Origin of the sequence: Pseudoxanthomonas sp. PXM01 (assembly GCF_014851815.1) — a bacterium.
GTDB lineage: Bacteria > Pseudomonadota > Gammaproteobacteria > Xanthomonadales > Xanthomonadaceae > Pseudoxanthomonas_A.
The window spans coordinates 726,348-784,018 of sequence record NZ_JACVAJ010000002.1 but is presented as its reverse complement, the minus strand read 5'-3'; the positions used below and the strand labels follow the sequence as shown (position 1 = coordinate 784,018).

42 protein-coding genes and 2 pseudogenes (2 of these 44 cut by a window edge) are annotated in these 57,671 nt (G+C 66.8%); 30 read left to right on the top strand and 14 right to left on the bottom strand.

Annotation, left to right across the window (positions count from 1 at the left end):
- The 6 genes from murC to lpxC form a co-directional block, all read left to right on the top strand.
- A protein-coding gene (gene murC / locus IB230_RS13055) for a UDP-N-acetylmuramate--L-alanine ligase (RefSeq protein WP_192273923.1) crosses the window boundary here: on the top strand, positions 1–592 show its 3' end. It extends 860 nt beyond the left edge of the window; 592 of the gene's 1,452 nt are visible here — the last part of the coding sequence; its start codon lies beyond the left edge, outside the window; it ends in the stop codon at positions 590–592.
- Positions 589–1,548: a D-alanine--D-alanine ligase gene (locus tag IB230_RS13050; RefSeq protein WP_192272852.1), complete on the top strand. Its 960-nt coding sequence runs from the start codon at positions 589–591 to the stop codon at positions 1,546–1,548. The genes murC and IB230_RS13050 overlap by 4 nt, the downstream gene beginning before the upstream one ends.
- Positions 1,548–2,330, top strand: coding sequence for a cell division protein FtsQ/DivIB (locus tag IB230_RS13045; protein WP_192272850.1), 783 nt, complete (start codon positions 1,548–1,550; stop codon positions 2,328–2,330). The genes IB230_RS13050 and IB230_RS13045 overlap by 1 nt, the downstream gene beginning before the upstream one ends.
- On the top strand, positions 2,327–3,562 hold the full coding sequence (gene ftsA, locus IB230_RS13040; protein WP_055940270.1) for a cell division protein FtsA: 1,236 nt from the start codon (positions 2,327–2,329) through the stop codon (positions 3,560–3,562). Before IB230_RS13045 ends, ftsA begins: the two co-directional genes overlap by 4 nt.
- Before the next feature lie 86 nt (positions 3,563–3,648).
- On the top strand, positions 3,649–4,875 hold the full coding sequence (gene ftsZ, locus IB230_RS13035) for a cell division protein FtsZ (protein WP_062357732.1): 1,227 nt from the start codon (positions 3,649–3,651) through the stop codon (positions 4,873–4,875).
- A 335-nt stretch (positions 4,876–5,210) separates the two neighbouring features.
- A complete protein-coding gene (lpxC, locus tag IB230_RS13030) occupies positions 5,211–6,125 on the top strand; it encodes a UDP-3-O-acyl-N-acetylglucosamine deacetylase (RefSeq protein ID WP_192272848.1) in 915 nt (304 codons plus the stop codon).
- Positions 6,126–6,326: 201 nt separating this feature from the next.
- On the opposite strand, the gene IB230_RS13025 is transcribed toward lpxC, so the two are convergent.
- Positions 6,327–6,794, bottom strand: coding sequence for a DUF721 domain-containing protein (locus IB230_RS13025; RefSeq protein WP_192272846.1), 468 nt, complete (start codon positions 6,792–6,794; stop codon positions 6,327–6,329).
- A gap of 8 nt (positions 6,795–6,802) precedes the next feature.
- On the opposite strand from IB230_RS13025, the gene IB230_RS13020 reads away from it, so the two are divergent.
- From IB230_RS13020 to IB230_RS13010, 3 genes are all read left to right on the top strand, one after another.
- The gene (locus IB230_RS13020) at positions 6,803–7,753 is read left to right on the top strand and encodes a M23 family metallopeptidase (RefSeq protein WP_192272844.1); all 951 of its coding nucleotides are present in this window, start codon (positions 6,803–6,805) and stop codon (positions 7,751–7,753) included.
- 170 nt (positions 7,754–7,923) lie between these two features.
- Positions 7,924–10,677, top strand: coding sequence for a preprotein translocase subunit SecA (gene secA, locus IB230_RS13015; RefSeq protein ID WP_192272842.1), 2,754 nt, complete (start codon positions 7,924–7,926; stop codon positions 10,675–10,677).
- Between the two features lie 112 nt (positions 10,678–10,789).
- Positions 10,790–11,737: a Nudix family hydrolase gene (locus IB230_RS13010; protein ID WP_192272831.1), complete on the top strand. Its 948-nt coding sequence runs from the start codon at positions 10,790–10,792 to the stop codon at positions 11,735–11,737.
- On the opposite strand, the gene coaE is transcribed toward IB230_RS13010, so the two are convergent.
- The 4 genes from coaE to pilB all read right to left on the bottom strand — a co-directional run bounded on the left by coaE (position 11,734) and on the right by pilB (position 16,451).
- Positions 11,734–12,357: a dephospho-CoA kinase gene (gene coaE / locus IB230_RS13005; RefSeq protein ID WP_192272829.1), complete on the bottom strand. Its 624-nt coding sequence runs from the start codon at positions 12,355–12,357 to the stop codon at positions 11,734–11,736. The two genes, IB230_RS13010 and coaE, sit on opposite strands and share 4 nt — an antisense overlap.
- 46 nt (positions 12,358–12,403) lie before the next feature.
- Positions 12,404–13,270 (bottom strand): A24 family peptidase, encoded by an 867-nt coding sequence (locus IB230_RS13000; RefSeq protein ID WP_192272827.1) that lies wholly within the window; start codon positions 13,268–13,270, stop codon positions 12,404–12,406.
- 3 nt (positions 13,271–13,273) lie between these two features.
- A complete protein-coding gene (locus IB230_RS12995; RefSeq protein ID WP_192272826.1) occupies positions 13,274–14,539 on the bottom strand; it encodes a type II secretion system F family protein in 1,266 nt (421 codons plus the stop codon).
- 178 nt (positions 14,540–14,717) lie between these two features.
- Positions 14,718–16,451 carry a type IV-A pilus assembly ATPase PilB gene (gene pilB, locus IB230_RS12990; RefSeq protein WP_192272824.1) on the bottom strand — a complete coding sequence of 578 codons (1,734 nt, stop codon included), beginning with the start codon at positions 16,449–16,451 and terminating at the stop codon, positions 14,718–14,720.
- 381 nt (positions 16,452–16,832) lie between these two features.
- Between pilB and IB230_RS12985 the strand changes: the two genes are divergently transcribed.
- The 8 genes from IB230_RS12985 to IB230_RS12950 all read left to right on the top strand — a co-directional run bounded on the left by IB230_RS12985 (position 16,833) and on the right by IB230_RS12950 (position 26,281).
- Positions 16,833–17,684, top strand: coding sequence for a glycosyltransferase family 2 protein (locus IB230_RS12985; RefSeq protein WP_192272822.1), 852 nt, complete (start codon positions 16,833–16,835; stop codon positions 17,682–17,684).
- A gap of 25 nt (positions 17,685–17,709) precedes the next feature.
- Complete coding sequence (locus IB230_RS12980) at positions 17,710–18,894, top strand: glycosyltransferase (RefSeq protein ID WP_343227316.1); 1,185 nt, start codon at positions 17,710–17,712, stop codon at positions 18,892–18,894.
- A 22-nt stretch (positions 18,895–18,916) separates the two neighbouring features.
- Entirely contained in the window at positions 18,917–20,161 is a 1,245-nt protein-coding gene (locus tag IB230_RS12975) for a hypothetical protein (protein ID WP_192272818.1), read from the top strand.
- 78 nt (positions 20,162–20,239) lie between these two features.
- The gene (locus tag IB230_RS12970) at positions 20,240–20,962 is read left to right on the top strand and encodes a TylF/MycF/NovP-related O-methyltransferase (RefSeq protein ID WP_192272816.1); all 723 of its coding nucleotides are present in this window, start codon (positions 20,240–20,242) and stop codon (positions 20,960–20,962) included.
- Positions 20,963–21,114: 152 nt separating this feature from the next.
- Entirely contained in the window at positions 21,115–22,107 is a 993-nt protein-coding gene (locus IB230_RS12965; protein ID WP_192272814.1) for a class I SAM-dependent methyltransferase, read from the top strand.
- 19 nt (positions 22,108–22,126) lie between these two features.
- A complete protein-coding gene (gene asnB / locus IB230_RS12960; RefSeq protein ID WP_225589508.1) occupies positions 22,127–24,028 on the top strand; it encodes an asparagine synthase (glutamine-hydrolyzing) in 1,902 nt (633 codons plus the stop codon).
- Entirely contained in the window at positions 24,021–25,169 is a 1,149-nt protein-coding gene (locus IB230_RS12955) for a glycosyltransferase family 4 protein (RefSeq protein WP_192272810.1), read from the top strand. The genes asnB and IB230_RS12955 overlap by 8 nt, the downstream gene beginning before the upstream one ends.
- Positions 25,169–26,281 carry a glycosyltransferase gene (locus IB230_RS12950; RefSeq protein WP_192272808.1) on the top strand — a complete coding sequence of 371 codons (1,113 nt, stop codon included), beginning with the start codon at positions 25,169–25,171 and terminating at the stop codon, positions 26,279–26,281. Before IB230_RS12955 ends, IB230_RS12950 begins: the two co-directional genes overlap by 1 nt.
- Positions 26,282–26,393: 112 nt before the next feature.
- On the opposite strand, the gene IB230_RS12945 is transcribed toward IB230_RS12950, so the two are convergent.
- The 5 genes and pseudogenes from IB230_RS12945 to IB230_RS12925 form a co-directional block, all read right to left on the bottom strand.
- Positions 26,394–28,268, bottom strand: coding sequence for a hypothetical protein (locus IB230_RS12945; protein ID WP_192272806.1), 1,875 nt, complete (start codon positions 28,266–28,268; stop codon positions 26,394–26,396).
- A 314-nt stretch (positions 28,269–28,582) separates the two neighbouring features.
- A pseudogene (locus IB230_RS19735) lies at positions 28,583–28,696 on the bottom strand (prepilin-type N-terminal cleavage/methylation domain-containing protein); the annotation flags it as partial.
- 436 nt (positions 28,697–29,132) lie between these two features.
- Positions 29,133–29,225, bottom strand: a pseudogene (locus tag IB230_RS19730) (prepilin-type N-terminal cleavage/methylation domain-containing protein); the annotation flags it as partial.
- Between the two features lie 428 nt (positions 29,226–29,653).
- The gene (locus IB230_RS12930) at positions 29,654–31,057 is read right to left on the bottom strand and encodes a sigma-54 dependent transcriptional regulator (RefSeq protein WP_192272800.1); all 1,404 of its coding nucleotides are present in this window, start codon (positions 31,055–31,057) and stop codon (positions 29,654–29,656) included.
- 101 nt (positions 31,058–31,158) lie between these two features.
- A complete protein-coding gene (locus IB230_RS12925) occupies positions 31,159–32,781 on the bottom strand; it encodes an ATP-binding protein (protein WP_192272798.1) in 1,623 nt (540 codons plus the stop codon).
- 201 nt (positions 32,782–32,982) lie between these two features.
- Between IB230_RS12925 and sucC the strand changes: the two genes are divergently transcribed.
- The 4 genes from sucC to IB230_RS12905 all read left to right on the top strand — a co-directional run bounded on the left by sucC (position 32,983) and on the right by IB230_RS12905 (position 37,683).
- The gene (sucC, locus tag IB230_RS12920; protein WP_192272796.1) at positions 32,983–34,152 is read left to right on the top strand and encodes an ADP-forming succinate--CoA ligase subunit beta; all 1,170 of its coding nucleotides are present in this window, start codon (positions 32,983–32,985) and stop codon (positions 34,150–34,152) included.
- 23 nt (positions 34,153–34,175) lie between these two features.
- The gene (gene sucD, locus IB230_RS12915; RefSeq protein ID WP_192272794.1) at positions 34,176–35,054 is read left to right on the top strand and encodes a succinate--CoA ligase subunit alpha; all 879 of its coding nucleotides are present in this window, start codon (positions 34,176–34,178) and stop codon (positions 35,052–35,054) included.
- Between the two features lie 63 nt (positions 35,055–35,117).
- Positions 35,118–36,755: an NAD+ synthase gene (locus IB230_RS12910; protein WP_192272792.1), complete on the top strand. Its 1,638-nt coding sequence runs from the start codon at positions 35,118–35,120 to the stop codon at positions 36,753–36,755.
- A gap of 40 nt (positions 36,756–36,795) precedes the next feature.
- Positions 36,796–37,683 carry a vitamin K epoxide reductase family protein gene (locus IB230_RS12905; RefSeq protein ID WP_192272790.1) on the top strand — a complete coding sequence of 296 codons (888 nt, stop codon included), beginning with the start codon at positions 36,796–36,798 and terminating at the stop codon, positions 37,681–37,683.
- A 72-nt stretch (positions 37,684–37,755) separates the two neighbouring features.
- Here the strand turns inward: IB230_RS12905 and IB230_RS12900 are convergent, their stop codons facing one another.
- Positions 37,756–38,643 (bottom strand): outer membrane protein assembly factor BamD, encoded by an 888-nt coding sequence (locus tag IB230_RS12900; RefSeq protein ID WP_192272788.1) that lies wholly within the window; start codon positions 38,641–38,643, stop codon positions 37,756–37,758.
- Between the two features lie 118 nt (positions 38,644–38,761).
- On the opposite strand from IB230_RS12900, the gene rluD reads away from it, so the two are divergent.
- The 4 genes from rluD to IB230_RS12880 are packed head-to-tail and all read left to right on the top strand — an operon-like array spanning position 38,762 to position 41,436.
- Positions 38,762–39,745, top strand: coding sequence for a 23S rRNA pseudouridine(1911/1915/1917) synthase RluD (gene rluD, locus IB230_RS12895; protein ID WP_192272786.1), 984 nt, complete (start codon positions 38,762–38,764; stop codon positions 39,743–39,745).
- Entirely contained in the window at positions 39,742–40,512 is a 771-nt protein-coding gene (gene pgeF / locus IB230_RS12890) for a peptidoglycan editing factor PgeF (RefSeq protein ID WP_192272784.1), read from the top strand. The genes rluD and pgeF overlap by 4 nt, the downstream gene beginning before the upstream one ends.
- A complete protein-coding gene (locus IB230_RS12885; protein ID WP_192272782.1) occupies positions 40,497–41,030 on the top strand; it encodes a DUF4166 domain-containing protein in 534 nt (177 codons plus the stop codon). The genes pgeF and IB230_RS12885 overlap by 16 nt, the downstream gene beginning before the upstream one ends.
- Positions 41,020–41,436: a thiol-disulfide oxidoreductase DCC family protein gene (locus IB230_RS12880; protein WP_192272780.1), complete on the top strand. Its 417-nt coding sequence runs from the start codon at positions 41,020–41,022 to the stop codon at positions 41,434–41,436. Before IB230_RS12885 ends, IB230_RS12880 begins: the two co-directional genes overlap by 11 nt.
- A 148-nt stretch (positions 41,437–41,584) precedes the next feature.
- Here IB230_RS12880 and IB230_RS12875 read toward each other — a convergent pair whose 3' ends face one another.
- A complete protein-coding gene (locus tag IB230_RS12875; protein WP_192272778.1) occupies positions 41,585–44,017 on the bottom strand; it encodes a TonB-dependent receptor in 2,433 nt (810 codons plus the stop codon).
- Between the two features lie 333 nt (positions 44,018–44,350).
- On the opposite strand from IB230_RS12875, the gene IB230_RS12870 reads away from it, so the two are divergent.
- From IB230_RS12870 to IB230_RS12855, 4 genes are all read left to right on the top strand, one after another.
- Complete coding sequence (locus tag IB230_RS12870) at positions 44,351–44,827, top strand: DUF3574 domain-containing protein (RefSeq protein WP_192272776.1); 477 nt, start codon at positions 44,351–44,353, stop codon at positions 44,825–44,827.
- A 73-nt stretch (positions 44,828–44,900) separates the two neighbouring features.
- Positions 44,901–46,499, top strand: a complete 1,599-nt coding sequence (locus tag IB230_RS12865) for a hypothetical protein (protein ID WP_192272774.1) — start codon at positions 44,901–44,903, stop codon at positions 46,497–46,499.
- A 146-nt stretch (positions 46,500–46,645) separates the two neighbouring features.
- Positions 46,646–49,246, top strand: a complete 2,601-nt coding sequence (gene clpB / locus IB230_RS12860) for an ATP-dependent chaperone ClpB (RefSeq protein ID WP_192272772.1) — start codon at positions 46,646–46,648, stop codon at positions 49,244–49,246.
- Positions 49,247–49,383: 137 nt separating this feature from the next.
- A complete protein-coding gene (locus tag IB230_RS12855) occupies positions 49,384–51,663 on the top strand; it encodes a bifunctional diguanylate cyclase/phosphodiesterase (protein ID WP_192272770.1) in 2,280 nt (759 codons plus the stop codon).
- An 8-nt stretch (positions 51,664–51,671) separates the two neighbouring features.
- Here the strand turns inward: IB230_RS12855 and ybaL are convergent, their stop codons facing one another.
- The gene (ybaL, locus tag IB230_RS12850; protein WP_192272768.1) at positions 51,672–53,360 is read right to left on the bottom strand and encodes a YbaL family putative K(+) efflux transporter; all 1,689 of its coding nucleotides are present in this window, start codon (positions 53,358–53,360) and stop codon (positions 51,672–51,674) included.
- 170 nt (positions 53,361–53,530) lie between these two features.
- The gene (locus IB230_RS12845; RefSeq protein ID WP_192272766.1) at positions 53,531–55,921 is read right to left on the bottom strand and encodes a TonB-dependent receptor; all 2,391 of its coding nucleotides are present in this window, start codon (positions 55,919–55,921) and stop codon (positions 53,531–53,533) included.
- A gap of 204 nt (positions 55,922–56,125) precedes the next feature.
- Between IB230_RS12845 and IB230_RS12840 the strand changes: the two genes are divergently transcribed.
- Positions 56,126–57,671, top strand: the 5' portion of a protein-coding gene (locus IB230_RS12840) for an ABC-F family ATP-binding cassette domain-containing protein (protein WP_192272764.1). 305 nt of this gene lie beyond the right edge of the window; only the first 1,546 of its 1,851 coding nucleotides appear in the window; the start codon lies at positions 56,126–56,128; the stop codon falls past the right edge of the window.

Here is a 57,671-nt window from a genome sequence, read left to right as displayed (position 1 = left end):
GGCGCTGCCGGGTCGCCACAACGTGCAGAACGCGCTGGCCGCCGCCGCCATCGGCTGGCAGCTCGGCGTTTCGCCGGAGAACATCGCCGCCGCGCTGGAGAAGTTCGCCGGCATCGGTCGCCGCTTCAACGACCTCGGTGAGATCGCCACGCCGCAGGGTGCGCGTGTGCAGCTGGTCGACGACTACGGCCATCATCCGAAGGAGCTCGCCGCGGTGTTCGCCGCCGCGCGCGGCGGCTGGCCGCACAAGCGGCTGGTGGTCGCCTTCCAGCCGCATCGCTACAGCCGTACCCGAGACCAGTTCGATGCGTTCGCCGCCGTGCTGTCGGAAGTCGACGCGCTGGTGCTGAGTGAGGTGTACCCGGCCGGTGAACAGCCGATCGCCGGTGCCGATGCCAAGTCGCTGGCCCGCGCGATCCGCGCACGCGGCCGCAACGAGCCCGTGGTGGTCAGCCAGGTCAGCGACCTGGTCGACGTGCTGCCGGATGTCCTGCAGGACGGCGATCTGCTGCTGCTGATGGGCGCCGGCGATATCGGTCACATGTCGCAGCACCTCGCGGCGCACGGTTTCGCCGCGAAGGATTCCGCATGAACGCGATCACTGTACCGCCGCTGCGCTTCATCGACGCCTCGCGTTTCGGTCGTGTCGCCGTGCTGCTGGGTGGCGTGTCCAGCGAACGCGAGGTGTCGCTGAACTCGGGGCAGAACGTGCTCGACGCGCTGCTTGCGCGCGGCGTGCAGGCGTTCGCGGTGGACGGCGTGCCGGCCCTGGTCGAAGCGATCCGCGCTGGCAAGGTCGATCGCGTGTTCAACATCATGCATGGTGGCGACGGCGAGAACGGCGTGCTGCAGGGCCTGCTGCAGTCGCTCGGCGTGCCGTACACCGGCCCCGGCGTGCTGGGTTCCGCGCTGACGATGGACAAGATCCGTACCAAGCAGGTGTGGCAGGCCGCCGGCCTGCCGACCGCCAGCTTCGTGCGCATCGCGCCGGGCGACGATCTGGCGGCTGCGGTGCGTTCCCTCGGTTTCCCGGTGTTCGTGAAGCCATCGGCGGAAGGCTCCAGCGTCGGCGTGTTCCAGATCCAGGGCGAAGACGACCTGGCGCCGGCCGCCGCGTTCGCCTCGTCGTATCCCGGCGAACTGTTGGCCGAGCAGATGCTGACCGGTGGCGAGTTCACCGTCGCCATCCTCGGCGACCTGGCGTTGCCGTCGGTGCGTATCGTGCCGGCGACGGGCTGGTACGACTACCACGCCAAGTACATCGCCGAGGACACGCAGTATCTGTGCCCCGGTCTGGAGGATGCCGGCGATGAAGCGCAGATCCGTGCGCTGGCGCTGGCCGGTTTCCGCGCCGCGGGCTGCAGCGGCTGGGGTCGCGTGGACGTGATGCGTCACGCCGACGGCCGTTTCCTGCTGATGGAAGTGAACACCGCGCCGGGCATGACCAGCCATTCGCTGGTGCCGAAGGAAGCGGCACAGGTCGGCATCGGGTTCGAAGAACTGTGCTGGCGCATCCTCGAGCAGACGGTGCCGGAGGTGGCGGGCTGATGAACGCCGCCCTGCGCATCCTGACCTGGCTGATCGCGCTGGCGCTGGTCGCGCTGCCGGTCGTGGCCGTGGTCAACGGCTGGATCGGCGCCGATCGGTGGCCGCTGTCCCGCCTGCGTGTGCAGGGCGAACTCGCGCGTGTGGACGCTTCGCAGCTGCAGGCGACGGTGCTGCCCTACGCGCGTCGCGGCTTCTTCGCCGTGCGCCTGGAGGATGCCAAGCACGCGGTCGAGAAGCTGCCGTGGGTGGAGCGCGCGGAAGTTCGCAAGCGCTGGCCGGACGTGCTGGAAGTCCGCATCACCGAGCACAAGCCGTTCGCACGCTGGGGCGACGACAAGCTGCTGTCCGAGCATGGCCGCCTGTTCCCGATGCCGAAGGAACTCGCCGGCCTGGCGCTGCCGCAGCTCGGTGGTCCCGAGTCGCAGGTGCAGGAAGTCACCGCGCTCTACAACGAGTCGCGCCAGCTGTTCGCACCCATGGGCCTGGACGTCACCACGCTGGTGATGGACGCCCGCGGCAGCTGGTCGCTGCTGCTGGGCAATGGCACGCAGGTGGTGGTGGGGCGCGCCGATGCGCGACCGCGCCTCGGCCGCTTCGCACGGATGCTGCCGCAGCTGCTTGCTGCACAGGCACAGCCTTTGGTGCGTGCCGATCTGCGCTACACCAACGGCTTCGCGCTCAGCTGGGGCGAAGCGCCAAAGGCGCCGCCGCCGGCTTCAACACCGACTCCATTGCCTGCGCCGATCGCGGTTGCAGGTCGTCTTCTGCAGGGCACTACATGAATCGCAAGGGTGACAAATCGCTGATCGTCGGACTGGATATCGGCACGTCCAAGGTGACGGCGCTGGTCGGCGAATACGCACCGGGCAATCCGATCGAAGTGATCGGCATCGGCTCGCACGAGTCGCGCGGTCTCAAGCGCGGCGTCGTCGTGGACATCGAATCCACCGTGCAGTCGATCCAGCGCGCGATCGAGGAAGCCGAGCTGATGGCCGGCTGCGAGATCCGCTCCGTCTATGCGTCGATCTCGGGCAACCACGTGCAGTGCCGCAACTCGCCCGGCATCGTGCCGATCCGCGACGGCGAAGTGACCTGGGGCGATCTTGATCGCGTGCTGGAAGCCGCCAAGGCGGTCGCGATCCCGGCCGACCAGAAGATCCTCCATGCCATCCCGCGCGAGTACAAGCTGGACAACTCGCAGGAAGGCATCCGCAACCCGGTCGGCATGACCGGCGTGCGCTTGGAAGTGGACGCGCACCTGGTGTTCTGCGCGCAGTCCGCCGCTGCCAACATCAGCAAGTGCGTGCAGCGCTGCGGGCTGCAGATCGACGACCTGATCTTCTCGTCGCTGGCCTCCAGCGTCGCCGTGCTGACCAGCGACGAGCGCGAGCTCGGCGTGGTGCTGGTCGACATGGGCGCGGGCACCACCGACCTGGCGGTGTTCGTGCAGGGCGCGATCTGCCACACCGCGTCGCTGCCGATCGCCGGCGACCAGGTGACCAACGACATCGCGCACATGCTGCGCACGCCGACGCCGGAAGCCGAGCAGATCAAGGTGCGCTACGCCTGCGCGCTCGCCCAGCTGGCGACGGCGGAAGAGAGCATCCAGGTGCCCAGCGTCGGCGACCGTCCGCCGCGTCGCCTGCCGCGCCATGCGCTGGCGCAGGCCGTGCAGCAGCGCTACGAGGAAATCTTCGAAATGGTGCAGGCCGAACTGCGCCGCTCCGGTTTCGAGGAGCGCGTGCGCGCCGGCATGGTGCTGACCGGCGGCGCCGCGAAGATGGAAGGCGTGGTCGAACTGGCCGAAGAAATGCTGCAGATGCCCGTGCGCGTCGGCATCCCGCAGCACGTCACCGGCCTGGGCGAAGTGGTTGGCAATCCGGTGCATGCCACCGGCGTCGGCCTGCTGCTGATGGGCAGCCAGATCGAACACCCCCGGCGTCCGTCGTTGCCCACGGGCAAGGCGGGCAGCTGGTTCAAGAAACTGCAGAACTGGTATCGCGGCGAGTTCTGAGTGAGGCGACATCCTCCGCGAAGTTGAAGGCGTCACGACGTTCGTTCCACCCAGCAGCACATAACTAAATAAACGAGGACAAGGACATGGCACATTTCGAACTGGTTGAAAAGATGGCCCCGAATGCGGTGATCAAGGTCGTGGGCGTGGGCGGCGGCGGCGGCAACGCCGTGGCGCACATGGTCAACGGCAGCGTGGACGGCGTGGAGTTCATCACCGCCAACACCGATTCGCAGGCGATCAAGAACTGCGGCGCCAAGCTGCAGCTGCAGTTGGGCAGCAACGTCACCAAGGGCCTGGGCGCGGGCGCGAATCCGGAAGTCGGCCGCCAGGCCGCGCTGGAAGACCGCGAGCGCATCATCGACGCCCTCGACGGCGCCGACATGGTGTTCATCACCGCCGGCATGGGTGGCGGCACCGGCACCGGCGCCGCGCCGGTCGTGGCGCAGCTGGCCAAGGAGATGGGCATCCTGACCGTCGCCGTGGTCACCAAGCCGTTCCCCTTCGAAGGCCGCCGCCGCATGCAGGTCGCGCTGAAGGGCATCGAGGAGCTGAGCCACCACTGCGACTCGCTGATCACCATCCCGAACGAAAAGCTGATCACCGTGCTCGGCCGCAACGCCACGATGATCCAGGCCTTCCGCGCCGCCAACGACGTGCTGCTCGGCGCCGTGCAGGGCATCGCCGACCTGATCGTCCGCCCGGGCCTGATCAACGTCGACTTCGCCGACGTCCGCACCGTGATGAGCGAGATGGGCCTGGCCATGATGGGTACCGGCTCGGCACGCGGCGACGACCGCGCGCAGGCCGCCGCCGAGGCCGCGATCCAGAACCCGCTGCTGGACGACGTCAATCTCAACGGCGCCAACGGCATCCTGGTCAACATCACCGCCGGCCCGGACTTCACCATGGCCGAGTTCGACGAAGTGGGTCGCACCATCGAAGGTTTCGCCTCGGAAGACGCGACCGTGGTCGTCGGCACCGTGCTGGATCCGGACATGCAGGACGAAGTGCGCGTGACCGTGGTGGCCACCGGCCTGAACCGCAATGCCGCCCGCCAGCCGGTCGGCCGTGGCGGCGACCTGCGCGAGCCGATGCGCGCGCCGATCAAGCTGGTCCGCGACGCCACCACCGGCATGCCGATCGACGACGGCTTCTCGATGGATCCGATCAGCGCCGCGACCAGTGGCCTGGGCCTGCGCCGTGGTTCGGCCTCGCCCGCGCCGTCGGCACCGGCGTCCGCGCCGGTCTCGGCGGAACTGCCGTCCGACTACCTGGACATCCCGGCGTTCCTGCGCCGCCAGGCCGACTGATGTGACGTACCCCTTCCTCCGCTCGCGGGGGAAGGAGGGGATGGGTGTCGAGCAACGCTGGCTGACGTCGACAAAGCAACGACAGCGCGAGGTCAGTCTTCGAGGCGCGCCCACCCCCACCCTCTCCCATCAACCGGGGAGGGCGCAGATGATGTGCCGTTCCATCGCCATGTCCCTTCGCTGCCGGACCTTCGCCGGTCCGGCAGCCCTTTCCCGACGGCCCTGGCAGGCCGTTGTTGCAGGGGTGGGACAGACCGGTTCTTCCGTTAAGATTCAGTGGTCTGCGTGATATTCTCGCTGCCCGCTCAGGTCCCCCCCACCTGCGATTCCTATCGATGGCCCAGCAACGCACCCTCAAGAACGTGATCCGCGCGACGGGCGTGGGGCTGCACAGTGGCGAAAAGGTCTACATGACCTTGCGTCCGGCCCCCGTGGATACCGGCATCGTGTTCCGGCGCATCGATCTGGCACCGGTGGTGGAGATTCCCGCGAGTGCGGAGCTGGTCACCGAGACCACGCTGTGCACCGGCCTGACCTGCGAAGGCGCCAAGGTGCAGACCGTCGAGCACCTGATGTCGGCCATGGCCGGCCTCGGCGTCGACAATGCCTATGTGGAACTGTCCTCGGCCGAGCTGCCGATCATGGACGGCTCCGCCGGTCCGTTCGTGTTCCTGATCCAGTCCGCCGGCATCGCCGAGCAGGACGCCCCGAAGCGCTTCATCCGCATCATCCGCCCGGTGGAAGTCACCGAGGGCGACAAGGTGGCGCGCTTCGAGCCCTACGACGGCTTCAAGCTGGGCTTCACCGTCAAGTTCGACCACCCGATGATCCCGGCCTCGCAGTCGCGGGCGGAAGTGGACTTCTCCACCGGCGCCTACATCAAGGAAGTCGCGCGCGCGCGTACGTTCGGTTTCATGCGCGACCTGGAGTACATGCGCGAGCGCAACCTCGGCCTCGGTGGCTCGATGGACAACGCGATCGTGCTGGACGAGTTCCGTGTCCTCAACGAGGACGGCCTGCGCTACGCGGACGAATTCGTCCGCCACAAGATCCTCGACGCCATCGGCGACCTGTACCTCGCCGGCAAGCCCATCCTGGGCGCCTATGAGGGCTTCAAGTCGGGCCATGCACTGAACAACAAGCTGGTCCGTGCCCTGCTGGCCGAGACCTCGGCCTGGGAAGAAGTGACCTTCGAAGAGGGCGCCAGGTCGTCCCCGGTCACTTACGCGACGCCTGCCCTGGCCATCTGAGACCGCCGTCCCGTCGGGACGGTGACCTTCCTGTCGACCGGTTTCCCATCCCCGTCACGCGCTGGCATGGGAATGGTTACGCTTGTGCGAAAGTGTGACCCGAGTCGGATTCCGGTCCGAATCCTAACGACTTGTTAACTTCTGACTAACGCCCCGACCGGCGGTGGCCGGTACCATGCCCCGTCCTTCGTGATGGCCGGGTCAATTTTTCCGCCGCCCACGATGACCGCCCCGCGGGGTGGAGGCGCCGGCGGAGTCTGGCGCCGACAGGAGGTCGAGGGCCGCTTGCAGCCCTCTGCGGGAAGCCTCCGATACGGGTACGACCGGGTCCTGCGCAGGCTTCATCAGCGGCGCGAGGCTCGTCTTGGCGGTGACTTCGGTGACCGCCAGTCCGATGGATTGGGCCACGTTGATCAATTCGGGTGCCGCCAGGCGAAGCCGGGCGTTCCACACGGGGGAGTCGACGATAAAAACGAGCCGCTTGCCTGCCACGTTCGCCAATCGGCAATGCGGCGCCAGGGCGGGCGGAAGGCAGGGGCGAAGCTGCTGTTCCAAGGCGTCGAGCCATAGGGCGCGACGCACCGGGTCGGTGGCGGCATCCGTCAGGGCAGCCTGCAAGGCAGGTTGCGCGATGCCGGTACGGCGCGGCTTGGACTTCGAATCAGACATCGGTATCTATGAGCTTTAAGACCATCGTAAACAATTCGCGTACCTGGTGGGCCCATGCGTCCGCCCATGGTGCTTACCGCATCCGCCTCGCGTTCCACGCACGTCCGCTGGCCAGTGCCGCGGTGCTGGTCGCGGCCGGCCTGCTGGTCGGCGCGGCGGGCCGCAGCGCCGCCGGCATGGGCCAGGTGTCGCTGCTGCAGGCCAAGGCCGAGCAGCGCAATGCGGAACTGGAGCAGGTGCGCCGTGGCGCCCAGCAGGAAATCAACGCGATGGCCGCGCGCCTGGGCGAGCTGCAGGCGCAGGCCAACCGCCTGAATGCCCTGGGTGAGCGCCTGACCCGCGTAGGCCAGCTGCAGGACGGCGAGTTCGACTTCAACGAGCCGGTCGGCGTCGGCGGCAACGACGTGTCCTTCGACATGAAGCCCGCCGATCTGAAGGACGGCGTGGACAACCTGGAGCGGCAGTTCGCCGCCTCCGGTCGCCAGCTGTCGGTGCTGGAAGCGTTGCTGTTCAACCGCGAACTGGACAAGAACGCGACCCCGGGCCGCATGCCGATCGCCAACAGCTACATCACCTCCGGTTTCGGCGGTCGCGCCGACCCGTTCGGCGGCGGCGGCCAGAACCACAAGGGCATCGACTTCAAGGCGCGCGTCGGCGATCCCGTCCTGTCGGTGGCCGACGGCGTGGTGAGCTTCGCCGGCGTGAAGGGCGGCTACGGCAACGTCATCGACGTCGACCATGGCAACGGCTACGTCACCCGCTATGCGCACAACTCGCGCCTCAGCGTGCGGGCCGGCGACCTGGTGCGCGTGGGTCAGGAAGTGGCCAAGGCCGGCTCGACCGGACGCTCGACCGGCGCGCACGTGCACTTCGAAGTGTGGGAAAACGGGCGCGTGGTCAATCCGCGCAAGTTCCTGGGCGAAGGCCCGACGCCGGTGGGCCAGGTCAAGCGCGGCTGATCGCGCGGAACCAACCGGGAGCGGGGCGGTCTGACGGCCCGCCTTGATTCCTCGGGCGGCGCCCCAAGCTACAATATGGTGTTGCCAGACAGGGCGCCTTGCGCCCTGTTTCGTTTTGGGGGCGTACACGCTGCGCCACCCCGGCGTTCCCTTCCTTTCCGGTTCCCTACATGATCAACAACCTGCTCACCCGTGTCTTCGGCAGCCGCAACGAGCGCCTGCTCAAGCAGCTGCACCGCTCCGTCGACAAGATCAACGCGCTGGAAGCGGAGCTGCAGAAGCTCACCGACGAGCAGCTGAAGGCAAAGACGCCGGAGTTCCAGCAGCGCATCGCCGGCGGAGAAGCGCTCGACAAGATCCTGCCCGAAGCCTTCGCGGTCTGCCGCGAGGCCAGCCGCCGCGTGCTGGGCATGCGCCACTACGACGTGCAGCTGATCGGCGGCATGGTGCTGCACCTGGGCAAGATCGCCGAAATGCGTACCGGCGAGGGCAAGACGCTGGTCGCCACCCTGCCGACCTACCTCAATGCGCTGGAAGGCAAGGGCGTGCACGTCGTCACCGTGAACGACTACCTGGCCCGCCGCGACTCGGCCTGGATGGGTCGCCTGTACAACTGGCTGGGCCTGACGGTCGGCGTGGTGTACCCGGGCATGCCGCATGGCGACAAGAGCGCTGCCTACGCGGCCGACATCACCTACGGCACCAACAACGAATTCGGCTTCGACTACCTGCGCGACAACATGGCGATGTCGCGCGCCGACCGCTTCCAGCGTGGCCTGCACTACGCCATCGTCGACGAAGTCGACTCCATCCTGATCGACGAAGCGCGTACCCCGCTGATCATCTCCGGCCCGGCCGACGAGTCGCCCGAGCTGTACATCCGCGTCAACCGCATCGTGCCCCAGCTGATCAAGCAGGAGAGCGAGGAAGGCGAGGGCGATTACTGGGTCGACGAGAAGGGCAAGCAGGTGCACCTGTCCGAAGCGGGCATGGAGCACGCCGAGGAGCTGCTGCTGCAGGCCGGCATCATCAGCGAAGAAGAACCGCTGTACGGCGCCAACAACCTGTCGGTCGTGCACCACCTCAACGCCGCGCTGCGCGCGCACGCCATCTACCAGCGCGATGTCGACTACATCGTGCGCGACGGCGAAGTGGTCATCGTCGACGAGTTCACCGGCCGCACGCTGACGGGCCGCCGCTGGTCAGACGGCCTGCACCAGGCGGTCGAGGCGAAGGAAGGCGTGCCGGTCCAGCGCGAGAACCAGACGCTGGCCAGCGTGACGTTCCAGAACCTGTTCCGCATGTACAACAAGCTGTCCGGCATGACCGGTACGGCCGACACGGAAGCCTTCGAGTTCCAGAGCATCTACGGCCTGGAAGTCATCGTCATCCCGACCAACCGCCCGACCGTGCGCAAGGATTCGCCCGACCAGGTGTTCCTCAACCGCCAAGGCAAGTTCAAGGCGGTGCTGGCTGACATCCAGGAGTGCTACCAGCGTGGCCAGCCGGTGCTGGTCGGTACGACCTCGATCGAAACGTCGGAAATGCTGTCCGATTTCCTCAACAAGGCCGGCGTGCCGCACGAAGTGCTCAACGCCAAGCAGCACGAGCGCGAAGCGCACATCGTCGCGCAGGCCGGTCGTCCGGGTGCGATCACCATCGCCACCAACATGGCCGGCCGCGGTACCGACATCGTGCTGGGTGGTTCGCTGGAAGCCGAGTACGAAGCGCTGGGCGAAGAGGCCGATGACGCTGCGCGCGCCGCCATCAAGGCCGAGTGGCAGAAGCGCCACGACGAAGTGAAAGCCGCCGGCGGCCTGCACATCGTCGGCACCGAACGCCACGAATCGCGCCGCATCGACAACCAGCTGCGTGGCCGTTCCGGCCGTCAGGGCGATCCGGGTTCGTCCCGCTTCTACCTGTCGCTGGAAGACAACCTGATGCGCATCTTCGCCTCGGACTGGGTCCAGAAGGCGATGAAGCTGATCGGCATGAAGGAAGACGACGTCATCGAGGACAAGCTGGTCAGCCGGCAGATCGAGAAGGCGCAGCGCAAGGTGGAAGCGCACAACTTCGACATCCGCAAGAACCTGCTCGACTTCGATGACGTCAACAACGACCAGCGCAAGGTGATCTACGCCCAGCGCGACGAACTGCTCGACGCCGAATCGGTGAAGGACAACATCGACGGCATCCGCGGCGACGTGGTCGCCGAGACGGTCGCCCGCTTCGTGCCGCTGAATTCGGTGGACGAACAGTGGGACCTGCGCGGCCTGGAAAGCGAACTGGGCGAGGAGATGGGAGCAGAAATTCCCGTGACCCGCTGGCGCGAGGAGACCGACGACCTCGACGCAGAGACCATCGAGCGCCGCGTGCAGGAAGCCATGGATCAGCACTTCGCCGACAAGGAAGCCGTGGTCGGCGGCGAGACCATGCGCGCACTGGAAAAGCACATCATGCTGACCGTGCTCGACAAGAACTGGAAGGAGCACCTGGCGCGCATGGACTACCTGCGCCAGGGCATCCATCTGCGCGGCTATGCGCAGAAGCAGCCCAAGCAGGAGTACAAGAAGGAAGCCTTCGAACTGTTCTCCAGCATGCTGGAGCGGGTGAAGAGCGAAGTGGTCACCCTGCTGTCGCGCGTGCGCATCCGCAGCGAGGAAGAGGTCGCCGCACTGGAAGCGCGGGAGCGCGCCATGGCCGAGGCGCAGGCCCGGCAGATGCAGTTCCAGCACCAGGATGCCGGCGGCTACGGCGCCGACGAAGAGGCCGAACAGGCACAGCAGATCGCCGCCGCGCAGGGTGGTTACGTGCAGTCCGGCCCCGTGCCGGCGCACCGCGATGCGCCCAAGGTCGGCCGCAACGACCCGTGCCCCTGCGGCAGCGGCAAGAAGTTCAAGCACTGCCACGGCCAGCTGGCCTGAGGCTTCGCGGCATCGCCTGACGGAAAAGGCCGCGCACTGCGCGGCCTTTTCTTTGGACCTCGGCGGGCGGGGCTATTTGCGTCTACCCGCCGGTTCCCGGCAAGCTGCTTCCATGCTCACACCCCTGCGCTCCATCCATGTCATGGCTGCCGTCATCACCGACGCGCGCGGCCGCATCCTGCTGGCCCGGCGCACGGAGGGGCGCGACCTGGCCGGGCGCTGGGAGTTTCCCGGCGGCAAGCAGGAGCCGGGCGAAAGCCCCGAGGACGCGCTGGTGCGCGAGCTGCGCGAGGAGCTCGGCATCGAGGCGCGGGTGGGCGATCACGTCATCAGCGTCCCGCAACAGTACCCCGACAAGCGGCTGTGCCTGGAGGTGCGGCACCTGACGGGCTGGACCGGTACGCCGCGTGGGCATGAGGGCCAAGCGCTGGCGTGGGTCGCGCCCGACAAGCTGATGCGCTACGACATGCCGCCTGCCGACCGCCCCGTGGTGGCGGCGCTGCGGCAACCGGACCGTTATCTCGTCACGCCCGAACCGGAAGCGCTCGCCCCTTGGCTGGCCGCCCTGGAGCAGGCGCTCGCCGACGGCATCAGGCGCGTCCAGGTACGCGCGCGCAGCCTGGACGAGGGTGCATGGAAGGCGTTGGCGACGCAGGCCGTTGCGCGGTGCCGGGAGGCGGGCGTCGAGGTGCTGCTCAATGGCGATGTGGAGCTGGCGCGCGCGCTGCAGGTCGGCGTCCATCTGCGCGCTTCGCAGCTGCACGAGCGGTCGACGCGCCCGCTGCCGGAGGGTTTGCCGGTCGCGGCGTCCTGCCACGCGGCAGCGGACGTGCGTCAGGCGGAAGCGCTGGGTTGCGATTTCGCCGTCGTGGGCAGTGTCTATCCGACCCAGACCCATCCCGTCGGCGAACCGCTGGGGTGGCCCGGCTTCGCCGGTCTGCGCGAGGGCGTGTCGTTGCCGCTCTATGCCATCGGCGGCCTGGTTCCGACGGACATCCCGCAAGCGCGCCGGCACGGTGCACAGGGGATCGCCGCCATCCGGGGACTCTGGGAGCGTTAGGTCGTCGGCACGGGCGCGGCTAGCGCCAGGTAGCGCCGGTGCAGCGCATCGGCCGCGCGTTGCAGGTGGGCGATGTCGCCATCGTTGACGATGATGTCGTCGGCCAGCGCAAGCCGGTCCGCACGCGATGCCTGCGCGGCCATCATCCGCTCCGCCAGATCGGCGTCGATGCCGTCGCGCTGCATCAGTCGCGCCTTCTGCACGGCAGCGGGCGTGTCGACGACCAGGATGCGGTGCAGCCATGGATAGGCCGCACGGCCGCCGCCTTCGGTCAGGAGCGGGACCATCGCGATGGCGTAGGGACTGGTCGCGTTCCGGCAGATCTCCTGCAGGCGCACGCGAATGGCAGGGTGCAGGATCGCTTCAAGCGCACGCCGTTCCCCGTCGTTGCCGAACACCCGCTGGCGCAGGGCGGCGCGATCCAGCTGGCCATCCGCCAGCAGCACATCGCGTCCGAAACGTTCCACCACGGCGGCCAGCGCGGGCGTGCCCGGTTGCACCACCTCGCGGGCCAGCAGGTCGGCATCGGCCACGACGATGCCGTGCGCGGCGAAGGCCTTCTCCAGCGCGCTCTTTCCCGACGCGATGCCGCCGGTCAGTCCGATGAAGTAATCGCTCATGGGCGGAGTATGGAGCAGGGCATGCGGGCTCAGCCCCGAAGCGGACCTACTGCAGGCCCGCGAAGCGCAGATACGCGTCGACCATCTGGGCCGGGCCCCAGAAGAACACGATCAAACCCGCGATCGCGAGGTAGGGCCCGAACGGAATGGGGGTCGCGCGGTCACGGCCCTTGATGGCCAGCCAGGCTGAGCCCACCACGGCGCCCACCAGCGAGGAGATCAGGATGATCGGCAGCACGCCGCTCAGACCGACCCAGGCGCCCAGTGCCGCCAGCAGCTTGAAGTCGCCGCGGCCCATGCCTTCCTTGCCGGTGACCTGCTTGAAGATCCACCAGACAAGCCACAGCGAGACATAGCCCGCGATCGCGCCCAGCAGGGCGGGCTTGGCCGGCATGTAGAGGTTATCGAGGCTGCCGATCAGGCCCAGCCACATCAGCGGCAAAGTCAACTGGTCGGGCAACAGCCGCGTACGCAGGTCGATGCCGCTCAGCGCCACCAGGTAGCAGCTCAGCAGCGCCGCACCGAAGCCCTGCCAGCCGAAGCCGAACCGCCACACCGAGGCCACCGCCAGCAGGGCGGTCAGAAGCTCGACGAGGGGATACTGCGGCGAGATCGGTGCCTTGCAATGCCGGCACTTGCCGCGCAGCGCGAGCCAGCTGAACAGCGGGATGTTCTCGTACCAGGACAGCGCGGTCTTGCAGTGCGGACAGTGCGAGCGCTCGACCACGATGCCGGGCGGCGGCGGGTCGTAGAGCTCCGGTTCCTCCAGCACTTCGCGCGCGTCGCGCTTCCACTCCCACTCCAGCCGCCGTGGCAGCCGCAGGATGACCACGTTGAGGAAGCTGCCCACCAGCAGGCCGAGGCCTGCGACTACCGGGTATCCCAGTTCAGGGTGTTGATCGAGGAACGCCACGTATCAGCCGACCACCGTCGCCGCGATCTTGAAGATGGGCAGGTACATGCCGATGACCAGGCCGCCGACCAGCACGCCGATGATCACCATGATGAAGGGCTCGATCAGGCTCGACAGCGCGTCGACCGCGTTGTTGACCTCCTGCTCGAAGTACTCGGCCACCTTGAACAGCATGGTGTCCAGCGCGCCGGCTTCCTCGCCGATGGCGGTCATCTGCACCACCATGTGCGGGAACAGCTGGGTCTGCTTCATCGCCATGTTCAGCGGATAACCGACCGACACGTCGTCGCGCATGCGATGCACGGCCTTCTCGTACACAGTATTGCCGGTGGCGCCTGCCACGGTGTCCAGCGCCTCGACCAGCGGCACGCCGGCCTTGAAGGTCACCGCCGTCGTGCGCGCGAAACGCGCGACCGAGGAGTTGTGCATGATCTGGCCGATCACCGGTACCTTCAGGACCATCTTGTCGACGGCATGCTGGAAGGCGGGGGACCGCTTGAACATGAACAGTGTCAGGAAGATGGTACCCACCACCACGATCAGGATGAGCCACCACCAGCTGACCATGATACGGGACGCCCCCATGATCATCTGGGTGAAGGCGGGCAGTTCGGTGCCGAAGCTGGCGAAGGTCTTCTCGAACTCCGGGATGACGAACATCAGGATCACCGAGGTGACCAGGATGGCCACCGCGATCACCGCCGCCGGATAGAACAGCGCCTTCTTGATCTTGCCCTTGAGGGCTTCGATGTTTTCCTTGTAGTTGGCGACCGTTTCCAGCACGGTCTCCAGCACGCCGGCCGACTCGCCCGCACGGACGAGGTTGCGGTAGAGCTCGTCGAACTGCACCGGGAACTTGCTGATGGCTTCGTGCAGCGAGGAGCCGCCTTCGATGTCGAAGCGGATCTGCTCGACCATCTTCTTCATGCGGATGTTCTTCTGGCCGCTCTCGATGATCTCGAGCGACGACACGATCGGCACGCCGGACTTCATCATGGTCGCCATCTGGCGACTGAAGAACGCGATGTCCTTCGGCGTCACCGGCTTGCCGGCCGCGCCGAACAGCGGCTTGCCCTTGGGCTTGACGATGGTGGGCGTGATGCCCTGCTTGCGCAGCTCCGCACGCAGGAAGTTCGCGTTCTTGGAGTTCTGCTCGCCCTTCATCTTGACACCGCGCTTGTCGGTGCCTTCCCAGACGAACAGGCTCAGCGGGTTCTCGCGAACGGGCGCGGTTGCGGTCTTCTTCGCGGCGGAACGGGTCACGGCCATCGGTAGTCCCCTGTCCGGATTTCCCCACCCGGACTGTCAATGCCGCATGGTAGCCGGTAATCGGCCCAATGGAAGCGCCGCGCCTGTGACGGCGGCCGGGTTTCGGTGACATGAACAACCCGCAGCGGGCGAAAGCTGCCCGCGGCAGCGGTTCGCCCGGCGTTCGGGTCGTTCGCCCTCAGTCCTTGGTGACGCGATTGATCTCGGCCAGGCTGGTGACGCCGTTGCGCACCTTGAGCAGGGCCGACTTGCGCAGGTCGTTGATGCCGGCCTTCTGGGCGACCTCGGCGATCTGCAGGGCGTTGCCGCCTTCCAGCACGATTTCCTGGATCGCCTCGCTCATCGGCATCACCTGGTAGATGCCGGTACGGCCCTTGTAGCCGCTGGTGCACTCGTCGCAGCCGACGGCCTCGTAGATGGTGAATCCGGCCTGCACCTCGGCTTCACTGAAGCCCTCGGCCACGAGGGCGTGGGGCGGAATGTCCATCGGCCGCTTGCACTTGCTGCACAGGCGGCGGGCCAGGCGCTGGGCGATGACCAGCGTCACCGAACTGGTGATGTTGTAGGGTGCGATGCCCATGTTCATCAGGCGTGCGATGGTCTGGGGCGCATCGTTGGTATGCAGCGTGGACAGCACCATGTGGCCGGTCTGTGCCGCCTTGATGGCGATCTCGGCGGTTTCCAGGTCGCGGATTTCGCCGACCATGATGATGTCGGGATCCTGGCGCAGGAAGCTGCGCAGCGCGGCGGCGAAGGTCATGCCGCGACGGTTGTTCTGCTGCACCTGGTTCACGCCCGGCAGGCGGATTTCCACCGGGTCTTCCGCGGTGGAGATGTTGCGGGTCTCGTCGTTCAGGATGCCCAGCGCCGTGTACAGGCTGACCGTCTTGCCCGAGCCGGTCGGTCCGGTCACCAGCACCATGCCGTAGGGCTTGTGGATGGCCTCCTCGAACAGCTTCTGCTGGTCGGGCTCGTAGCCCAGCTTGTCGATGCCCAGTTTGGCCGCACTGCCGTCCAGGATACGCAGCACGATCTTCTCGCCGAACAGCGTCGGCAGCGAGCTGACGCGGAAGTCGATCTGCTTGGTCTTCGACAGGTTCAGCTTGATGCGGCCGTCCTGGGGGACGCGCTTTTCGGCGATGTCCAGCTGCGCCATCACCTTGATGCGCGCGGCGATGCGGTCCTTCAGCTTGGTCGGCGCCTTGGCCACCTGCTTGAGGATGCCGTCGATGCGCAGGCGGACGCGGTAGTCGGTTTCGTAGGGCTCGAAGTGGATGTCCGAGGCGCCGCGCTTGATCGCATCCACCAGCACCTTGTTGACGAACTTCACCACCGGCGTGTCGTCGCCCTTGGCGTCCACGGCATTGTCGCTGGCGCCGTCCTCGTCGCCGGCATCCACATCCAGGTTCTCCAGCCCGTCCTCATCGTCGCCGAAGCCGCCGCTGAGGCTGGCCGCGGCGCTCTGCCACTGGTCCAGCGTGCGCCGCAACTGGTCCTCGTCGACCAGGATCGGCTCGACGATCAGGTTGGTGTGGAACTTGATCTCGTCCAGCGCCGAGTGGCTGCGGGTGGGGTCGGCCACACCGACGAACAGCTTGCCGCCGCGCTTGAACAGCGGCAGCACCTGGTGCTTCTGCACCAGCTCCTCGCTGACCAGCTTGATCGCATTGTGGGCCGGGTCGAACGCGGAGGCGTCCAGCAGGGACATGCCGAATTCCATCGCGTTGGCGGCCGCCAGCTGGGGAGCGGTGACCAGGCGCTTCTCCGCGATCCACTGCGGCAACGGCATCTTGGCCTCGGTGGCGTTGGCCATCGCGGTGCGGGCGGCGGTCTCGTCCAGTGCGCCATCCTGCACCAGCCGACGGGCCAGGCCGGTGATACCTACGAGATTGGGGGCGGCGACTGCATTCATGGTGGAGGCTTCCCAAACGACAGAATCAACGATGACAAGGATATAGCGCCCGACTGCATCCCGGCGCGCCGGGTATCCCGACGATGGTCGGAGCCGTAACGGACACGGCGATGCAGCGACAGCCTACCGCAGCCATCCGGATGACGCGGTGATCAAGCCAAGCAAGGAATGCGCCAATCAACGTGCGACCGAAGCGCGCGGTCCCGGGGCGCAGCGGCAGAAACGTGATGGCGGACGCTTTCCGGGCGTGCTTCCCGGACGCTGACCGGAAGACGCTTCGCCCCCGCATCGATGCGCGCGCACCTCCTCGCGCGAAGGGGGCATGCGTCGGGATTCCCGCACTCCCTGCTTCCGGCTAAGCTTGCCGTAAAGGGGACGAACATGACCATTTCCGTCATTCTGCCTGCCAAGAACGAGGCAGAAGGGTTGCGCCGCACGTTGCCGGCACTGCTGGCGCAGGTGCCGGGCGCCGAGATCATCGTGGTCGACGATGGCTCGACCGACGACACCGCACAGGTCGCGGCGTCGCTGGGTGCGCGCGTCCTCTCCTCCCCGTACTCGATGGGCAACGGTGCCGCGATCAAGCGCGGTGCCCGCGCGGCCGCAGGCGACATCCTCGTCTTCATGGACGCGGACGGCCAGCACGACCCCGCCTGCATCCCGGCCCTGCTCGTGAAACTGGACGAGGGATACGACATGGTGGTGGGGGCGCGCGACTGGTCCGGCCAGGCCGGCGTGCATCGGGGTGCGGCGAATGCCTTCTACAACTGGCTCGCCAGCCGGATGACGGGATTCGAGGTCAAGGACCTGACCTCGGGGTTCCGCGTGGTCCGGGCGGGGCGGTTCCGCGAGTTCATCCACCTGTTGCCCAATGGCTTCAGTTATCCCACCACCAGCACCATGGCGTTCTTCCGCAGCGCCTACGCGGTGGCCTACATGCCCATCCCGGTGGCCAAGCGTGTCGGCAAGAGCCATATCCGTCCGCTCCGCGATGGTGTCCGCTTCCTGCTGATCATTTTCAAGATCGCCACCCTGTACTCGCCGCTCAAGCTGTTCGCACCGACGGCAGGCGTGTTCTTCCTGACGGCGCTCGCTTACTACGCTTTCACGTTCCTGACGCAGGGGCGCTTCACCAACATGAGCGTCCTGCTGTTCAGTGCGGCCGTCATCATTTTCCTGATCGGCCTGATCTCGGAGCAGATCACGTCGCTGACCTATCGGCGGGATGAGTAGGCATTCGCCGATGGCGGGAGGCGAGGTGCTGCCGACGCTGCTGGTGATGACGTCGACCTATCCGCGGTGGCGAGGCGACCCGGAGCCGGGATTCGTGCACGAACTGTCCAGGCGGCTCACGGACCGCTTCCAGGTCGTGGTGCTCGGACCGCACGCGCCCGGCGCGCTTCCCCGGGAAGTCCTCGATGGCGTCGAGGTCATCCGTTACCGCTATGCGCCTGAGGCGCTGGAAACGCTGGTCAATGATGGGGGCATTGTCGCCAACCTGCGCGGCAGCCCGTGGAAGCTGTTGCTGGTCCCCGGCTTTCTGCTCTCCATGGCGTGGAGCTTCTTTCGCCTGCTGAGGCGAAGGAAGATCGATGTGGTGCACGCGCACTGGTTGATCCCGCAGGGCTTCATCGCGGCGATGCTTACCTTGATCGGCGGACGAAAGCCGCCTTTTGTCGTGACGTCGCACGGCGCGGATCTGTTCGCAATGCGGTCCTGGCCACTACCCTCGATCAAGCGGTTTGTCGCGCGTCGCGCCGCCGGTACCACCGTTGTCAGCGAAGGCATGCGGGACGAAATGGGGGCGTTGGGCCTGGATGTGAAGGGTGTTGCGGTGGAGCCGATGGGCGTGGATCTGAAACAGCGCTATCGCCCGGATACGAGCGTCACCAGATCGCGGTCGCAACTCCTGTTCGTGGGTCGGCTAGTGGAAAAGAAGGGCTTGCGCCACTTGTTGGAAGCGATGCCTCTGATCAGGTCTGTCCGTCCGGACGTAACGTTGACGGTCGCCGGGTTCGGTCCCGAGCTGGATGCGAGGCGAGCGCAAGCGCAAGTGCTCGGTTTGACGGACATCGTGGAGTTCGTTGGGGCGGTGAGCCAGGACGAACTGCCCGCGCTGTATCGACGGGCGGCCCTGTTTGTCGCTCCCTTCGTCGCGGCCAAGTCGGGGGATCAGGACGGACTGGGGCTAGTGCTCATCGAGGCTCTTGGTTGCGGTTGTCCGGTCGTGGTGTCCCGTTTGCCCGCGACCCGTGCATTGACGGCGTTCTGCGCCGCGGTACATGGGGCCGAGCCAGGAGACGCTCTATCGTTGTCGGAGTCCGTTCTGCGGGCGCTCGAGGCGGACGAGTCGCCGAGGCTGCAGGATATTGCCGGATTCGATTGGGAGTCGCGTGCCGCTGCGTACGGCACGCTCCTGGAGCGTGCGATGGGGCACCCGTGAGCGCGACCTGCGGGCCAGACTTATGATCCAGACGCTGGCGAAGAGCGTCTCGGTCGTGCTCGTCTGGAATGCAGCGAGACTTGCGCTGCAATTGGCATGGGTACTGTTGCTCGCGCGCGCGCTCGGTCCGCAGGGATACGGTACGTTCTCGGGTCTGGCCGGTTTGGGATTGGCGCTCGGCGGCTTCGCGGCACTCGGGATGGGCCTGCGGCTCTACGAGAATGTCGCGCGCGACCACTCGGCACTTGCGCGCCACTGGGTGCTGGTTCGTTCTTGCCTGGCGTGGAGTGCTCCGTTGCTGCTGGCACTCTACCTCGCACTTGCCTTGTCCATGGGCGTTGATACGACAGTCCTTGTCGTCGTGTCGATCGGTATCGCCGAAGTCGTGCTGGCTCCACTCTGTGCGCAGGTTGCGTTCACGTATGCGTCCTTGGGGCGTATGGGCGAATCCGCGGCTGTACCTGTCGTGCTCTCTCTTGCCCGTGTCGTAGCAGCGGGAATCTATCTCTTCATTTGGCCTGCCGGCGACCTCAATGAGTACGTGGTGCTGCATGTTGTAGCGACGTTGCTTGCCATTTCATGGATCTGGCGTCGAGCGCACATGCAACTGGATCTTCCGCGGACGTCGCGAACGGCAGGCGCGGTGGAACTCAGGTCGGGGTTGGGTTTTGCCTCGATATGGGCGAGCGGGCTGGCGCTGACATCGCTGGACAAGACGGCGGTCATGTACGCCGGAGGCGGTGCGGTAGCCGGGGAGTACACGGCAGGCTACCGGCTGGCGTCGGTGGCGGCCTTGCCTGTGGAGGCGTTGACGACCACGATCATGCCGCGTTTGTTCAGGGCGGGAGGCGATCGGCCACTGTCGCCACACCACGTCCTGCTGCTGATTGCTGTTGTTCTGGCATATGGCGCTGTGGCCGGCTGGCTTGTCGGTCTGGCGATGGCGCTGATCACTCTCTTGCTGGGTGACGGCTTTGCCGGTCTGGTACCGCTTGCTGCGCTCGTCGCCTGGTGGGTTCCCGCGTACTGCCTGAGAATGCTGTTGGGCAATATGTTGCTTGGCTACGGACGTAAGCGCGTGCGCATAACCGTAGAGCTATCCGGCTTGGTGATGATGGTTGCGCTCATGGGCTGGTGGGTGCCTCATCTGGGTTTGGCAGGAGCATTGAAGGCTCTGCTGTGGGCGGAATGGTGGATGGCTTGTTTGAGTGTAGTGATGGTGGCGTGGGTTTCCACTGGCCATAAAGCAAGTTCGCCTGGTGTTTGAGGGTCGGGCTGGTACTGCCAGGTTGTAGAGAAGCGCATGGCCACACGGTTGATTGAATGACTTTTCTGGAGAAGGTTCATGAGGAGATTCTTGCGGGCTTTTCGGGAGTTCAACAGGAACCGCCAGTTTCTGGACCTTCCTGCATGGCATCGTGAAATCCTCGAGCGGGTTTCGCCGTTCACGATGGTGGGGGCTGAAAGTACGCTGTCTACGATTTCGGCCGTCGAGTACGTGGTCAAGCACTCGATTCCGGGCGCCATCGTTGAGTGTGGCGTGTGGCGAGGAGGGCAGATGATGGCCGCTGCGCTGACCCTGCTGAGACTTGGCGAGCAACGCGAGCTTGTACTGTTCGATACGTTTTCCGGAATGACAGAACCCGGAGCGGACGATCTGGACTTGCATGGCGAGAAAGCGGCTTCCGTTTTTCAGGAGTATTCAAAGAAGAAGGTTGGGCAGCGCTGGTGCGAAGCAGGAGTGGATGAGGTTCGTCGCAATATGGCTTCTACGGGCTATCCAATGGAGTCTTGCAGGTTTAGCCAAGGGGTCGTAGAGGAAACGATTCCCGCCGAAGCTCCAGAATGCATCGCTTACCTGCGACTGGATACCGACTGGTACGAGTCGACTCTGCACGAGTTCGAGCATCTCTATCCGAGGGTTTCAATGCGTGGCGTAGTGGTGGTCGACGACTACGGGCATTGGCAAGGCGCGAGGAAGGCCACGGACGAGTACCTCATGGCCAAGGGGATTCCGGCACTGCTGCATCGAATTGATTACACGGGCCGCCAGTTCATCAAGCCATAGTTCGGCGTAGAAGGGCGTTGAGTTGCCGCGTTGCACGTAGTCGGGATCGATTCTGTGCAATGTGGCGTAGATGGGAGCGACGCTTCCGTAGCGAGGCCCAGGGCGGGTCCGCGATAGGTTGACGTTGAGGTCTGACTGAGGCGATGTGATCCATGGATGCACAGCAAGAGAGTGAGTCGAAATCGGCCGGACACGGGCATCCTCTCGCCTGTCCGGTTTGCTCCGCAGCGGCTTATGCTTTCGATCACCCGCTCTCGGGGCGCTCGCTCAGGGCCATGGCGAATGCACTAGGCATCGAATATCTGCCTTCAACGGCCCTGGTGCAGAGTATTGCAAAGTGTGAAGGATGCGGCCTGGAGTTCGCCAACCCCATGCGGAATCCTGGCGAAGAGTTCTACGTGTGGTTGACGACCGCAAAGTTTCCGTACCCGAAACATCGTTGGGAGTGGGATGAGGCTGCAAGGATTCTGGAAGAAACATCTTCCGGTCGGAGCGCCGTGGTGCTCGATGCCGGAAGTGGCGAGGGTCGATTCCTCGAAGCAATATCAACGATCCCCGGCGTCATCGCGCACGGCATAGACCAGAATCCTGATGTCGTGGCGGCCTCGGTAGCGCGTGGCCTGAATGTGCGGCATGGTGACCTCTCGTCGTTTGGCTTGGATGGAGTCAGCCTCGACGCCGTGACCTTCTGGCATGTCGTCGAACATGTTGACGATCCCGTCGGGATGCTCGAGCGTGCTCGTGACTGCCTTAGCGAGCGCGGGCTTATCATGTTCTCAGTGCCCATCACTCCGATGAGTTACGAGCACGCCTGGCCCGATCCATTCAATATGCCGCCCCATCACCTGACGAGATGGTCGGTGAAGTCGCTTCAGGCACTGGCACATCGGCTGGATATGCATGTGAGTATGGTTTTTCCGGACGCATCATCGGTTTTCGCGCGAACGCTCAGGAGTCTGGTGTTGCAGACCAGCCCGTCCTCGGCTTCGTGGAGTCCCGCTGCGAAAGCGGTGAGCCTGCTGCGCCATCTTTTGGCTAACCCGAGCCGGCTTGTTTCTGAAGTTCGTCGACAGGCACGGCGCGAAAAGCACAACGGGAAGACACTTCCGGACGTGGTGCTTGTAGTACTTAGGAAGCGCAGCTGATGGTTCGGGGCTCATTGCCATGTGTGGCTTGACTGGCTTTCTGGGAGGAAGCGCATCGACGAGGCGAGGGTTCCTCGGCTCAGCAGCGACGGCCCTGCGCCACCGTGGTCCCGATAGCGAGGGAATATGGAATCCAGATGGCCCCGTGGGATTCGCTCACCGCAGGCTTGCCATCGTCGATCTCAGCCCTGCCGGGGCACAACCGATGGCGTCCGCGGACGAGCGATGGGTCATCGCCTTCAATGGCGAGATATACAACCACCGTGATCTCAGGGCACAGCTTGATGCCGGGCATTCGATTCCCTGGCGAGGGCACTCGGATACCGAGGTTCTGCTGGAATGCATCGCCCGCCATGGCGTGGTTGAGACGCTGGCGAGGTGCAATGGCATGTTTGCGATTGCGGTCTGGGATCGCGAGAAGCAGGAGCTGTGGCTGGCGCGGGATGCCACTGGCGAGAAGCCCCTCTACGTGGGCTGGATCGGTGGCGGCATCGCGTTTGCGTCCGAGTTGTCCGCGCTCCGTACGCACCCTGACTGGCGTGGGGGCGTCGATCATGACGCGCTGTCGTGGATGCTGGCGTTCGGCTATGTGCCTGCGCCGCTGAGCATCCATCCCGGTGTCTTCAAGCTGCCTGCGGGCGGCTGCCTCGTGCTGCGTCCCGGCGACGAAGCGCGCGTGCCCTCCTGCGAGGAATTCGCCGCCCGGCTCACGCCGTGGCATCGCCTCGAGGAACAACTGCCTGCGGACGGCGCGCGCGAGCAGGGCCTGAGCGACAACGAATGGCTCGACCGGCTTGATGCCCTGCTCGACGACGCGGTCCGCCTTCGCATGCAGGCGGATGTTCCGGTCGCTGCACTGCTCTCCGGAGGCATCGATTCGACGCTCGTCGTGTCGAGCATGGTGCGTCATGCGCCGGGGCAGGTCAGGACCTTCACCGTGGCGTTCGATGAGCCCGGCGTGGACGAATCGGCGCACGCCGCCGCCGTGGCACGCCAACTCGGCACGCTGCATGAGGAGATCCGATGCCCCGCCGGCGCCGCATTGGCATTGGTTGATCGGTTGCCGGACATCTACGACGAACCTTTCGCGGACCCCGCACAGATCCCTGCGGTGCTCGTCTCCGAGGCGGTTCGTCGAAAGGCGCCTGTCGCACTGACGGGCGATGGGGGAGATGAACTGTTCGAAGGCTATCAGCGGCATCTCGACGCGAAAGCATGGTGGAGCGCTGCAGGTAGCTTGGGCTCCCGAGGTAGGCAAGGTGTAGGTGCCGGACTGCGTACGCTCTCAGACGTGCTCCCCATCGGGAGCACATCACGCGCCAGTGGCCGGCTCGGAGGACGCCTGGCGGCGCTGGATTTCGACGACTATTACCGCCGCGTACTGCAGTTTCCCGAGTCGATGGCGCAAGGTGCACCCGAGATGAGGGGACGGTGGCCGCATTGGCCTTCGCCGCCACGCACGCTGCACGCGTCCGGGGAGCGCATGCGATTTGTCGATCAGATACTCGGGTTGCCGGAAGGGATACATACGAAGGTGGACCGGGCCAGCATGTCGGTCGGACTCGAGATGCGCGTCCCCTTGCTCGATCCACGGATCCAGGCTCTGTCGTGGCAGTTGCCCCCGGGCAGCCACGCGGGACGTGGCGAAGGGAAGCGCTGGCTGCGGGCATTGCTCACCCGGCGAATCCCGGGTGAGGTCGCGCAACGCAGGAAGCAGGGCTTCGACGTGCCGATCGGAGACTGGTTGCGGGGTCCCCTCAAGCCGTGGGCAACGGAGCTGATGTCCAGCATGGGCGACGCGCTGCCGTCACGCGCTCACGTCGACGGCATTTGGAAGGCGCATCTGTCCGGAAGGCGGGACGCCGCCTATGCCCTGTGGGCAGCGCTGTCCTACCTCGCGTGGCTGCGGCGCCATGGTTGATTCGGTCATGCGGGTGCTGGTGCTCGCGAACCTGCCGCCCTGGGTCATGGGTGGCGCGGAGCATCAGACCGCGCGTCTCATCGAGCATTGGTGCCGCTTGGGTGCGCGCGTCGAAGTGGCGGGTTTCCGCATCCCCGATGGAAACGCCAAACTCGGGCAGGCGAGCGTCAGGACACACCGGATCGGCACGATGGACAACATGGGACGTGGCATCCGCGGTGCGACATATCTCGCGTCGTTGCTGGTGTTCGTCTGGCGGAATCGCGCGCGATTCGATGTCGTCTACTGTCGGGGAATGGGGGATGCAGCACTGGGCCTGTCGTTCGCCAAATGGATCCGCATGGTGCGTTGGCCGGTGATGGTGGTTCCCATCAACGCGAAGGGACAGGGAGATGCGAGTTTCCTGCTGTCGGTGCCGGGGTGGCCGCTTTGGCGGCGCCTGCTGGACCGCCAGGTGGATGCGATCAACCTCATCAATGAGGACATTGCCGGAGAACTGGATGCAATCGGCCTGAACCGCCCGCGGCGGAGCAGGATTCCCAATGGCATCGACGTCGGGCCCCTGATCCGGCGGAATGGAGCCGGTCGCCCGAAACGCCTGATGTGGACAGGCCGTTTCGTGCACCAGAAGGGTCTGGATCTGCTCATTGACGCATTGGCACGCATCGGGCATCTCGCGGATCGGTGCATCATCGATCTCTACGGCGACGGCCCTCTGCGACAATCGCTTGCCGAGCGCGTCGACGCCGCGGAGCTGGGGCATGTCGTGCGGTTTGCCGGCGTGTTGGACAAGGATGACGTGAGGGCGAAGCTGGCGATGGCGGACGGTTTCCTGCTCCCCTCGCGTTACGAGGGGATGTCCAATTCCGCGCTGGAGGCGATGGAGGCAGGGCTTCCCGTGCTGTGCACATCCTGCGGCGGCATTGATCTTGCCGTGCAGGAGGGAGCGGGGTGGGTGTGCGCCGCAGGAGACACCGCAAGCCTGGCGTCGACGCTGGAAGCGATGCTGTCGGCGACGGACGAGGAGTGGCGCGCACGTGGCGACACGGCGAGATCGATCGTCGAGCAGCGGTTCCGTATAGAGGACGTGGCGGCACGCAATCTTGAACGGCTGGAAGCGCTTGTGGAGGCGGAGGCGTGATGCGCGTCCTGGTGATCTGCAAACGCCAGTACACCGGAAAGGATCTGGTGAATGACCGGTTCGGGAGGCTGTACCAACTGCCTGCTGGCCTGTCGAAGCTGGGAGATGAAGTACGCATCTGCACGCTCAGCTACCGTCGACGAACCGGTGCGGATGCCGGCCGCTTCGACGATGCAGGGATGGAGTGGCGTTCCCGCAATGCGATACCTGTCGGTCTCATCCGGCACGATGCCTGGCTCGATGCCATGACATCGGACTGGACGCCGGATGTCGTCTGGGCGAGCTCGGACATGCTGCAGGCGGTGTTGGCGATGCGCTGGTCGAAGCGCAGAGGCATTCCGTGCGTGATCGACCTCTACGACAACTACGAAAGTTTCGGCTTGTCGCGAACCCCTGGCTTGACCACGGCGTTCCGGTCGGCCTGCAGGCAAGCGGCTGCGCTCACGACCGTCAGCGACACGCTGTCCGACTACGTGCGTACGCGCTATCACACGACTCGCCCCATCGATGTGGTCATCAATGGCATCCGCAAGGACCTGTTCCATGAGCGGGACAAGACCCATGCACGGGCGTCGCTGGGATTGCCCCAGGATGCGCGCATCATCGGGACGGCCGGCGCACTGACGGCGGACCGGGGCATCAGCGACCTGTTCGACGCCTTCGAACGGCTTGCCCAGGACGACGCCGGCCTGTGGCTGGTCCACGCGGGCCCTACCGACGGCAGCTTCGGCCGTCGGCGCCATCCGCGGATAGTGGATCTCGGGATGTTGCCCCAACAAGGCGTGCCGGAGTTGTTGGCCGCCCTGGACGTCGGCGTAGTCTGCAATCGCGACTCCGCATTCGGGCGCTACTGCTTTCCGCTGAAGTTGCACGAAATGCTGGCGATGCGGATACCCGTGGTTGCCGCAGCATTGGGTGATGTCGAAGCGCTTCTCGCATCCAGCCCGCAATCGCTCTACGCACCGGGCGATGTGCAGATGCTGGCCGAAAGGATCTCGGCACAGTTGTCGATACCGTCCATTCCCGACGTGGCATCACCCGAATGGCAGGACTGTGCAGCCATGTTGCGGCTCACCCTGGATCGCCATGCCAGACGCACGGGGCGATCCTGAGAGGCGCGGGTTCTCCATCACCTCGTCGATATCGTCCTATGCTGCTGGCGGGTACGGATGCGAACGCCGCCTGGAGTGTCGTTCGCTCTCGTGCCGTACGTGCTGGCTTCGCTTACTGATTGCTGCCTGATGCGCGGGGCGCACCACGGCGGGACAAACCGGCGCGCTCTACCTTTTCGGCGAGGTCCGGCCTGCCCTTGTCCCGCAGCTCTCCCGCCAGTTGCTGCGGGAACGGATCTTGGGGAGCTGCCGCTTCGATGGCGCGGATGAAGTACGGCATCGCGAGGTCGGGCTCTCCCAGATCGTTCAACACGAAGTAGCCTCGTGACACCATGCTGAAAGGTTCTTCGGATGGCGGTGCACGCTCAATCAGTGTGTCGAGAACCTTGAGCAGCTCGCGCTTGTCCAGCGCCACGCCCTTGCGGAAGTGGTAGATCAGGATGTTGGGAGCACGGCGGTTGTCCCAGGTCATGTGGACGGCTTGCAACCGTTGCTGGAAGAGATCCCAGTCCGCCTGCGTGATGTCGCCGCGAAGCGTCTTCAGCACGATCAGGAGCGCAGGATTGTTAAGGGACTCCGGTGCTGCCGTCGTGCCTGCCTCGCAACTTGCGATGGCATCGTCCAGGCGCGGATTGTTCGGTGTCACCCCGCCCCCTACTTCGAAGTACTCCGCGCAGAGAGCAATCTGCGCGCGTGCGGACAGGGGCGCGTGCTGCGCGTTGGCTTCTGCCAGCGAGAGACTGCTGCGCCAGCTATGGGCGCGCAACAGGGTGGCTGTGGACAAGGCCACAAGCAAGAAGATGCATGCGCCTGCCTGGACGAGGGGTTTGATATCGATGCGCCTGAACGCGGCCGCCAGCAGGCTGCCGATGGCCAACACCGCGCCGATCAGCGCGAAGTGATTGCGGTGCTCGAAGGCCAGTTCCAGCGCGATCACGTTGCTGGTGATGCTGTGGGCGGCGAAGAACAGCAGAACGCCCAGCGAGAACAGCGGCAGCGTTGTTCGCAGCCGCCATGCACTGGCAAGCAGGGCCAGCAGGACGGCGATGGCGGGCAGGGTCGTCCAGGGCTGCAGCAGGCTACGGGAAGGCTGTAGCCAGTCGTAGTAGAACGGCATCTGTTGGGGCAGTGGCCAGACGATCTGCCACAGGTACATGCACAGCACGCGGCCCTGGGTGAGCAGGCGTTCCGGCGTGGAGAAGTTCCGATGCGCCAGCGTGTCCGGGCTCCAATGGCTGGGAACGATCACAAGTACGAACGCCGCCAAGCCGGCAAGGACCGCCAGCAGATAGCCGATGCGCAGCCGCCGGGCGAGCTGTGCGTCGGCGGCGGCGAAGCGCAATACGGTCAGCTCCAGCGCCAGCGCATAGGCAGGCAACAGCACGGAGTCTTCCTTGCAGCCCAAGGCGATGGCCCAGCACAGCACGGCCAGCAGGAAGCCCGTACGACCTGGGCGGCCGGTGACCTGGGCCTGCCGCGCCTGCAGGTAGGCCCACAGGGCGAGCACCAGGAACAGCGTGCCCATGGTCTGCATGCGCTGCACCACGTACAGCACCGAAGACACCTGCAGCGGATGGATGGCCCAGGCCAGGGCCAGGGCGGGAGCGATCCACACTACCCGCCTTGCGGATACGCCGGTCATCAGCAGCAGGCTGCGGAAGAACCAGGCGAGGACCAGTGCCGTGACGGCATGGATGATGATGTTGGTGATCTTGAACGTTGCCGGGTCCATGCTGCCGGCCCGCCAGTGGTCAATGGCGAAGCTGAGCGTGGGCAGCATCCGCAGCGTGCCGGAGCGTTGGGGCGAGGTGACCACATTGACGAGCGCTTCGGTACTCAGCTCGGTCAGCTTGAGGTTCTCGTCGTTGACGATGTTGGGCAGATCGTCAAAGACGAAGGCGCCCGGCAGGCCGGGAGTGAACAGAACGCCTGCAAGCAGGGCGACTAGCAGGGTGGGCAGCAGGAAGCGGCCGAGGGTGTGGGGCATGTACGTTCGCGTGATGGACGACCAGTGGCCGGATTATCGGCCATCGGCATCGGTCGGATGCAGCTGTCCGTACGAAGTGCTGCGCGAAGGCGGCTAGATCAGTTGAGTGAGCAGCTTCCGGTATTCATGTCGCAGTTGGTCGTGCGAGTGCCCGGCGACTGCGGAGTGCCGGTAATGTCCGTGTCGATGTCCGTGGCCGTGTCGATGCTGGCACAGGCGCTTGCCGTCGCTGCGGCGGGTGTCGAGTTGTTGTAGATCGCGGCCAACGAGAAGTTGGCGTAGTTCTTGGCCTCGGCCAAGCAGGCGGTCTCGGCCGAGCGGACGCGATAGTTGTTGTAGGCCGGCATGGCGATAGCGGCCAGGATGGCGATGATGGCCACCACGATCATCAGTTCGATCAGTGTGAAGCCGTGTGCAGAACTGCGCATGATGGTATCCCCGTTGAAAGCGTTCTCCCGCTGCTCACAAGCAAACATTGAGCCAGATGGCGGGCTGGATTTCACGAGAAGCGGGATCGGCGTCACGGATTGTGTAGCGAGAATGCGCTGATCGCGAGCAGTGACCAAAAGAAAAGCCCCTCGTAAGAGGGGCTTTTCGTGGAAACGCTTGACGCTGAACTTAGCGGCCGGCGATCGAGCAGGTCGCGGTCGTGTTGGAGCAGGTGGTATCGGCGTCGCCCGGGGCGGCCGGCGTGAACGTCGTGTTACCGGAGCCCGAGGGAGCAGCAGCCAGCGGGGTGCACGCGGAGAGGCTGGCGTGGTTGGGCAGATCCAGATCGGACACCGAAGCGGCCAGCCAGGAGTTCATGTAGGCCTTGGCTTCGCCGAGGCAGGCATTCTCGGCCGAGCGGATGCGGTAGTTGTTGTAGGCCGGCAGCGCGATGGCGGCCAGGATGGCGATGATGGCGACGACGATCATCAGTTCGATCAGGGTGAAGCCCTGGGCGTTCTTCTTCATGGTATTTCCCCTTTCAGGATTTGGCTTGATGGTTAGGGACACAAGCCCCGTGTCCCTACATGGACCGTGGGCGCCGCGTACAACATACGACGCGTGCAGGTGATGTAGAGCAGGATGCGTGCCAACTTCTGATACCCCCAGCGATTCCCCCACACTTCCCCGGGAGGAAACCCTGACACCGAAGTCGGGCGGGACTATCGCATCATTCTTTTACGTTGTGTATCGGGGAATGCGGTCAATCCCGGCTCGTGTCACAGATTGAGCGATGGATCGTTTCGGGCCGCTCTCCGCCAATCCGCTGACGCTCCCTTGGTGAGATGACGGGTTGCGTCAGAATGTGACGCTTCGCGTCACCCGGGTCACTGTGCGATGCCGTGCACGTTTGCATCGAGACATATATATAGGTGTGGCGTAAGGCCTTGAACGGCCTACTCCATGCCCAGCTTCTTGAGCTTGTAGCGCAGCGCCCGGAAGGTGATGCCCAGCTGGGCGGCCGCCTTGGTCTTGTTCCAGCGGTTCTCTTCCAGCGCCTTCTGGATGGCGGCGCGCTCCAGTTGCTCGATGTAGTCGGGCAGGGCGCCACCGGCGGCCGGGTCCACGTCCACGGCGCCGGGCGCATCGCGGACCACCTCGCCAGGACTGAAATCGCCACCGAACTTCTTGCCGGCCGGCGCCTGCGGCAGGTAGAGGTCGTCGATCTCGATGCTGTGGCCCTCGGACATGGCCAGCGCGCGCTCCAGGATGTTCTCCAGTTCGCGCACATTGCCGGGGAACGGATATCGGCCCAGCGCCTCCATCGCCTCCGGCGACACCGACGGCGCCATGCGGCCGTGCTGGGCGGCGAGCCGCTCCAGGATGGCGGTGGTCAGTTGGGCCAGGTCGCCAGTGCGTTCGCGCAGGGGCGGCACGCGCAGCTCGATGACGTTGATGCGGTAGTACAGGTCATGGCGGAAGCGGCCGTCCGCGGCCAGTTCGCCCAGGTCCTTGTGGGTGGCTGACAGGATGCGCACGTCCACCTGCACCTCACCGGAGGCGCCGACCGGGCGCACCGCCTTCTCCTGGATGGCGCGCAGCAGCTTCACCTGCATCGGCAGCGGCAGCTCGGCCACCTCGTCGAGGAACAGCGTGCCGCCATTCGCCGCCTGGAACAGGCCCTGCTTGTCGGCATGCGCACCGGTGAAGCTGCCCTTCTTGTGGCCGAAGAATTCGCTTTCCATCAGCTCGGCGGGGATCGCGCCGCAGTTGACCGGAATGAAGGGGCCGGACGCGCGCGCGCCCTGTTCGTGGATCGTGCGGGCGACCAGCTCTTTGCCGGTACCCGACTCGCCCATGATGTAGACCGGCGCCTGGCTGCGGGCGACCTTGCCGATGGTCTCGCGCAGGCCGTCCATCGCGGCCGAGGCGCCGAGCAGGCGGCTGGCCTGTTCCGGCGGTGGCGGCGGCGGCGGCGCGCGATCGCTGTTGTTCAACTCCAACGCGTGCTTGACCAGTCCGCGCAGGACGGCCAGGTCGACCGGCTTGCTGACGAAGTCGAAGGCACCGGCCTTCAGCGCTTCCACCGCCAGTTCGATGTTGCCGAACGCGGTGATCATGGCCACCGGCGTATTGGGGTAATTGCGCGAGATCTCGCCGACCAGATCGATGCCGTTGCCGTCGGGCAGGCGCATGTCGGTGAAGCAGAGGTCGTAGGTGTTGCGGCCCAGCAGCTCGCGGGCCTCGCCGAGATTGGCGGCGGTATCGATGCGCAGGCCCATGCGGCCCAGCGTCAGCGTCAGCAGTTCACGGATGTCGCGTTCGTCGTCGACGATCAGGGCGCTACGGCTTTGATTCATGCATCTCCCCTCGTGCCCCTGTGCCGCCAGTGTAACGACTGAATGTGAATCATGGTACGCGAGGTGCCGCCGGGGCGGAAAACCTGGCGGCGGCGGGCACGTCAGGCCGGCAGCAGTGCGTGCGGACCGGGCAGGGTGACGCGGAAGCAGCTGCCGCCACCGGGGACGGGCACGTATTCCAGCGTGGCCTGGTTGGCCCGGCACAGCTCGCGGGCGATATACAGGCCCAGGCCGGTGCCGTGCTCGGACGTGGTGAAGAAGGGCCGGAACAGCTGCGCGGCCACGGCCTCGGGGATGCCGGGACCACGGTCCATCACATCGATGGTCGGACGATTCTCGGCATTGAACACGCGGACGCGGATGCGTGCGGATTCGCCCGGCAGGCGGCCGTAGTTCAGCGCGTTCTGCACCAGCACGGTCACCACCTGCTGCAGGTGGCGCGGATCGACCAGTGCCGGCACCGCCTTCGCACCGATGATGGTTTCCAGCGTGTCGGTCTCGATGGACAGCGTCTGCTGGTAATCGTCGACGAAGCGCCGGACGAAGGCGTTGAGGTCGACATGCTCGGGCGTGGCGCGCTCGCGGCGGGCCAGGCCCAGCACGCTTTCGACGATGCCGTTGGTGCGCTGGCACTGCTGGTGGATGATCTGCAGCAGCCGGCGGTCGCCGTCGTTGACCTGCTGGGATTCCTCCAGCAACTGCACGGCGTAGTTGATGGCCGCCAGCGGATTGCGGATCTCGTGCGCCAGGCTGGCGGAGAAGCGGCCGAGCGCGGCCAGCGTCAGCGATTCCGCCCGGCGCGAGACCACCGTGGCGTCGTCCAGGAAGATCAGCGAGGTCTCGCTGTCGGCCAGCAGCCGGGCGAAGCGCGGCTGCACCTCGGGCTGGTCGGGCGAGAACTGCATCGGCGTCTCGTCGGTTTGCCAGCCGTTGCGCCAGCGCTGCAGGCGGCGGGCCAGTTCCGGTGCGGCATGCAGCAGGGACACGCCCTTCCCATCGGCACCCTGGCCGTCGCCGCCGTCGCCCAGCAGCAGGCTGGCGGCCTCGTTGGCCAGCTTGATGTGGTTGTCCGCATCCACCACCAGCACGCCCGTGCGCATGCGGCGGATGATCAGTTCGTTGACCTCGAACAGGTTGGCGACTTCCTCACCGCGCTTGTCCGCCAGGGCCTGACTGGTGCGCGCCTTCTGGCCGGCCTGGTGCGCCAGGTACGCCAGCGCCAGGTAGCTCACCGCGAACATGATGACCTCGGCGGCCGAGCGTGCCGTGCCGCCGTCGTGGAACTGGGTGAACAGGTACTCCCCGAACAGGCCGCCGATGGCCAGCAGGGCCACCGCCAGCGCCATCCGCGTACGCGGGAGCAGCAGCGCCGCGGCCGACACGTTGAACAGCAGCATCATCGCCACGCCGGCGGTGGCGCCGGGCAGGGCATGGGTGATGAGCGCGGCGACCAGGATGTCGATGCATACGCTGAGGAAAACGATCCAGACCAGCCACTGCACGCTGCGACCGACGAAGAACAGCACCAGCGCGAGCACCAGGTAACCCACGGCCACGACCATGCCCAGGTCTTCGTGGCGCGGCTTGCCCAGCACCTCGCCCAGCGGGCTGAACATCAGCGCAGCCAGGATCCCGGCTTCCAGCAACCGGTACAGGGCGAAGAAGTACAGTTCGCGGCGCGGTACCGATTCGAGGCGGGACAGGAGCGACTGGGCCTGGCGCAAACGCGTACTTCCCCTGTAGGCGAGGCCCACAGTATAGGCATGCGGGCCGCCGTATCGCCCAGCCACCCCTTTGCCACCAAAGGCTTAGACCCCGGGTTTTGCGCCCCCCGGCCGCGTCGGCGACAATAGGGGGCTTGCCCGGCCTCCGCCCCCACGGCCCCGGCCCGGGCAGTGTCTTCTGTTCCCTACCCACGGTGACGCATGAATTTCCACGAATATCAGGCCAAGCAGCTGCTGGCCGAGTACGGCATCCCGGTCCCGGCCGGCAAAGTCGCGGCCACGGCAGATGAAGCCGTCGCAGCCGCCCAGTCCCTCGGCAACGGCCCCTGGATGGTCAAGGCCCAGATCCACGCGGGCGGCCGCGGCAAGGCCGGCGGCGTCAAGTTCTGCAAGACCACCGACGACGTGAAGGCGGCCGCCGCCAAGATGCTCGGCACCAAGATGGCCACCTACCAGACCGCCGGCGTCGAGCTGCCGGTCAACCTGGTGCTGGTGACCACCGCCGGCGAGATCGTCAAGGAGCTCTACCTGTCGGTCCTCGTCGACCGCGGCACCAAGACCATCACCTACATCGCTTCTTCGGAAGGCGGCGTGGAGATCGAGCAGGTCGCGGCTGAGACGCCGGACAAGATCCACACGCTCAATGTCGACTTCGTCGAAGGCGTGCAGGGTTACCAAGGCCGCGAGTTCGGCTTCAAGATGGGCCTGACGGCCAAGCAGGCTGGCCAGTTCGCCAACATCATGGTGAACCTGTACCGCATCTTCAACGAGAAGGACCTGGCGCTGGTCGAGATCAACCCGCTGGCGATCCTGGACGACGGCAACCTGTACGCGTTGGACGGCAAGTTCAACAGCGACGACAACGCCAACTTCCGCCAGAAGGCGCTGGTCGCGATGCGCGACAAGAGCCAGGAAGACGAGACCGAAGTGACGGCCTCGGAGCTGGACATCAACTACGTGACCATGGACGGCAACATCGGCTGCATGGTCAACGGCGCGGGCCTGGCGATGGCCACCATGGACGTCATCAAGCTCAACGGCGGCGAGCCGGCGAACTTCCTCGACGTGGGCGGCGGCGCCAACAAGCAGCGCGTGATCGAGGCCTTCAAGCTGATCCTGTCCTCGGACAAGGTCGAAGGCATCTTCGTCAACATCTTCGGCGGCATCGTCCGCTGCGACATGATCGCCGAGGGCATCATCGCCGCGGTGAAGGAAGTGGGCGTCAAGGTGCCCGTGGTCGTGCGCCTGGAAGGCACCAACGTGGAAGAAGGCAAGCAGCTGCTGCGCGACAGCGGCATGGCCATCATTCCGGCCGACAACATCAACGACGGCGCCAAGAAGGTCGTTGAAGCGGTCAAGAACGCCGCCTAATCCACGACACCGAAGGACATCCCATGAGCGTTTTGATCAACAAGAACACCAAGGTGATCGTGCAGGGCTTCACCGGCCAGCAGGGCACCTTCCACGCCACCCAGATGATCGAGTACGGCACCCAGGTCGTCGGCGGCGTCACCCCGGGCAAGGGCGGCACCACCCACATCGACCTGCCGGTGTTCGACACCGTCGCCGATGCGGTCAAGAGCACGGGCGCCGACGCGTCCGTCATCTACGTCCCGCCGCCGTTCGCGGCCGATGCGATCCTTGAAGCGGCCGCGGCCGGCATCAAGGTCATCGTCTGCATCACCGAAGGCATCCCGGTGCTGGACATGCTGCGCGTCAAGAACGTGCTGACCCGCGCCCATCCGGACACCGTGCTGGTCGGTCCGAACTGCCCCGGCGTGATCACGCCGGGCGAGTGCAAGATCGGCATCATGCCGGGCCACATCCACAAGCCGGGCAAGATCGGCATCGTGTCGCGCTCCGGCACGCTGACCTATGAAGCGGTCAAGCAGACCACCGAAGTGGGCCTGGGCCAGTCGACCTGCATCGGCATCGGCGGCGACCCGATCAACGGCCTGAACTTCGTCGACTGCCTGAAGCTGTTCAACGAAGACCCGCAGACCGAAGGCATCATCATGGTCGGCGAAATCGGCGGCGATGCCGAGGAGGCGGGTGCCGAGTACATCAAGCAGTTCGTGAAGAAGCCGGTCGTCGGCTTCATCGCGGGCGCCTCGGCCCCGGCCGGCAAGCGCATGGGCCACGCCGGTGCGATCGCCAGCGGCGGCAAGGGCACGGCGGAAGGCAAGTTCGCGGCGATGGAAGCCGCGGGCGTGACCACCGTGCGTTCGCCGGGCGACCTGGGTGCGGCCATCGCGGCGCGCCTGAAGAAGTAAGTAGAATCGCCTGAGGCACACGAAAGGCCGCCGCGTGCGGCCTTTCGCTTTTCTGGAGACGGTATGACGGCTTCGTTACGCATCGCCATGGCGCAGTTCGACTTCCCGGTCGGCGGCGTCGCGCAGAACAGCGCCAGCATCCGGCGCATGATCGCCGAGGCGCGCGACGAGTACGGGGCGGATGTGGTGCTGTTCCCCGAACTGGCGGTCAGTGGCTACCCGCCGGAAGACTTGCTGCTGCGGCCGAGATTCCTGGCCGACTGCGAAGCGGCGCTGGCGGAGATCGCAGCGACCACGCATGGCATCGTCGCCGTGGTGGGCTGGCCGCAGAGCGCGGGCAGCGTGGTGTACAACGCGGCCAGCGTGCTGCGCGACGGTGTGGTCGAAACCACCTACCGCAAGCGCGAGCTGCCGAACTACGCGGTATTCGACGAGCGTCGCTACTTCGACGTCGACCCGGACGGCGGCGCCTGCAACTTCGAGGTCAAGGGCGTGCCGCTGGGCCTGGTGATCTGCGAGGACCTCTGGTTTCCCGAGCCGCTGGCCGACACAGCGGAGGCGGGCGCGGTGCTGACGCTGGTGCCGAATGCCTCGCCGTTCGACCGCGACAAGCATGCGCAGCGCGATGCGCTGATTGCCGAGCGTACGCGCGAGACCGGCATGGCGCTGGCCTACCTCAACGTGGTGGGCGGGCAGGATGCGGTGGTGTTCGACGGCGCCTCCGTGGTCGCCGACGGCGATGGCACCGTGCATCCGGCGGCCGCCGCGTTCACCGACCAGTGGCTGGTCGTGGACTTCGACGTGGCCACGCGCAAGTTCAGTCCGGTCGTGTGGATGGACGATGGCGACGAAAGTCGCGACGCGCTGGCCTGGCGCGCGATCGTGCGCGGCATCCGCGACTACTGCGGCAAGAACGGTTTCTCCAAGGTGTGGCTGGGGCTGTCCGGGGGTATCGATTCGGCCATCGTGCTGGCGCTGGCGGTGGATGCGCTGGGTCCGGAGAACGTCACTGCCGTGCGGTTGCCGTCGCGCTACACCGCCGGCCTGTCGAACGACCTGGCGGCCGAGCAGTGCGCGGCCCTGGGCGTGAAGCTGGAGGCGATCTCGATCGAGGCGCCGTTCAAGGGCTTCCTGGAGGCGCTCGGTCCGGTGTTCGGCGACAAGGCGGCCGACACCACCGAGGAGAACCTGCAGTCGCGCAGTCGCGGCGTGATCCTGATGGCGCTGAGCAACAAGTTCGGCGGCCTGCTGCTGACCACCGGCAACAAGAGCGAGTACGCGGTCGGCTACGCCACCATCTACGGCGACATGTGCGGCGGCTACGCGCCGATCAAGGACCTGTACAAGACCGAGGTGTTCGCGCTGGCGCGCTGGCGCAACACGGTGGGCGGTGCGCCTGTGATCCCGCCGGCGGTGATCGACCGCCCGCCGTCGGCGGAACTGCGCGAGAACCAGAAGGACCAGGATTCTCTGCCGCCGTACGATGTGCTGGATGCGATCCTGTTCCGCTACGTCGACCTGGAGCAGTCGCGCGACGAGATCGTCGCCGTCGGATTCGACGCCGCCACCGTCGACCGCATGCTGCGGCTGGTGCGCATCAACGAGTGGAAGCGCCACCAGGCCGCGCCCGGGCCGAAGGTCTCGCGCCGCGCGTTCGGCCGCGAGCGCCGCTATCCGATCACCAACAAGTACGCGCTGTGACCTCGGCCGCGCGCCGCGCCCGGCCGATACGGAGAACGACATGAGCAGGAAGAAGAAGCGCACCGCACACCGCGACCGACCCGCCACGCCCGCGCCGCGTCCGGCAACGCCGCCGGACCGGGTGATGCTGGCGCTGGCGGTGCTGGGGCTGCTGATCACCGGCTACCTGGCGTGGACGGCGGGCAGCGGCTCAGCGTCGGCGTTCTGCACCGCCGGTGGCGGCTGCGAGGCGATCCAGCGCAGCGGCTGGTCCACGCTGCTGGGCCTGCCGATGGCGTTGTGGGGCTTCGGCCTGTACGCCGTCGTCGCGTTGGTGTCGCTGGCGCGCAAGGCGTCGCCGCTGCTGCGGTGGCAACGGCAATGGCGGCTGGTGCTGCTGGGGCTGGCGATCAGCCTGTACCTGACGGCCGTAGGCAAGCTGGTGCTCGATGCGTTCTGCGTCGGCTGCCTCGCCTCGCTGGCGGTCCTGGTGGCGATGTTCGTGTGGCTGACGGTGCGTCGCCCGGCGTCGGCGCCCGGCCACGCCTGGGGGCGATGGTGGGCCGTGCAGGCCGTGCCGGTGCTGCTGATCGTGGCCGTCCTGCACGTGCACCAGAGCGGCCTGTTGCACCAGCGGCCGGAAAGCCGCCGTGCGGCCGCGCTGGCGCAGCATCTGACCGACTACGGTGCGAAGTTCTACGGCGCATCGTGGTGCGTGGAATGCAGCCGGCAGAAGCGGCACTTCGGCCATGCGGCGGAACAGCTGCCCTACATCGAGTGCTCGCCCGGCGGCCGCAACACCCCCATGACCTCCGCCTGCGCGGCGGCGGGCATCACGGTGTTCCCGACGTGGGTGATCGATGGCATCGAACACAACGGCGTGATGGAGCCGCAGCAACTGGCAGTGCTCACCCGGTTCGACTGGGACAAGGCCGGAGGCAAGGACTGACCGCCCGCGGCGGTACACGGGCAAAGAAAAAGGGCCTCGCGGCCCTTTTTCGTTCCGTGACCGGCTGGACGGTCAGTCGTTCTTGCGCTGTTCCACCGTGTTGCTCGACTTCTCGCCGGCGAACGGGTTCAGGCGACGCACCATCCACGGATAGTCCGGGAACTTGCCGGCCAGCCAGGGGTGCTTCGGGTCGTTGAGTTCAAGCACGCGCTTGGCGTCGGCGGCCAGTGCCTGGTTGCCCAGGTGGGTGTAGGCCTCGGCGAGCACGGCGACGGCATCGTACTGGTAGCTGCTCTGCGGGTAGGTTTCCAGCAGGTAGCGGGCGCGGCTGGCGGCCGACACCCATGCGTCGCGGCGCAGGTAGTAGATCGCGGTATCCAGCTCGTGCAGCGCGAACTGGTCGCGCAGCAGGATCATGCGCTGGCGCGCGTCGGCGGCGTAGCGGCTGTTGGGATAGTTCTCGGCGACGCGGGCGAAGTCGTTGTAGCCCTGCATCGGCGTGGCCAGGTCGCGGCGGCTGGCGTCGAGGCGCCACACCTTCTGCAGGAACACCGTGTCGCGGTTGGAGTTGGCCAGCCCGCGCAGGTAATACATGTACGGGATGTGGCGGTGGGTCGGGTAGGTGCGGATGAAACGGTCAATCGTGGTCACCGCGTCGTCCAGCCGGCCGGCCTTGTACTCGGCGTAGGCCGTTTCCATCAGCGCCTGCTCGGTGTACGGGCCGTATGGGTACTGGGCGATCAGGCGGCGGAAGTTCTGCAGGCCGCGGTCCCAGTTGTTGTTGACCATCGCCCGGTGGGCTTCCTCGTACATCACCTCGACGGGCTGGTTCTCGGCGGCGTCCTTCTTCTTGAAGATCTTGCCGCAGCCGGTGCCGGCGAAGGCGACGACCACGGCCAGCAGGACGAGGCGGGAGGTCGCGGAGGAGCGGGAGAAGCGGGAGAAGGCACGCTGGGTCATGGGCTGGCGGCAGGCCGCGGCAGGGAAACAGGCCGTCGATGATAGCCTAGGCGCCGCCTTCGCCATGAACATTCGGCCAATACGGACCGGATCCTGGCCTCCCTGGACGTCTTTCCGCATGACCGAACCCGATTCCCCCGACACTCCTGACACCCTCCGCACGGCCATCGTGCCCGCCGGCGCCGCCGGCCGGCGCTTCGACGCCGCCCTGGCCGAGCTGTTCCCCGAATTCTCCCGCTCGCGCCTGACCGAGTGGATCAAGTCCGGCAATGCGCTGCTGGACGGCCAGACCGTGCGGCCTCGCGATCCCGTCCGTGGCGGCGAGACCGCCAGCCTGGACGTGGTGCTGGATACCCAGACCCATGCCGAGCCGGAAGACATCCCGCTGGACATCCTGTACGAGGACGAGCACGTCTTCGTGCTGGACAAGCCGGCGGGCCTGGTGGTGCACCCGGGTGCGGGCAATCCGACCGGCACCCTGGTCAATGCGCTGCTGTTCCGCGACCCGTCGCTGTCGGCCTTGCCGCGCGCGGGCATCGTGCACCGCCTGGACAAGGACACCTCCGGGGTCATGGTGGTGGCACGCACGCTGCCGGCGCACACCTCGCTGGTGGCGCAGCTGGCCTCGCGCGATGTGCACCGCCAGTACCTGGCGGTGGTGGTCGGCGCGATGGTGTCCGGCGGCACCGCCAATGCGCCGATCGACCGCCATCCGCGCGACCGCCTGAAGATGGCGGTGCGCGAGGACGGCCGCGACGCCGTCACACACTACCGCCTGCGCGAACGCTTCCGTGCGCACACCGCGCTGGAATGCCGGCTGGAAACCGGCCGCACGCACCAGATCCGCGTACACATGGCACACATCAAGTACCCGATCATCGGCGACCCGCTGTACGGCGGTCCGCTGCGGCTGCCGAAGGGCGCGAGCGACGAACTGATCGCCGTGCTGCGCAGCTTCCGCCGGCAGGCGCTGCATGCCGAGACGCTGGAGTTCGCGCATCCCGTCAGCGGCGAGCCGGTCCGCGTCACCGCGCCGGTGCCGGCCGACATGGTGGCGTTGCTGGCGGCACTGCGCGCGGACAGCCAGGCCAAGCGCGGATGAACCGCGCGCCGTCGGTGCCCGCCGACTGGCCGGCACCCGCCGGCGTGCATGCATTCACCACGCAACGACATGGCGCCGGGTTCTCCGCGGCGCCGTTCGACACGTTCAATCTCGGAAACAGGTACGCGGCCGACGGCGATGATCCTGCGGTCGTCGCGCGCAACCGCGCGCAGTTGGTCGAGTTCGCCGGCCTGCCGTCCACGCCGCACTGGCTGAAGCAGGTGCATGGCACGGACGTGGTGCGCGTGGACGCGCCGGCCGATACCGACGCGGCCGAGCCGGTCGCCGACGCGCTGGTGACATCGACGCCGGGCGTGGTCCTCGCCATCCTCACGGCCGACTGCCTGCCGGTGGTGTTCGCCGCGAAGGATGGCCTCGAGATCGCCGCCGCGCATGCCGGCTGGCCCGGCCTGTCGAAAGGCATGCTGGAAGCCGCGCTGGATGCCATGACGACGCCCGCAGCCGACGTGGTCGCGTGGATCGGCCCGGCGGCGGGTCCGGCGCGCTACGAAGTGGGTAAGGACGTGTTCGACGTCTTCGTCGCCCACGATGCCGGCGCTGCGTCCTGCTTCATCCCGACGCGTCCCGACCACTGGCTGGCCGACCTGCCGGCATTGGCGCGTCGTCGACTGGTGGCGCGAGGCATGGCGGCCACCGACATCCATGGTGGCGACCTCTGCACGATCAGCGAGCCCGAACGCTTCTTCTCGCATCGCCGCGACGGCCGCAGCGGCCGCATTGCCACGCTCGCATGGATGCAGCCGTAAGGTCGCTGTTCGCGCAGGTGCTGGGGCCGGCGTTCGGCACGCTGGCCGCGCCGGTGCACGCACTGCACGTGGCGCAAGGGATGAATCGGTACCGGGGCGAGGTCCAGGTGGAGCGTGGAAGCACGCTGCTATCCCGACTCGTGGCGGCCGCCACGCGCCTGCCGCCTGCGGGTAACGGTCCGCTGTGCGTGGAGATCGATGCCTCGCCGCTGCAGGAACGCTGGATCCGCTTCATCGGCGGCCGCGCGATGCCGTCACGCCTGTGGCGCGAGGGCGATATGCTGTGCGAACGCCTCGGCCTGGCGACGTTCGGATTCCGGCTCGACGTCATGGACGGCACCATCACGTGGCGCGTCGTACGTGTCCGCGTATTCGGCGTGTCGCTGCCGGCGCGCTGGTTCACCGGCGTGGGGGCGCGCGAATCCGCCGACGGCGAGCGCTACCGCTTCGACGTGTGGGCATCGCTGCCGATCGCCGGCCTGCTGGTGCACTACAAGGGATGGCTGGATGTCGGGTGATCCCGCACGCAAGGAGGGGCCGGTCATCGTCTTCGATGGCGTCTGCGTGCTGTGCAACGGCTGGGTGCGCTTCCTGCTGAAGCATGATCGCGAAGGGCGCTACCGCTTCGCCGCGATGCAGTCGCAGGCGGGGCGCGCCTTGTTGGCGGGTCACGGCCTGGATCCCGACGATCCGGCCTCGTTCCTGCTGGTGGACGGCGCGCAGGCCTGGACCGACAGCGATGCGATCCGTCGAGTGCTGACCGGGCTGGGTGGCGTGTGGCGCCTGGCGACGGTGATCGCCGTGGTGCCGCGGGCAGTACGCGATCCGTTGTACCGCTTGCTGGCACGCAACCGGTACCGGTGGTTCGGCACGACGGAATGCCGCGTGCCGACGCAGGAAGAGTGGGCACGCTTCCTGGAATAGACGCACGTATCCGGTCGGCCCCCATGATCGTCATCCCGGCGCATGCCGGGACCCAGCGACTCTTTTGCCCGCAGAGAATTCGCTTCCGCATGCAAGAACCAACGGCACTGGGTCCCGGCCTACGCCGGGATGACGGCGCTCACGGACCTCAGAACGTGTAACGGACGCGCGTGTAGTAGTACGCGCCGTTGCTGCCGATCGGCGAGAGCACGTCGTACGGCAGGTTGCCGAAGTAGTAGATGTCCTCGTTCGACAGGTCCGGATACTCATCGGTCAGGTTCAGGCCGCCCAACGCCACGCTCCACCTGGACGTGAGCTTGTATTCGACCTCGGCGTCGAGCTGCCATTCGGCGCCGTAGCGCTGTTCCGGCTCGAAGCCGCCGCCGAAATTGAACACGCGCTTGGCACTGCCATGGCGGCTGACGCGGCCGAGCAGGTTCCAGCGGTCGCTGTTCCAGTTGGCGGTGAACTGCGCGCGGGTGCGCGGGGCGGCGTCGGTGAGGGTGTTGCTCTCCTCCACGCCGAACAGCTGGTAGGACGGATCCAGCGCCAGCAGCTGCGCCGGCGTGGCGACGATGTTCTTCAGCTCGGTCTTGGCGTAGCTGTAGGTGCCGGTGAGCAGCAGGTTGCCGCCGGCCAGCGCCTGGCGCCAGTTCGTCACCAGTTCCACGCCCTGCGTGCGGGTGTCGGCGGCGTTGGTGAAGAAGTTGACGCTCTGCACGCCGCGCACGCCGAACTCGTCCTCGACGAAGTCGGTCAGTGCGTCGCCGGTGATGCTCTCGGACAGTGCGATGCGGTCGTCGATCTCGATATGGAACACATCCAGCGACAGGTCGAAGTGCTCGCCGATCCGGCTGGTGAAGCCGAGGCTGGCGTTGATCGACTTCTCCGGGTCCAGCGCCTGCGCACCCAGTGCGCGGGCGATCGGGTTGTTGACCGACAGCAGGCGGCCCTGGGTCAGCTGGCCGGCGGCGCTGTAGCCGGTCGAGGTGGACTCGTAGCCGATCTGCGCCAGCGACGGCGCGCGGAAGTTGTTCGACAGCGCGCCGCGCAGCGCGAACGCCGGGGCGAATTCGTAGCGCGCGGCGACCTTGCCGGTCAGTTCGCCACCGAAGTCGCTGTAGTGCTCGTAGCGCACGGCGACGTCGGTGGTCAGCTTCTCGCCGAAGCTGCTGGACAGCGCGGCGTAGACGCTGGCGACATCACGGTCGAGGTTGGCCACGTCCTGCGGGGTCAGGCCGCCACCGGCCTGCGAACCGGTCGGGCGGTCGATGTACGGGCCGGCCGCGTAGCTGGCGGGATCGCCGGCGCCGGTCTCGTATTCCTCGAAGCGGAATTCCGCGCCGAAGGCGACGTCGTGCGTGGTGTCACCGCTGCCGAAACCACGGCTCAGGTCGAGATTGGCCAGCGTCTGCGAGGACTCGTAGTCGCCGGTCTTGAAGCGCGTCGGGCTGCTCGGGCCGAGCGAGGCATTGAGCGAATCGCGCAGGCGGTAGGTGAAGCTGTTGCCACCGTGGTTGACGCTGGCGTCGTAGTCCCAGCTGCCCCACTGGCCGCGCACACCGCCGACGACGGCGACGTCCTGGTTCTCGCCCAGCGACACCGGGCGGTAGCCATTCGGGTACACCTCCGGCCAGTTCGACACGCCGTCCGGATAGCGGAAGTAGTTGGCGCCGACGGTGTCGCGCTTGTTGTACGTGCCGAAGACGTAGAACTCCGACGCTTCGCCCACCGGCACGCCGGCGTTGATCCAGGCATTGATGTCCTTGGATTCGCCATCGCCCAGGTGGTAGTTGCGCTGGCCCTGCACGGCCAGGTTGGCCGGCGACTGGTCCCACGGCGGCACCTGGTCGAAGCCGGCGCGGTTCGTCGCCTCGCGGTTCTTCAGCTCGAAGCCGACGCGGAAGAAGCCACCATCGCCGACCGCGGTACCGACCTTGCCCGACAGGAAGCTGGTCTGGCCGTCGGTCAGCGTCTGGCCGATCGGCTCGACGTCGGTGTGATGCAGGCCGAAGCTGGCTTCCCAGGCACCACCCTCGGGCGCGTCGTCGAGGATGATGTTGACCACGCCGGCGACCGCATCGGAGCCGTACTGCGCGCCCGCACCGTCGCGCAGGACTTCGATGCGCTTGATTGCCGTCACCGGGATCGCGTTGAAGTCCACCGGCGTGGTACCGCGTCCGATCTTCGAGCCCGTCGACACCAGCGCGGTGGTGTGGCGGCGCTTGCCGTTGACCAGCACCAGCACCTGGTCGGGAGCGAGGCCGCGCAGCTGCGCCGCACGCACGTGGTCGGCGCCGCCGGAGTTGGACTGGCGCGGGAAGTTGAACGACGGCAGCAGCGCCTGCAGCGCGCTGCCCAGCTCACCGTTGAGCACGCCGGCCTTGCGGATGTCCTCGGCGGTCAGCACGTCGATCGGCGAGGTCGATTCCAGTGCCGTGCGGTCGCTGGCGCGAGTACCGGTGACGATCACCGCGTCCAGGTCGGTGGTGCCGGCGGCGGGCGCCTGCTGGGCGAATGCGGGAAAGGCGAGGGCAAGCGCGATGGCAGCGCCGAGCGGCGCCACGGTGAGGCGGGACATGGGAACTCCTGACGGGTGGGGTACGGGAAAGGTGGAGCGGACGACGGTGGCCGGATCAGCGGCAACGACAGCCGCAGCCGCCGGTCCCGTGTGGGGAGAGACCAAGGGGGACGTGGGCGGCTGCGGGTCGTGCGGTCGGCATCGGGACAAGGTGTGTCGTGTGGGTCGTCGTCCCCAGTCATTGGGCTGTGCCGGGGTGACGGAACCTTACCGTGCCGGTTCGCCTGCATGACCGTCCAAGGCCATGGCGTGATCCCATGTCCTCATAACCAGCAGTTATTTCGATGCGCGATCATGTGCGCCGACAGTACCTGTCCCCATCGGAGTGCCCCCATGCTGTTGAGAAGTCTCTTCCTGGCCACCGCGTTGCTGGCCGTGTCCGGATGCGCCAGCGTCCGCCCTGCCGACGCGCCGTCGGCCACGACCGCATCGCTGCAGGGCGATGCACTGCGTCCCGCGCAGGCCGCCGGCTGGGTGCGTAGCGAGCTGTACTTCGGTGTGGGCAAGGAAACTGGACCCGCGGACCGTCCGCAGGCCGAGACGATCACCGAGGAGCGGTGGCGCGCGTTCCTCGACAAGGAAGTGACCGCGCGCTTCCCGGACGGCCTGACCGTGTTCGACGCCTACGGCCAGTGGCTGTTCCGCGGCGCCGGCGAACCGAACCGCCTGAAGACCAAGGTGCTCGTCGTACTGCACGAGGACACGCCGCAGCGCCGCGCCGACATCGAGGCGATCCGTCTGGCATGGAAGCAGGCCACCGGCCACCAGTCGGTGCTGTGGTCCCGCCACGCGGTGGACGTATCGTTCTGAACCCGGTGCGCCCGCCGTGCGTGCGGGCGCTTATGCTGGCGGCCTTCCGCCCACCCCACTGATTCCCGACTCCATGACCGCATCGGCTACTCCCGTGCGCCGCTGGTTCGTTCCCGGCGACCTCAACGGTTTCTTCGGCCTGGTGGTGGACAACCTGTCCATCCTCGGCTTCATCGCCGCCGCGCTGATCGGCATCTTCCAGTTCCCGGCCGAGGTGGTGTTCACCCGCATGTTCCCCGGCACCGCGCTGGGCGTGCTGGTCGGCAACCTGATCTACACGTGGATGGCGCACCGGTTGGCGGCGAAGACGGGGCGCGACGACGTCACCGCGATGCCGCTGGGCCTCGACGCGCCCACCAGCATCGGCATGGCGCTGCTGGTGCTGGGTCCGGCGTTCGTCGGCTTCAAGCAGGCGGGCATGGACGAACAGGCCGCGGCCACGGCCACGTGGCAACTCGGCATGGCGTCGCTGGTGGTGATGGGCGTGCTGAAGCTGGTGCTGTCGTTCTTCGGCGATGCGGTGACGCGTGCGGTGCCGCGCGCCGGCCTGCTCGGTTCCATCGGCGGCGCGGCGCTGACGCTGCTGGGTTTCCTGCCGCTGATCGAAACGCTGCGCCAGCCCGTCGTCGGTTTCGTCACCTTCGGCCTGCTGCTGTATGTACTGGTCGCCAAGGGCAAGCTGCCGGTGAAGATTCCCGGCGTGCTGCTGGCCTTCATCGTCGGTACCACGCTGTACTACGCGCTGGGTCTTGCCGGCCTCGGTGCGCCGGGCTTCAAGGTGCCGGACGCGGTGCCGCTGGCGGTGACGCTGCCGCTACCGACGCTGGGCTGGCTGGACGGTCTGGCGTACACCGTGCCCTACCTGCCGCTGCTGCTGCCGTTCGGCCTGCTGATGGTGGTGGGCGGCATCAACGTCAGCGAAAGCGCGCGCGCTGCTGGCGACGACTACCGCACGCGCGACGTGCTGCTGGCCGAAGCGGTGTCGACACTGGTCGCCGGCTTCTGCGGCGGCGTCGCGCAGACCACGCCCTACATCGGCCAGCCCGCCTACAAGCACATGGGCGCGCGCAAGGGTTACACGCTGCTGACCGGCCTTTTCATCGGCCTGGGCGGCGTGCTGGGCTACGTATCGGGCCTGGTGCAGTGGCTGCCGGTCGCGGTGCTGGCGCCGATCATCGTCTACGTCGGCCTGGACATCACCGTGCAGGCCTTCACCGAAACACCGCGCAAGCACGCCATCGCGGTGGCGCTGGGCTTCCTGCCGTCGGTGGCGTACCTGCTGACGATCAAGTTCGGCAATCCGGCGTGGATCGCGCCGGACCACTTCGCCGGCCTGTACGAAGGCGTCGACGGCCACGGCCTGCCGGACCTGGCGACGATCGTGACGCTCGGCAATGGCTTCATCATCACCGCGATGATCTGGACCACGGCGCTGGTGGCGATGATCGACGGACGCAACGGCCGCGCCGTCGTCGCGCTGCTGGTGGGTGCCGTGCTGACGCTGTTCGGCATCATCCACTCGGTCGACCCGCGCGGCGGCATCTACCTGCCGTGGGACGTCGAAGGTCTGCGCGCGACCATCCTGTGGCAGTTCGCCGGCGCCTATGCCGCGCTGGCGGTGCTGCTGGGCCTGCTGTCGCTGCAGAAGCCGACGGCTCCGGTCGCCGAGTGACCCTCCCGGTATCGACATGAGTGGTGGGCCAAGGCCCACCCAACGGTGAATTCCGGTCTCAACCGGTCTTGAAACACCGGCGCTTAACCGCATCTGGGTAGCATCGGCTGGCGTTCGCCGGCCCCTACTTCCTTGAGGTTCTTCCGATGCGGATGGACAAACTGACCTCGCGTTTCCAGCAGTCGCTGGCCGACGCGCAGTCGCTGGCCGTGGGCCGCGACCACACCATGATCGAACCCGTCCACGTGCTGACCGCACTGCTCGAACAGCAGGGCGGCAGCTCGCGGCCGTTGCTGGCGCAGGCCGGCGTCAACGTGCCCGTGCTGCGCGAGCGGCTGGGCGAAGCGCTGGAGAAGCTGCCGAAGGTGACCGGCCAGGCCGGTAATCTCTCCATCGGCAACGATCTGTCGCGCCTGCTCAACGTCACCGACAAGCTCGCGCAGGACGCCGGCGATACCTACATCGCCAGCGAGTGGTTCCTGCTGGCCGCGCTGGACGACAGCGGGGCCGCCGGCCAGGAGCTGAAGGCCAGCGGTGCCGACAAGCAGAAGCTGCGCACCGCGATTGAGCGCCTGCGCGGTGGCGAGAAGGTGCAGTCCGAGAACGCCGAAGACCAGCGCCAGGCGCTGGAGAAGTACACCATCGACCTGACCGAGCGCGCCGAGATCGGCAAGCTCGACCCGGTGATCGGCCGCGACGAGGAGATCCGCCGCACCATCCAGGTCCTGCAGCGGCGTACCAAGAACAACCCGGTGCTGATCGGCGAGCCGGGCGTGGGCAAGACCGCCATCGTCGAAGGCCTGGCGCAGCGCATCGTCAACGGCGAAGTACCTGAAGGCCTGCGCGGCAAGCGCGTGCTGTCGCTGGACATGGGCGCGCTGATCGCCGGCGCCAAGTTCCGCGGCGAATTCGAGGAGCGCCTGAAGGGCGTGCTCAACGACCTAGCCAAGAACGAAGGCCAGATCATCCTGTTCATCGATGAGCTGCACACCATGGTCGGCGCCGGCAAGGCGGAAGGCTCGATGGATGCCGGCAACATGCTGAAGCCCGCGCTGGCGCGCGGCGAACTGCACTGCATCGGTGCGACCACGCTGGATGAGTACCGCAAGTACGTCGAGAAGGACGCCGCGCTGGAGCGCCGCTTCCAGAAGGTGTTCGTCGGCGAACCCAGCGTCGAGGACACCATCGCCATCCTGCGTGGGTTGAAGGAGAAGTACGCCGTGCACCACGGCGTCGAGATCACCGATCCGGCGATCGTCGCCGCCGCGCAGCTGAGCCACCGCTACATCGCCGACCGCCAGTTGCCGGACAAGGCCATCGACCTGATGGACGAGGCCGCCAGCCGCATCCGCATGGAGATCGACTCCAAGCCGGAAGAGATGGACCGCATGGAGCGCCGGCTGATCCAGCTGAAGATCCAGCGCGAGGCCTTGAAGAAGGAAAAGGACGCGCAGTCCAAGCAGCGCCTGGCCGATCTCGAGACCGAGATCGAAGCGCTGCAGCGCGAGTTCAACGACCTGGAGGAAATCTGGAAGGCGGAGAAAGCCACGCTGACCGGCGCGACCAAGATCAAGGAGCAGATCGAGCGCGTGAAACTGGAACTGGAAGCCGCGCAGCGCAAGCAGGACTACGCACGCATGAGCGAGCTGCAGTACGGCCAGCTGCCGGAACTGGAGAAGCAGCTCTCCGCCGCGCAGGAAGCCGAGCAGAAGGGCTTCAAGCTGCTGCAGGACAAGGTGACCGACGAGGAAATCGCCGAAGTCGTCAGCCGCTGGACCGGTATCCCGGTCAGCAAGATGCTGGAGGGTGAGCGCGAGAAGCTGCTGCAGATGGAGCAGTCGCTGCGTGGTCGCGTGATCGGCCAGGAAGAGGCGATCAGGGTCGTGTCCGATGCGGTGCGCCGTTCGCGCGCCGGCATTTCCGATCCCGACCGCCCCAGTGGCTCGTTCCTGTTCCTGGGTCCGACCGGCGTCGGCAAGACCGAGCTGTGCAAGGCGCTGGCCGAGTTCCTGTTCGACAGCAGCGACGCGATGATCCGCATCGACATGAGCGAGTTCATGGAGAAGCACGCGGTCAGCCGGCTGGTCGGCGCTCCCCCGGGCTATGTCGGCTACGAGGAAGGCGGTTACCTGACCGAGGCCGTGCGTCGCCGTCCGTACAGCGTGATCCTGCTGGACGAGGTGGAGAAAGCGCATCCGGATGTGTTCAACATCCTGCTGCAAGTGCTCGACGACGGCCGCCTGACCGATGGGCAGGGCCGCACGGTCGACTTCCGCAACACCGTCATCGTGATGACCTCGAACCTCGGCTCCAGCCTGATCCAGGAGATGTCCGAGAGCGACGGCTCGGTCGACAGTCCGGAGCGATACACGCAGATGAAGGCCGGGGTGATGGCCGTGGTGCAGGCGCACTTCCGGCCGGAGTTCATCAACCGGCTGGACGACATCGTCGTGTTCCACCCGCTCGACAAGGCGCAGATCCGCGAGATCGCGCGCATCCAGACGCGCTACCTGGGCAAGCGACTGGCCGAGCGCCAGATCGCGCTGGAGCTGGACGATTCGGCGCTGACGCTGCTGGGCAACGTCGGCTTCGATCCGGTGTACGGCGCACGGCCGCTGAAGCGGGCCATCCAGGCGCAGCTGGAAAACCCGCTGGCGCACAAGATCCTGTCCGGCGCATTCGCTGCGGGCGACACGGTGCGCGTGCGCGCGGAAGGCGGGCAGTTGGTGTTCGACGTCGCGCGCTGACCGGTGGTCGGCGCAGGCGTGTCCTGCTTTCGTCCGTCACCGCGTAGTAGTACGTTATGGTGTAGCCCGCGATGGGGCAGGGCTGCGCCACGTCGAGCATCCGCTGGCGGCGAGCACTCTGGGGCAAGGACCGACCGATGGCCGATCATGCAGGGCAACCGGTGCGTGGCCTGGGCGGGAGCATGCAGGTGCTCGTGCTCGGGGGCCTGTGCCTGCTGCTGCAGCAGGTGCCCATCCGCTACCGGATCGATTTCTTCGGCGAGATCGCCGACGCCTCGCTCATCCATCTGCATACCGGGCTACTGCTGGCCATCGCCATGCTGGTGCGCGACCGTCGCGTGGTGGCGGGTTGCTTCGCGCTGACGTTCGTCGGCTGGACGCTGCGCCAGCTGTACCTGTTCGACGACGGGCAACCGACATGGATGCTGGCGTGGGGTGCCGCGACCTACCTGCTGCAGTTCGCCTGGACCCTGGCGTGCGTACGCTGGATGGGATGGCCTCGTAACGCGGGCGCGCGCCTGCAGCGGGGCGACCTGGTGCGGTTCGCGGCGATCGGCCTGCTGGTGTTCCCGCTGGTGATGGCCCTGCTCGGGCTCAGCATCGTGCTGGTGTCGTCGCCGGCCGATGCGCTGAGTGCGGCATTCCAGATGTTCTTCGCCAAGCAGTTCGGCGTGGTGGTCGTGACCCTGCCGCTGGTCATCGGCTGGCTGGAGCGCAGCGAACCCACGCCGCGCGCCGGCACCGGTACGCACTGGTTGTGGCCACTGACGTTGGGCCTGGGGCTTGCGATCAGCCTGTGGGCGGCGGTGCAGGTGCGCCACGCCTTCAACGGCTTCGCCACGCTGCTGTCCGGGCCCGTGCTGATGGACTACCGGTTCGCGGTGCTGGTCGTGCTCGCCTGGTGCATGCTGAGGTTGTCTCCACGCTGGGCCATGCTGTCGCTGTCGCTGACCCTGCTGCTGCTGGTCGGCATGGTGGCCGGCACGGCCGAGTACGCCAACACGCCCGTGGGCTTCTTCAACCTGCTGCACATCGCGGTGGAGATGAACATCCTGCTGCTGGCGATGCTGTACCTGTGGCTGACCAACCGCGACCGGTCCGCACTGGCCGAGCAGCTGTCGGAAGAGACGCAGCGTGATCAGGTGACGGGCCTGCCCAACCTCAAGGCGCTGCGGGAGCGCACGGGCCGCCCACTGCCGCGGGCCGAACTGGGCTACCTGCTGCTCGACCAGACCGACACGCTGGTCGCCGGCTTCGGCCTCGATACGCAGGCGCAGGCGATGAACGCGACGGCGCGCCGCCTGGAGGATCTGGTCGAGACCTATTACGTGGGCACCGGCCAGTTCGCGCTGTTGCCCCGGCCCGGACGCGACGCGGACCTGTGGGAGCGCGTGATGGCGCGGGTGGAGCATGCCGAGATTGATGTCGGCGGCGAACCCATCCGCCTGCTGCCTTATCTCGGCGTGGCGGCGTTCAGCGGCACCCACGCCAGCGTGATCGACGGCGCCGTGCTGGCCGCGTCGCACCTGGCGTTCGAAGCCCGCCAGCACGGCGAACTGCGGCCGCGCTACAGCGAGGTCGGCGACACGCAGGTACGTCGCACCCACCGTCGCCAGCTGCACGACGCCACCGAGGCGCTGGCCAGCCTGCGCAGCGAGCGCGTGGCCTTGTACTTCCAGCCGATCCGCGACCTCACCGCCGACATGGGAGCCAGTGCCGAACCGCGGATGCTCGCCGGCGAAGTGCTCTGCCGTCTGATTGACGAGCGCGGCGAGATCATGTCGCCCGCGCGCTTCATGGCGCCACTGGAGGCGGCCGGGCGCGGTGCAGAGCTCGACCTGGCGGTCATGCGCGCATTGTTCCGGCTGCTGCGGAAATCCCCCGGCGCGCTGCCCCACTGCCGTGAGATCGCGATCAACCTCACCGGCCAGAGCCTGGCCTCGATGAGCTTCCAGGTCGAACTGCGCACGTTGCTGGCCGGGTCGCCGCTGCCGATGAGTGCGCTGTGCTTCGAGGTCACCGAAACCGCCGCCATCTCCAACACGGCCGCCGCCAGCCATCTGCTCACCGACCTGCGTGCGCTGGGCTGCCACATCGCCATCGACGATTTCGGCACCGGCATGCAGAGCTTCGCCCGTCTGCGCGAGCTGCCGGTCGACGTGATCAAGATCGACGGTTCCTTCGTGCGCAACGTTGCCCAGCTCGGCAAGGACTATGCGGTCGTGCAGGCGTCGGTCGCGGTGGCCAAGGCCTTCGGTGCGACCACGGTGGCCGAGTTCGTCGAGGACGAGGACACCGAGTTCTGCCTGCGGCGCCTCGGCGTGCACCGCGTGCAGGGTTATCTCTATGGCGCACCGCGCCCGCTGGCGGAGGTCCTGGCGGACGTGGCGGCCGAAGCGCAGGCCGCGCGCGACTGAGTCCGGACTCAGGCCGTCGCGCGTTGCGGGCGGTAGGGGGGCGTGGACATCACCATTTCCGCCAGCGAGAACGCCAGTTCGCGTTCGGCCAGCACTGCGCCGTCGGCGCCGTGTTCCAGCAGGTGCTTCACCTCGCCCTCGCTGTGCGCCCGTGCGAGCAGCGTCAGGCCGGGGTTGATGGCGCGCAGCTTGGCCAATGCCTCACCGGCCTCCAGCGGCTGCGGAATCGCCAGCACCGCGATCTTGGCGCGCTCCGGATGCGCTTCGGCCAGCACGCGATCGGCAGCGGCGCTGCCGCGGATCGCCGGGATGCCGGCATCGTGCGCGCGGGCGACGTGGTCGCCGTTGTCGTCGATCACGATCAGCGGCACGCCGCGGTCGCGCAGGACGCGCGCCAGTTCGCTGCCCACGCGGCCGTAGCCGATGATGATGGCGTGGTCGGTAACGTCCAGCGACGGGCCCGGCGGCACTTCGGGTACGACCGGTGCGGGGGCCAGGGCTTCCTGCTTCTTCTGCCAGCGGTCCAGCCAGGTGAACAGGAAGGGGTTGGCGATGATCGACAGCAGCGAGCCGGCGAGGATCAGGTCGCGTCCCTCCGGCGGCAGGATCTTCAGCGCGACACCCAGTGCGGCGAGGATGAAGGAGAACTCGCCGATCTGCGCCAGGCTGACCGAGATCGTCAGCGCCGTGCCGGTGGGGTGCTTGAACGCCTTGACGATGTAGTAGGCGGCCACCGACTTGCCCAGCACGATGATGCCGAACGTGGCCAGCACCTGCCAGGGATGCGCCACGACGATCGCCGGGTTGAACAGCATGCCCACCGAGACGAAGAACAGCACGGCGAATGCGTCGCGCAGCGGCAGCGAGTCGTTGGCGGCCTTGTGGCTCAGCTCCGACTCGTTGAGCAGCATGCCGGCGAAGAACGCGCCCAGCGCGAACGACACGCCGAACAGCATCGCCGAGCCGAACGCCACGCCCAGTGCGATGGCCAGCACTGACAGGGTGAACAGCTCGCGCGAGCCCGTGGCCGCGATCTTCTCCAGCGTCCACGGAATCACGCGGCGGCCGACCAGCAGCATGAAGGCGACGAAGGCGCCCAGCTTGATGAAGGTCCAGGCGATCTCCACCGCGAAGCGGCCGAAGGTCGCCGGCTCGTCGCCGTTGTCGGGACCGAAGGTGGAGGCCAGCACCGGCAGCATCACCAGCGCGAGCACCATCACCAGGTCTTCGACGATCAGCCAGCCCACGGCGATGCGGCCGCGCTTGGTCTCCAGCAGGCGGCGTTCCTCCATCGCCCGCAACAGCACCACCGTGCTCGCCACTGACAACGCGAGGCCGAACACGAACCCGTTGAGCGGCGTCCAGCCCATGCCCCACGCCAGCGCCCAGCCGAGGCCGGTGGCGACCAGTATCTGCACGATCGCGCCCGGAATGGCGATCGCCTTCACTTCCAGCAGGTCTTCCAGCGAGAAATGCAGGCCCACGCCGAACATCAGCAGCATCACGCCGAGTTCGGACAGCTGGGTGGCGAGTTCCTGGTCGGCGACGAAGCCGGGGGTGAACGGACCGACGAAGATGCCGGCGACCAGATAACCGACCAGCGGCGAGAAGCGCAGCTTGTGGGCGATCGCCCCCAGCACGAAGGCCAGGGCCAGGCCCACCGCGATGATGTTGATCAGGTCGGTGTCATGATGCATCGACGGGCGTTCTTCCTCTGCATGAGGGGCGAGTGTCGCCGATGCGGACACCCTGCGGCAAACGCGCGTCGCGCGCGTCCATCGCGGCGCACAGCGCATTCCGCTGCCGCCACAACGGAAACGCCCCGCGCGGGGCGGGGCGTTCCGGAGCGCTCAGGCGATGAGGCCCGTTACCACCGGTAGGCGATGCGCCCGTAGACGTACGCACCATTGAAGCCGCCCGGCGACTGGCTACTGTAGGGGAACTGGCCACTGTTCGAGTTCGGGAAGATGGTGCGATCCGGGTACTCGTCCAGCAGGTTGTCCGCACCCAGCGTCAGCGTCCAGTTCTCGCTCGGACGGTAGCTGGTGGACGCGTCCAGGATCCACTTGGCGCCGTAGGTCTGGTCGTTGGCGGGATTGCCGGTCTCGCTGATGCGCGTGGTGAACTCGCCGTAACGGGTGGCGCCGAAGGTGAAGTCCCAGCGGGCCAGCTTCCACGCTGCCGTCAGCGTGGTCTTGTCGCGCGGATAGCCCTCTTCGATGCGGCCCTGTTCGTCGCGGCCGATGCGCCACAGGTTCGCGCCCAGCGCGGTCAGTTCGGCGGGATTCGGCGCGATGCGCTGGATCTCGGTCTTGTTGTGGTTGTAGCCGGCGGTCAGGGCGAGGCTGCTGTTCTCGAACGGCACCGTGTACTGCGCGATCACGTCGATACCGCGGGTGCGGGTGTCGGCGGCGTTGGTGAAGTAGCGCGCGCTGGTGACGCCGTTGACGCCCAGGCTGGACAGCAGCGCCTGCGCTGCGGCGTTGCCGCCCAGCAGCAGATTGGAGGACAGCACGATGCGGTCGTCGATGTCGATCTGGTACGCGTCGATGGTCACGTACAGGCGATCGATCGGCTGCAGCACCAGGCCCACGCCGTACGACAGCGAGGTCTCCGCGGTCAGCGGATCGGCGCCCAGCGCCTGTGCGACGGCGCCGGTCGCGGGGAAGGTGCCGGATTCGAAGAAGCGGTCGAGCGAGGCGTTGTACTGCGAGGTCACCACCTGGTAGTACTGCTGCGCGAGCGCCGGGGCACGGAAGCCGCTGGCGACCGTGGCGCGCAGCGCCACCGCATCGGTGAAGGCGTAGCGTGCGGACAGCTTGCCCGACACCTCGCTGCCGAAGTCGGAATAGTCCTCGTAGCGTCCGGCGATGCCGGCGGAGAACTTCTCTGTGAGGTCGGCTTCCAGGCCCACATAGGCCGCGTAGCTGTCGCGATCCGAATGCACGGCGTTGGCCGGGGTGAAGCCGGCGAAGCCCTGCGCGCCGCTGCCGGTGTACGAATTCAGCTCGCCCGGCGACTGGTTCCACTTCTCCTGGCGGTACTCGGCGCCGAACGACAGCGTGGCGGGATAGGCCAGTCCGATCTCCAGCGGCTTGCTGACGTCGGCATTCAGCACGTTCTGGGTGTACTCAAGCGCGCCGTCGTAGAAGCGTCGCGGGCTGTTCACGCCCAGACTGTAGTTGATGCTGTTCTGGGTGTAGAACTTCAGGTGGTTGTAGCCGTAGTTGTAGCTGACGTCCCACTTCCAGCCGCTTTCGGTGTCGCCCTTGATGCCGGCGACCAGCGAGCGGTCCTGCGACAGCTGGTTGATCTCGGGCACGTAGCCCTCCGGATACACCTGCGGCACGAGTGCGTTGTGGCCGATCGAGCGGTAGAAGGCGAACGAGACGATGTCGCGGTTGCTGGCGATGGCGGTGGCGTAGGCACTGACGTTGTCGCTGAAGTCGAAACCGGCGTTCGCAGACACCGCGCCCGCGTCCACCTTCGGATCGCCGTAGACGAAGGCGACCTGGCCGATCGCCGGGTTGTTGCCGGTGTTGGGCGAGGTGCCCTGGTACGGCCCGGCGCGATCGGTCTTGTCCTGCTGGGTCAGCTGCCCGGCGACATGCACGAAGCCGCGGCCATCGCCGAACGACACGCCGGCATCGCCGGAGAGCTGCGTATTGCCGCCGTCGCCGGCGGAGTAACCGCCCACGTCGACCGCCAGGCTGCCGCCCTTGCCGGCGCCCTTCAGCACGATGTTGACGACACCGGCGATGGCGTCGGAGCCGTACTGCGCGGACGCGCCGTCGCGCAGCACTTCCACGCGCTCGATTGCCGACACCGGGATCGCGTTGAGATCCACCGCGGACGAGCCGCGGCCGATGCTGCCGTTGACGTTGACCAGCGCCGAGATGTGGCGGCGCTTGCCGTTGACGAGGATCAGGACCTGGTCGGGCGACAGGCCGCGCAACTGCGCCGGGCGCACGCCGCTGGTGCCGTCGGTGACGGCCGGACGCGGGAAGTTCAGCGAGGGCAGGGCGCGGGCCAGCGCGGTGGCCAGTTCCGTGGTGCCGGTCGATTGCAGGACTTCCGGCGTGATGATGTCGATGGGCGACTGGGACTCGGCGACCGTGCGGTCGGAGACGCGGGTACCCGTGACGATCAGGGTGTCCAGCGTGCGGGCGTCGGCGGGGGCCGATTCCTGCGCGAAAGCGGTGGGGGCGACCAGGGCCAGGCTGATGGCGAGGGTCAGGGGCGACAGCGTGCGGGTCATGGGGGAGCTCCGGGAAAGACAGCGAAGTGCGACTTCAAGTGGATCAGGGCTTGCAAAGTTTCCTTTGAAACCATGGACTTAGATGCTACCTGTTCTGGTTACAGGGGTGGAAAGGGCATGTCAATGCTTTGTTAACAAGTGTGAGGAGGTGCGCTATCGATAAACTACGCGGCCGCGTCCCCCCAAATCCCCGTAGGTTGTTTCTTGATTGCCCTTCGTAATTTCGCGCTCCGCCGCGGCGAGCGCCTGCTGCTGTCCAACGTCGACCTGACCCTGCACGCCGGCTACCGCGTGGGCGTGGTCGGTCGCAACGGTGCGGGCAAATCCAGCCTGTTCGCCGCCGTCCAGGGTGAACTGGAAGCGGACAAGGGCGACCTCGACCTGCCCGGCAAGGTGCGCATCGCCAGCGTGGCGCAGGAAACCCCGTCGCTGCCCGACCCGGCCCTGACGTTCGTGCTCGGCGGCGATACCGAAGTCGCCGCGGTGCTGCAGGCCGAAGCCGATGCCAGCGCGCGCGAAGACTGGGAAGCGGTCGCCAACGCGCACCAGAAGATGGCCGAACTCGGCGCCTACGATGCCGAAGCGCGCGCGGGCAAGCTGCTGCACGGCCTCGGCTTCCCGGCCGATACGCACCACCGTGCGGTGTCGTCGTTCTCCGGCGGCTGGCGCGTGCGCCTGAACCTGGCGCGCGCACTGATGATGCCCAGCGACCTGCTGCTGCTCGACGAACCCACCAACCACCTCGACATGGACGCGGTGCTCTGGCTGGAGCAGTGGCTGCTGAAGTACCCCGGCACGCTGCTGCTGATCTCGCACGACCGCGAATTCCTCGACAACGTCGCCACCCACACGCTGCACCTGCACGGCGGCGGCGCCAAGCTGTACACCGGCGGCTATACCGACTTCGAACGCCAGCGCGCCGAACAGCTGCGCCAGCAGCAGATCGCGCACGAAAAGGAACAGGCCGAACGCGCGCACCTGCAGAGCTTCATCGACCGTTTCAAGGCCAAGGCCTCGAAGGCGGCGCAGGCGCAGAGCCGCATGAAGCGCCTGGCCAAGCTCGCCGGTACCGAGGCGGTGCGCGCCGAGCGCGAGTTCCGCATCGAATTCGCCGAGCCGGCCAAGCTCCCGTTCTCGCTGATCCGCCTGAACCACGTCGAGGCCGGCTATGGTCCCGGTGCGGTGATCCTGCACGACGTCGGTTTCGGCCTGGAAGCGGGACAGCGCATCGGTCTGCTTGGCCCGAACGGCGCCGGCAAGACCACGCTGGTGAAGACGCTGGTGGGCGAACTGGCGGTGATGGCGGGCGACCGCATGGCGCATCCGGACCTGCGCATCGGCTACTTCGCGCAGCACACGGTGGAGTCGCTACACGAAGGCCAGTCGCCGATGGACCATTTCCGCGACCTGTCGCCGGACGCCAGCAACCAGTCGTTCCGCGACTTCCTCGGCAAGTGGAACTTCCCCGGCGATCGCGCCTTCGAGCCGGTCGACGGCTTCTCCGGTGGCGAACGCGCGCGCCTCGCGCTGGCGCTGATCGCGTGGCAGCAGCCGAACGTGCTGCTGCTCGACGAACCGACCAACCACCTCGATCTGGAAATGCGCGAGGCGCTGGCCGAGGCACTCAGCGATTTCGACGGCGCCATCGTGATGGTGTCGCATGATCGCCACCTGATCGGCCTGGTCTGCGACACGTTCTGGCGCGTCGCCGATGGCGTGGTCGAACCCTTCGCCGGCGATCTCGACGAAT

Coding starts and splice junctions, on each gene's coding strand:
- IB230_RS13050 (WP_192272852.1), top strand. CDS start 589: ATGAACGCGATCACTGTACCGCCGCTGCGCTTCATCGACGCCTCGCGT.
- IB230_RS13045 (WP_192272850.1), top strand. CDS start 1,548: ATGAACGCCGCCCTGCGCATCCTGACCTGGCTGATCGCGCTGGCGCTG.
- ftsA (WP_055940270.1), top strand. CDS start 2,327: ATGAATCGCAAGGGTGACAAATCGCTGATCGTCGGACTGGATATCGGC.
- ftsZ (WP_062357732.1), top strand. CDS start 3,649: ATGGCACATTTCGAACTGGTTGAAAAGATGGCCCCGAATGCGGTGATC.
- lpxC (WP_192272848.1), top strand. CDS start 5,211: ATGGCCCAGCAACGCACCCTCAAGAACGTGATCCGCGCGACGGGCGTG.
- IB230_RS13025 (WP_192272846.1), bottom strand. CDS start 6,794: ATGTCTGATTCGAAGTCCAAGCCGCGCCGTACCGGCATCGCGCAACCT.
- IB230_RS13020 (WP_192272844.1), top strand. CDS start 6,803: ATGAGCTTTAAGACCATCGTAAACAATTCGCGTACCTGGTGGGCCCAT.
- secA (WP_192272842.1), top strand. CDS start 7,924: ATGATCAACAACCTGCTCACCCGTGTCTTCGGCAGCCGCAACGAGCGC.
- IB230_RS13010 (WP_192272831.1), top strand. CDS start 10,790: ATGCTCACACCCCTGCGCTCCATCCATGTCATGGCTGCCGTCATCACC.
- coaE (WP_192272829.1), bottom strand. CDS start 12,357: ATGAGCGATTACTTCATCGGACTGACCGGCGGCATCGCGTCGGGAAAG.
- IB230_RS12995 (WP_192272826.1), bottom strand. CDS start 14,539: ATGGCCGTGACCCGTTCCGCCGCGAAGAAGACCGCAACCGCGCCCGTT.
- pilB (WP_192272824.1), bottom strand. CDS start 16,451: ATGAATGCAGTCGCCGCCCCCAATCTCGTAGGTATCACCGGCCTGGCC.
- IB230_RS12985 (WP_192272822.1), top strand. CDS start 16,833: ATGACCATTTCCGTCATTCTGCCTGCCAAGAACGAGGCAGAAGGGTTG.
- IB230_RS12975 (WP_192272818.1), top strand. CDS start 18,917: ATGATCCAGACGCTGGCGAAGAGCGTCTCGGTCGTGCTCGTCTGGAAT.
- IB230_RS12970 (WP_192272816.1), top strand. CDS start 20,240: ATGAGGAGATTCTTGCGGGCTTTTCGGGAGTTCAACAGGAACCGCCAG.
- IB230_RS12965 (WP_192272814.1), top strand. CDS start 21,115: ATGGATGCACAGCAAGAGAGTGAGTCGAAATCGGCCGGACACGGGCAT.
- asnB (WP_225589508.1), top strand. CDS start 22,127: ATGTGTGGCTTGACTGGCTTTCTGGGAGGAAGCGCATCGACGAGGCGA.
- IB230_RS12955 (WP_192272810.1), top strand. CDS start 24,021: ATGGTTGATTCGGTCATGCGGGTGCTGGTGCTCGCGAACCTGCCGCCC.
- IB230_RS12950 (WP_192272808.1), top strand. CDS start 25,169: ATGCGCGTCCTGGTGATCTGCAAACGCCAGTACACCGGAAAGGATCTG.
- IB230_RS12945 (WP_192272806.1), bottom strand. CDS start 28,268: ATGCCCCACACCCTCGGCCGCTTCCTGCTGCCCACCCTGCTAGTCGCC.
- IB230_RS12930 (WP_192272800.1), bottom strand. CDS start 31,057: ATGAATCAAAGCCGTAGCGCCCTGATCGTCGACGACGAACGCGACATC.
- sucC (WP_192272796.1), top strand. CDS start 32,983: ATGAATTTCCACGAATATCAGGCCAAGCAGCTGCTGGCCGAGTACGGC.
- sucD (WP_192272794.1), top strand. CDS start 34,176: ATGAGCGTTTTGATCAACAAGAACACCAAGGTGATCGTGCAGGGCTTC.
- IB230_RS12910 (WP_192272792.1), top strand. CDS start 35,118: ATGACGGCTTCGTTACGCATCGCCATGGCGCAGTTCGACTTCCCGGTC.
- IB230_RS12905 (WP_192272790.1), top strand. CDS start 36,796: ATGAGCAGGAAGAAGAAGCGCACCGCACACCGCGACCGACCCGCCACG.
- IB230_RS12900 (WP_192272788.1), bottom strand. CDS start 38,643: ATGACCCAGCGTGCCTTCTCCCGCTTCTCCCGCTCCTCCGCGACCTCC.
- rluD (WP_192272786.1), top strand. CDS start 38,762: ATGACCGAACCCGATTCCCCCGACACTCCTGACACCCTCCGCACGGCC.
- pgeF (WP_192272784.1), top strand. CDS start 39,742: ATGAACCGCGCGCCGTCGGTGCCCGCCGACTGGCCGGCACCCGCCGGC.
- IB230_RS12885 (WP_192272782.1), top strand. CDS start 40,497: ATGGATGCAGCCGTAAGGTCGCTGTTCGCGCAGGTGCTGGGGCCGGCG.
- IB230_RS12880 (WP_192272780.1), top strand. CDS start 41,020: ATGTCGGGTGATCCCGCACGCAAGGAGGGGCCGGTCATCGTCTTCGAT.
- IB230_RS12875 (WP_192272778.1), bottom strand. CDS start 44,017: ATGTCCCGCCTCACCGTGGCGCCGCTCGGCGCTGCCATCGCGCTTGCC.
- IB230_RS12870 (WP_192272776.1), top strand. CDS start 44,351: ATGCTGTTGAGAAGTCTCTTCCTGGCCACCGCGTTGCTGGCCGTGTCC.
- IB230_RS12865 (WP_192272774.1), top strand. CDS start 44,901: ATGACCGCATCGGCTACTCCCGTGCGCCGCTGGTTCGTTCCCGGCGAC.
- clpB (WP_192272772.1), top strand. CDS start 46,646: ATGCGGATGGACAAACTGACCTCGCGTTTCCAGCAGTCGCTGGCCGAC.
- IB230_RS12855 (WP_192272770.1), top strand. CDS start 49,384: ATGGCCGATCATGCAGGGCAACCGGTGCGTGGCCTGGGCGGGAGCATG.
- ybaL (WP_192272768.1), bottom strand. CDS start 53,360: ATGCATCATGACACCGACCTGATCAACATCATCGCGGTGGGCCTGGCC.
- IB230_RS12845 (WP_192272766.1), bottom strand. CDS start 55,921: ATGACCCGCACGCTGTCGCCCCTGACCCTCGCCATCAGCCTGGCCCTG.